A 57,671-nucleotide genomic window follows, 5' to 3' on the forward strand; every position below is an offset into this window, starting at 1 on the left:
CGCGAGCGCCAACGTGCCGTCGACACTGGCGTTGTCCGCGATGGTAATTCGTGCAGAGAATGGCACCTGTGTGCGTAAATGCCGGCGCAGGCGCCGCACGCACGTCTCCAGGCCTGCCTCTTCGTTGTATACCGGGACGACCACGTCCAGCACTACAGTCGTCGCGGAAAGCTCCCCTGCGTCCGTGCTGCCCGCGGTCTGCATGGCTTCTGTCGTCATGCGTCCTAGATTTGTCGGGCCGGCTCCGACGAACCTGCGTCCAGCCTGGGAGTTTCCTGGCAACCGGACGCGGGCTAATCTCGGGGTATGCCTTCAGTCTTCAGCGCCATCATCAACGGAGATCTACCAGGACGTTTCGTGTGGGAGGACGACGACGTTGTCGCGTTCCTGACCATCGCGCCGGTAACGCAGGGCCACGTACTCGTGGTACCGCGAGCCGAGGTCGATCAGTGGCAGGACGTGGATCCTGAACTCTTTGCCAAAGTCACCGCGGTTGCCCGCACCCTGGGTCAGGCTGTGCGGAAGGCGTTCGACGCGCCTCGGGCGGGTCTCCTCATCGCAGGTCTGGAAGTTCCGCATCTTCACGTTCACGTCTTCCCCGCATACGACATGGGGAACTTCGACATCAGTGGCGCCGATACTTCGCCGTCACCCGAATCTCTCGACGAGGCGCAGACCAAACTCAAGTCGGCGCTACGCGACCTCGGCTTCGAGTCAACTGTCTCGACTCGTTGATCGCGTACCTTCGACCGAATTTCGCTGGCCGATAACTGGACTCCCCGCCGCAGCCTCCAACGGAGGTTGCGGCGGTCGCATTTGTCACTCCTACCGACCGTGACCTGCGATTGCACACCGAACAGTCCGTTTCGCGCTGTCGCGCGAGCACGAGATTCGCTGCTACCGTGGGGCGCTGGTCCGGGACCTAGGGCCCTAAAACTGGTTCACGTGTTAACAGTCGGAGGACAAGGGAGCAATGCAGGAACGTGCCAAGATCAGTCGCCGACAGATTCTTCAAGGCGCTGCTGATCGGTTCGAAGTCACGGGGTACGGCAGCACGAGCATGAATGACATCGTGTCCGCGGCGCAGATGACCAAGGGCGCGGTCTATTTCCACTTCTCGTCCAAAGACGAATTGGCTCAGGCGGTCATCGAAGAACAGCACCAGATGTCGATCACTGCCTTCACCGCAGTTGCAGCCACGGGCGCACCGGCACTGGAGCAGCTCGTCATGGTGTGCCACGAGATGGGCCGCCAACTCGTCGCGGACCCGATTGTTCGTGCGGGAGTCCGACTTACCCTCGAATTGGCCTCTGCCGACGGTTCGCAAGGCCCGTACGTCGTGTGGATCCGCGAGCTTCGAAAACTGGCCGAGGCCGCGAAGCTCGAAGGCGACATCCGCGACGACGTGGAGCCGGAATCGGTGGGTCGCGTGGCGATCTCGGCATTCACCGGCGTTCAACTGGTTTCGAACGTGCTCACCAGACGAAGCGATTTGAACGACCGTATCGACGAATTGTTCACCATCCTGTTGGCAGGCGTGGTCTCGGACAAGCGTCGGACCGACGTCGCCGAACTGGTCGGACGTCGCCTCGAAACTTATGCGTCCTGACCCCCGGAACACCCCTGCCCCCGGAACACCCTGACAATCGGTTGATTCGGCGTATCAGCACCGAACCGTGCGCCAACCTTCGTCGATTCGTACAAGACCCCCCGTCGTCGACTCACTATCGTCAGATCCACGAATAACCCAGATATACGGATACCGACGAAAGGGCTTCTCGAATGACCGAAACCGCCACGTACGTTGAGAGCGCACAGCAGGAGATCGCTGCTGTACTCGCCGAAGCGAAGACCGATGCGTTCGTCCACGCACGCGACATCGATTCCGGCGAAGAGTTCGGCTACGGCGCTGACGAAGGTGTCATCCTCGCCTCCGTTTTCAAGATTCCTGTCGTACTGCAGTACGCCCGTGAAGTTGCGGCCGGCACCCTTGATCCGACCGAGCACGCCACGGTGACCGCCGAGTTCCGCTCCGGCGGCATCGGTATCGGCGGCTGCGCCGATGACGTGACCGCAAGCTGGCGAGATCTCGCTCTGCTCATGATGAGCTTCAGCGACAACGCCGCCACGGACTTCTTGTACGAACGCCTCGGACTCGACAACATCGTCGCAACGCTGCGCGGGCTCGGTTTGGAGAAGACCAACTTGGTCCGTGACTGCCGTGGTCTGTTCAAATCGGTCTACGACGACCTCGGTGTCGACAAGGGCACCTTGCTGGAAATGCCGCCCATCGAAATTCTTCGGACAATTTCCGTCATGGATCCGGCCCGCTCCAACTCCAGCACTCCTCGTGAGATCACAATGTTGCTGGCTGCAATCTGGAGGGACGAAGCCGGCCCCGCATCGGCCTGTGAAGAAGTCCGAACCATCATGAGCAAGCAGGTCTGGCCGCACCGCCTTTCGTCCGGGTTCCCCGACGAGGTCACTGTCGCCGCCAAGACCGGAACGCTGGGATTGGTACGAAACGAAGCCGGCGTCGTGGCGTACCCGGACGGCAAGCGTTACGCCGTCGGTGTCTTCACCAAATCCCACGAGCTCACCCACCGCGCCCCGAAGATCGACGCCTCCATCGGAACCGTCGGCCGCATCGCTGTCGAAGCACTTCGCAACAACAGCTGATCTGAACCAACTGACAAAGAATGCGGGTCACGCTGAGAAATCAGTGCGACCCGCATTTTTCGGATTTCGAGCTAGCGTGGACCGCGCAGACGAAGATGCACCATCAACCGGAAGCGGACGTTGGGATCGTCCAGGTCCAACGCGGCCATACCCTTCAACTTGCTGAGACGATACCGAAAGGTGTTGGGGTGTACGTGCAATGACGCCGCGGCGTCACCGACGTCACCGAAGGCGTTGAGCCACGCATCGAGGGTGTCGACGAACGAGGTCGCATGAGCTGCGTCGTGGCTGGCGATCGCCTCGATGGGGCCGAGGTCCGAGAACCCTTCGGCTGCAGCTTCCGACGCGATCTCCAACAGGATGGCATCGACGTGGACGCTACTGAAGGTGGCGACGCTGCCCGACGCTCGTCCCGCCAACAACACTTCGAGGGCATGTTCGGCGTCGCGCTTCGATCGGCTCAGCTGCGCCGGTCTGGTCACGACCCGGCCGATCCCGATGATCGTGTCGCCGGACGCTCCGGTTCGGTCCAGGAAGTCCGAGGCCACACGGAACGCCTGTAGCTCGGCTTCTGCCGGGGAATGCCCTCGCACCGACAGCACCGCGTAGCCGGTTCCGTTGACCAGAGCCGCAGCCGACTGCGAATGGACCGCGCCCAGGTGCATGGCCAGAGCGTCGGTCAGCCGCACCACATGGGCTGCGTCGTCCGGCTTCGACGATCCTTCGAAAGACCTGCGGCCCAATGCCATCACGAGTGCGGGACCGGTCCCGAGGCCGAGGCGATTCATCGCGTCGACCGCACCGGACCCACCGTCGAGAAGGGTTGCGATCAGGTCTGCGCGCAGTCGACGCTCGGCGTCGGCGCCGCCGCGCAACCGCAACATCTGCAGTGCAATCAACCCGGCCGAATCGCGCAGTGCACGCATCCGGTCCTCGGACATCGGCTCACCGGTTGCCACCCACATGGAGCCGAGGAACTCGTCGCCGGCTCTGATGGACACGGCGATACGACCCATTTTTGTGCCGAGGGTCTCGGCCGAAACCCACACCGGATCATCGCTGCGATAGAGCCGGTCGAAGACTCCCGCTTCTTCGAGCACTCGAATGTACTGGTCAGGAACTTGGCGCTCCAGAACGGTCGCGATACGTGGACCGTCACCTTCTTCCTGACGTCCGGAGAAAGCGATGACCCGTGAGCTTCGGTCCTCGATCGTGATCGGCGCATCCAGAAGTGCGCTGACGGCGTTGGCGAAAGCGAACAGATCGCCGGCCGGTCCACCTCCGCGCGAGTGGATGTGCCCGACTTCGTTCCGTGCCGAGAGCACCGAATGAAGCAGGCTTGTGAGCTGAACCCACGAAACTCCACGCGCCAAGGTCAATACGACAACGCCGGAGGAGATGATGGATTCACGGTCGGCATCGCTGACCTCGGTGGTCACTCGCGCGACCACCACGCGTACTCCGCGCTCGGCCAGGCCGGCCACGGACTCCGCGATACGTTCGCCTCCGGTGATGCCGACGAGCAGCACCATGGAGTCCGGTGTCGAGGGTGAGTCGTCGTCGGGGTCGTGAATGACCACCGAGGCGATCTCCTGGACCGCCTCCGGGTCGCCGACAACCGGGTTCAGCACCGTAGTTCCCACGTCTTCGAGAAGCCGCACCAAACTGATGCGAGGTCGTACGGTGCCCACGTCTATCACTCCTTCGTCCTGTGAACGAAGTGTGTCATAGTGATTCGTCAAAGCCGATCCATGCCGATCCATTCGACCGACGTGGTGATTGCTTCGAGCAGGTCAGGGATCGGTTCGACGCCGATGCCCGGCCCTTCCGGAACCTTCACGTAACCGTTGTCGAGTACGAACGGCTCGGTGATGTCTTCGGCGAAGTACCGGTCGGAAGCCGACGTATCGCCTGGTAGGACAAATCCGGGGAGCGCGGCAAGGGCGACGTTGGCAGCCCTGCCGATTCCGGTCTCGAGCATTCCGCCGCACCACACGGCAATTCCGTTGGCCTTGCAGACGTCGTGGATACGACGCGATTCCAGATAACCGCCCACACGTCCCGGTTTGATGTTCACCACGCTGCACGCACCGATTGCCAGCGCGTCGGCAGTGACCTTCGCGGAGGTGATCGACTCGTCGAGGCAGACCGGCGTCCGCATCATCTCGGCCAGCCTGGCGTGGCCACGCAGTTCCTCTTCGGGAAGCGGCTGCTCGATCAGCAGGAGGTCGAAGTCGTCGAGCCGCTGGAGATGGCGCGCGTCAGCCAGGGTGTACGCCGTGTTCGCGTCGACCTGGAGGAGTACGTCGTCGCCGAACCTCTCGCGGACTGCGCGAACCGGCTCGATGTCCCAGCCCGGTTCGATCTTCAGTTTGATGCGCAGGTATCCGGCGTCGAGGAACCCGGCTACCTCTTCGAGCAGTTCGTCGATCGAATTCTTGATACCCACCGAAACACCCGCGGGTACGCGATCGACTACTGCACCCAGGTACGAAGACATGCTCGTCCCGGCGGCCCGTAACTCGGCGTCGAGAAATGCGGTTTCCAGTGCCGCTTTGGCCATGGGGTGTCCGGCGAACTGTTCCATCGCCGCGCTCAGGGCATGCACGTCGGGATCGGTGAGTTCGCCCAGAGACGGAATCAGGAACTTACGAAGGACTTCGGCGGCGCCGTCCGTGTATTCGGAGCAGTAGCGAGGCTCGGACATCGCAACGCACTCGCCCCAGCCCGCCGACTCCGAGGTGACGACCTTGACGAACAACACGTCCTTGGTGGTCTCCGTGCCGAACGAGGTTCGGAACGGCGCCTTCAACGGCATTGCTGCCCGGCGTAATTCAACTCCGTCGATCTTCACGATGTAACCTCCGCTGTTGTCCTGCCTGCCTGTGTTCCCGGCGCACGGTCCAGTACATATTTTCCGGTCCTGGTGACTGCGAGAACCACTCCGTTCTCGGCGAGCACACCCCCGAGAGTCTCGCGGACTGCCAGGCGCCAGTCGTTCGCTGCCGCCGGGTCCGACTTACGCAGTGTGTACACGTCATTCGGTGTAGCCACCGTGACGAAACGATTCTTGGTCGACTTCAACACGGGCAGGCCGGCTTCGGAGATCGACAACAGTTCGCTCGCTCCCAACGACTCGGGAGTCGGGACCTCTCCCGAACCGGCGACGACGTCGGAAACCTTGCTGCTACCGATTTCCCAGTCGATCAGCAATCGGTCGCTGTCTGCGCCGCCGTTGAGACTGTCGTTCATCGGCGCGTAGAAACGCGGCAGATACTGGATCGGGAACGCACCGAGTTTCGAGACGTTGAAGTAGGCATTGCGAGCGACGAGCGGGTCGAAAGTCCACCGCACGTGGAGAATTCCTCGTTCCAGTGCCCACGCTCGCTGGAACAGTTTCAACGCGAGGCCGATGTGCCCGTTCTGCACGTTCGGCAGGATCCCCGTGATGTGTGAATGCAACGAACGATGTTGCGGTTCCTCGAAGAATGCAACCGAGCCGCCGATCAGATCTCCGCCACGAAAAGCGCCGGCGACGTAGTTACCGGAGTGCGCGAGCGCTTTCATCATGTCCCGATGGACGGGAGGGTTACCGCTCTCCGGCTGCCATACCTTCTCGAACAGACCGAATACCTGTTCCAACTCGGCATGCCCGGTGACGGTTTCGATAGTCACACATGCAAGCAGGGCGGCTTGCTCGGCCTGGCTGATTGCTTGCCGCATCCGTGAAGGCGATACACCTCCGAATGGTTGAACGGTCTTGCGTTGGACATTGTTCGGCGACGTCATCGTCACAGTCCTCCCTCCAGGATTCGAGTCACCAGACCGGCCAACAAGGTGGCGCGCGGGATCATCTGATCTATCTCTACGTGTTCTGTCGCTGCGTGGGCACCACCGCCGACGGCACCGAGGCCGTCCAACGTGGGAGTTCCGACTGCGGCAGTGAAATTTCCGTCCGACGCACCGCCGACTGCGCAGTCGCGAAGCATTCCCAACCCGCTCTCACTGCTGACCTGGTGAGCGAGAAAGTACAGCTTCTCCGAAGACACTGATTCCAGTGGTCCGCGGTTGGGTCCTCCGGACACCGAGATTCGGCTTTCGGCCAGCGCCGGTGTCAGCGCACGGATCGAACGGTCGATGCGTTCCTGTTCCTTCGCCGACCACATGCGAACGTCACACCACAGTTGCGCTTGCGCTGCAACGGTATTGGTCGTGGTTCCGCCACTGATCACGGACGGCACCACCGACGTTCCCGCCGCCGGGTCCGCGAGCTCCACCACGGCCTGAATCTGATGTGCGAGCTCAACTACAGCGTTCACACCTCGCTCCGGTTCCAGTCCGGCGTGTGCAGCGCGTCCCTCGATGTCGACGCAGTACAGCGACATACCCTTGCGCGCGGTCTTCACCGCGCCGTCGGCGGCGGCCTCGAGTACCAGCACAGCGTCGACCTGACGGGCTTGCTCCTCGATCAGTGCGCGCGAAGTCGGGGAGCCGATTTCCTCGTCGGAATTGAGGAGCACGACCACCCCGTCGAGCGACGGAAGCGATGCGAGCGCATGGAAGAGCTGGACGATGCCGGCCTTCATGTCGAAGACTCCGGGTCCGGTGGCGATGTTGTCGGTGACCGACCAGGGCAACTCCGCGAGCGTTCCGAGCGGCCAGACGGTGTCGAAATGGCCCAGGAGCATCACCTTCGGCTCCGCGCCGAACGACCAACGCAAGTGCTGGCGTCCGTCGATACGGATACGTTCGGGGGCGCTTCCGAGATGGCGTTCGCCGATGTCGGCCACCACGTCCGCACATGCATCGACTGCGCCGAGGTCGGAACTGGGCGACTCGGCGGTTACCAGCGCCGCCAGGTCTGCCACCATTGATTTCTTGTCCACTCCGACGCTCTCCTGTCACCGACTTGCAACTTCGCAGTCAAGCTTGGCCGAAGCGACCCTGTCGGATCTTGTCCAAGACTCCTGTCCTTCGGGCTCGGATTCGTCGTGCGTCACGAACATCTGGGTGTGACAAGCAACTGTGTGTCATCAAGCAGGTGTGTCAGGTACCGATCTCTGTTCGGGCGGCAAACAGCTCGGGGAAGAAGCTCAACTCCAGCGCACGTTGCAGGAACCCGGCACCACCACTCGAACCGCCGGTCCCCTTCTTCATGCCGATCACCCGCAGCACGGTCCGAAGATGCCGGAACCGCCACAGCTGAAAGCTCTCCTCGAGGTCGACCAACTCCTCGAATGCCTCGTACGCCGTCCAGTGCTGTTCGACGTTCTCGTAGATTGCCTTGACCAGCGGAATCAGCTCGTCGTTTCGCACGTAGGGCGCGCTGACGTCTCGTTCGAGAGCCGACGCCGGAACGTCGTAACCCTGCCTGGACAGGTACCGCCAGAACTCGTCGTACAGCGTCGGCTCTCCGAGCAGGGTCTCCAACAATCGATGGGCGGACGGATCCGATTCGAACACCTTCAGCATGCCGGCGTTCTTGTTTCCGAGCACGAATTCCACGGCGCGGTACTGGTACGACTGGAACCCCGACGAGTTGCCGAGAACGCCCCTGAACTCCGCATACTCCGCCGGCGTCAGTGTCGCCAACACGGACCACTGTTCGGTCAGAGTGGCCTGGATGTGTTTGACGCGTGCGATCCGCTTGAATGCGACCCGAATGTCGTCGACAGCGATCGCTGCTCTGGCCGCCCGTATCTCGTGGAGAAACAGCTTGAGCCACAACTCGCTGGTCTGGTGCTGAATGATGAACAAGAGTTCGTCGTGGTGTTCCGGCTCACTCACCGGATGCTGCGAATCCAGGAGGGTATCGAGTCCGAGGTAGGCCCCGTAACTCATCTTCTCGGAAAAATCGGTGACGACGTCGTCTTCGATCTTTCGTGTGCCGTCCGTTGCCGACATCTTCAGTCTCCTTCTCAGAATTTCGCCGGGGTCTGCGGAACGATCATGGCCACCAATGCGGCAGCGCTCGTCGCTCCGACCAGGACTCCGAATGCAGCCATGTACGAGAACTGGTCCACCATCCATCCCATCACGAGCGGGGTGATGAAACCGGCGAACTGACCACAACCGTTGATCAAACCCATTCCGGAACCGAGGAATTCGGAAGGAAGTGCCCGCAACGGCATCGCGAAGATCGACATCGAACACAGACCGCTGATGCCTAGAGCCAACGTCTCGTAGAACGTGAACATCGCGACGGTGTCAGCGGTGGTCATCAGGAACAACAGGACTGCCGACGTGGCCATACACGGAACCAGAAGAATCCGAGCCCGGTCGTGGAAGTACTTGTCCACCAACCGCCCGCCCACGATCGTGGCCAGCGCCGTGACGATGAAGGGGATCGCGGCAAAGATTCCCGTGTCGATCAGCGAGAGTCCCTTGTCGTTGAGCAGATAACTCGGCACCCAGGTCATCAGACCGTACGCGGACATGTTGGCCAGGCAGAACAGAATTGCGAACTTCCACACCGACGCGGACTTGAACACCGCGGCGCGAGAGTGCTCGCTCGCCAGAGGTTGCAGCGCAGCCTCCGGATCTTCCGAGATTTCCGTGTCCAACGGTGCCGGCAGCACCAACCACACCACCGTGCCGATCACAGCGCCGACGATGGCCACCAGCCAGAACGCGTCCCGCCACCCCACGGCCATGAGGACCGGCGCGATGATCAGCGGTGCGACGCCGGGGCCGAGGTTGTTGGCGCCGAGCATGAAACCCATCGCGGTCGCTCTGGTTTTCGGACGCGTCCGCTCAGCCAAAGCCTTGAACGACGCCGCCGGAAAGAGCCCCTGGCTGATACCGAACATCGCACGCATGACCATCAGCGAGATGAGACCCCACGCGAACCCGGTCAACGCGGTGAACACCGACCACAGGATCAACGCCACGATCAACAGTGGCCTGGGTCCGAAGCGGTCGGCCAACATTCCGCCGGGGACCTGCCCGAGCATGTAGAAGATCGCGAAGACCGAAACCACACCACCCAACTGCGTACTGCTGAGCGAGAATTCGTCGCCGATCATCGGAAGCGCAAGCCCGATCATGACGCGATCCACCATGTCGATCAACCAGATAGTACTGAGCAGCCCCACCGTAACGGTGGTTGTGCGACGAATCGATCTGTTGTCCAACATGTTTCGAACCGAACCGCCGGTCCCCCGCGATGATTCTTCCACCGTGACGCGTTCCGCCTTCATCAAGCCTCCCGAATTGTCTTGTGCCGCATGGACTAGAACATTGAAAAGACTGATGAAGTGTGACAGCGAACACGTCTACCGCATTGGTCCGTTTCACCAATACCTGAAGCAACGTTTGGTCGGTCGGAACATGTTCTGCCCCAGTAGATGACAAATGCCGCCGACGCACACGGCGTCGGCGGCATTTCGCGATAGAGTCGCTACTTCATCACGTGCGATTGGCGACTGCCACGATCGTCGAGACGCCTGCGGCTGCAAGCCGAGCATTGACAGTGATCAGGCCGAGAATGTCGTCGACGCTGCCGAGTGTGTGCGAAATCGTACGATCCGAAATCCGTCGTGAGCCGGGAACAGCCTCGGCGAGTTCAGCTCCCGTAGTGGTGGGGTGAACGATCTCGAGGGTCCACTCGTCACGCAGCTCGACCGGCTTCAGTGTGTCGGCCTTGCGCACTGCGCGCTCGGCGCCTGCTCGGATCTGCTCGCACGCCAGCGACGGCGGCAGCGAATTGGTTGCCGACCATCCGTGTGCCTTCTTGACCTCGACGGTCTCGGTTGTCGGCGAGGCCGCGTCCACCAAGCCACAGATGATGTCGTCACCCGTCACGAGACCGACGGGAACGCCCTGGGTGGCAGCGTAGAGGGTGTTGACGTCGGTCTCGGAGACGGACTTGCCGTCGAGGCGGACGTCGGCGAACAAACTCGAGAACGTGTGCGCCAGGACGCCGGGTCCACCAGCTGGTGCGTGATAGCCGACAAACAGGGCGACGTCGTGATCCGACGTCATTCCTTCGGCCATGCACTGCATCTTGGGTGATCCGAAGATCAGGCGCGCCCGTGGATCCAGATCGGCGTGAAGCAGGTTGTCCATCGTTCCGTGGCTGTCGTTGACCAGGACGCTCGTCGCACCGGCGTCGAACGCACCGGCGATCGCAGCATTGGTCTCGGCAGTCATGAGCATCTGCGCACGGTGGTAGCCGCCACCGCCGCGGATCGTCTGATCGAGCGTCGCGATACCCGCGATACCCTCCATGTCCACCGAAATATAGACGTGCATTCCTGTCCTCCATCGATCTCAATCGGCTGAATTGATAACTTCGCTTTCACCTTCACACTCGACTGCATTCGTTTCTTGTCCGGTCGAACGGTGAGTCGGCCTCCATTTGGGACGTTCACACCAGAATCCGATACCCGAGCCGTGAAACCATCGGGACATTCGCCGGGCCAGGCGGTTCGACCAACGACAGGAGTGCAGCGCTGATGCAGGTCCACGACATCGTGTTCACCGGCGGCCGCGTCGTCGATCCCGCATCGGGGACCGACGAGGTTCGGGGCATCGCGATCACCGACGGCAAGGTCTCGGCGTGGGGTCACGACGCGATCGAGGCTCGGCAGACGATCGACGTGACCGGTCAGGTGATATGCCCCGGATTCATCGACCTGCACAGCCACGGACAGGAAATCGCCGAGCAGCGACTTCAGGCGTTGGACGGAGTGACGACGGCCCTCGAACTGGAGGCAGGCGTCATTCCTGTTGCGAAGGCATATGCGCGTGCCGGTGCCGAGGGGCGCCCGATCAACTACGGCTACGCGACGTCGTGGGCGCACGCACGCATGATCGAACTCTCGGGCGCCGATCCCGATGGCGACATCAGGACTCTCCTGCACCATGTCGGTTCCCCGAGCTGGCAGGGAGAACCGACCGCCTCCCAGCGTGCACACATTCTCGAACTCCTCGAAAACGATCTGGCTGCAGGCGCTCTCGGCATCGGCGTGGTGGTCGGATACGCCCCGAAATCCGATCCGGCCGAGTACCTGCAGGTGGCGGATCTCGCGGCCCGAGCCGGTGTTCCCACCTACACCCATGCGCGCCCACTCATCTCGGCCGACCCGTCGAGCCCGGTGGACGGCGCCGTCGAAATCGCCCGTGCAGCAGCCGAAACCGGCGCGCACATGCACTACTGCCACGTCAATAGCACCTCGGGAATGCACGTCGACCATGCACTGTCCGTGGTGGCTCAGGTCCAGGCAGCCGGATCTCGCGTCACGACAGAGGCGTATCCGTACGGGTCAGGGTCAACGGCCGTCGGAGCTGCGTTTCTCGATCCAGACAAGCTGCATCTGATGAATCTGACACCACGATCGCTGACTTTCGTGCCCACCGGTGAACGTATCGCGGACCGCAAGCAGCTGGAACATCTTCGGGCAACGGACCCCGGCGGACTGGTACTTGTGGAGTTCCTCGACGAGAACGACACCGTGCAGCGCGAATTCCTCGAACGCGCGATGACTTTCGACCGTGCCGCCATCGCGAGCGACGCGATGCCACTGACCTGGCCAGGCCGTACCGCTGCCGATGCGTTGCAGTGGCCATTGCCGGAGAAGGCACTCGGCCACCCACGCGGCGCCGGCACCTATGCGCGAGCGATTCGTACGCTGTACCGCGAGCGTCAACTGCTGTCGCTGTCGGAGATCATCGCGCGCTGCTCGTTGATCCCCGCGCAGATTCTGGAGGAGTCGGTTCCCTCGATGGCGACGAAAGGTCGGATCAGCCCCGGTAGCGACGCGGACATCCTCGTTTTCGACCCCGAGCGAATCACCGACAACGCCACCTACATCGACGGCACCCGTCCCTCCACCGGAATCAGCCGCGTGCTGGTCGGCGGCGTACCCGTCGTCGAAGGCGGTGCCGTGGTCCAGGACGCGTTGCCCGGTCGCCCGGTACGCCGCTCTTAGCCGGATCTCGTTCTGACCTGCATAGTTCTGACAGAAAGTCACCACACATGAACACATCGTCTGCAATCAACGGCACAATCGATGCCATGACGGATTTCGCGAACCCCCCGATCGGTTGGCAGCACAAGGCATTCGGCACCGACCTCGAAGGTCGCGACGGCTCCGACCTGGAGCCACTGGGGATCTCTGCGCTCGACGGCAACCTCCTGCTACCCGTGATGACACTCGATCGTGCAGCGATCGCGCACAATGTCGACCTCATGGCGCAGTTCTGCTCCGATCACGATGTGGATCTGGCGCCCCACGCGAAGACCACGATGAGCCCCGAACTGGTTCGTCGGCAACTCGACGCCGGGGCTTGGGCGATGACGGCGGCAACCGTTGCGCAGGCACGCATTCTGCGTGAATTCGGCGTGGACACCATCATCATCGCCAGCCAGGTTCTCGATCCCGCCGGCATTCGGTGGATCTGCGACGCCCAGGCCACCGACCCCGATTTCTTCGTCACCACCCTCGTGGACTCGGTCGAGAGCGTCCGCCTGATGGAACAGTTGATCGCGAAAGTCTCACCAGCCAGCCGTATCCGGGTTCTCGTCGAACTCGGCTACGACAGCGGACGCGCGGGCGCTCGCACTGTCGAGCAAGCACTCGACGTCGCACGCGCAGCATCGCAGGCACCTTCGTTGATTCTCACCGGAGTCGAGGGGTTCGAGGGCATGATGCCAGGAGCCTCGGTAGCAGCCCGCCGTATCTCCGTCGATTCGTATCTCAAATCCGCGCGGGTTTTCACGGAAATCTGTGTTGCCGAGAACCTGTTCGAGAACAACTCCGCGAAGGCTCCCCGGCCACTGGTCACTTTCGGCGGCAGTGCGTTTCACGATCTGGTTGTACGCGAGCTGGCCGGCCGGTGGGCACTCGACAACGGAGTACGCGTCGTGCTGCGCAGCGGTTGCTACATCACTCACGATCACGGTCTCTATGCCGAGACTTCGCCATGGGCAGACGGACCACGAACTCTGCAGGGAGCCGCAGAGGTCTGGGGCGTAGTGCTCTCGATACCTGAACCCGGACGGGTGATCCTGGGCTTCGGCCGCCGCGATGTCGGTTCCGACGCAGGCTTTCCCATAGTCCTGTGGCGCCGACGCGACGGATCCAACCGACCAGCGCGAGAGCTGACGATCACCGCACTCAACGACCAGCACGCGTACGTCGACGTTCCGGCTGACTTCGACGTGAAGGTCGGCGATCTGCTCGGTTGCGGAATCTCGCATCCCTGCACCACGTTCGACAAGTGGTCACTGATTCCCGAGGTCGATTCGGATTACCGCGTCGTCGGCACGGTGCACACCTACTTCTGAGGGGCCGGTTGCGGTAATCCGGCGTCAGTCGTCCTTCGGGTCACGCGGCAATTCGACGCGGAACGTCGTCCCCTGCCCGAGGGAGGTCTCGACGCTGACGGTTCCGTCGTGCGCTGCAACCAAAGCCGAAACGATGGACAGGCCGAGACCGGCGCCCCCGGTCTCACGGGTGCGAGAGGTGTCGGCGCGGTAGAAACGCTCGAAGATCCGCGCGGCATCCTCGTCACTCAAACCCTGACCGGTATCCGAAACCTCGACCACCGCGGAGTTCTCGGTCGTACCGACACGAACGGTGACCTGCGCATCCGGCGGAGTGTGTTTGATCGCGTTGCCCACCAGATTGGCAACTACCTGACGCAGCCTGGCCTCGTCACCCTGCACTTCGGGCAGGCCTGGGCCGCCGGTCATCTGAAGTTCGACAGTTCGATCCGGTGCGATCGCTCGTGCCGCCTGTACCGAATCCGCCGCAACTGCAAGCAGATCCACCGGCTTGTTCTCGAGTGGACGCTGTTCGTCGAGTCTTGCCAGCATGAGCAGATCTTCGACCAGAAGTCCCATCCTCGACGCCTCGCCCTCGATCCGGTTCATCAGCGTTTCCGTATCCGTCATGGCGCCTTGGCGATACAACTCGGCGAACCCACGAATAGTCGTCAAGGGTGTGCGCAACTCGTGGCTCGCGTCGCCGACAAACCTACGCATCTTCTCCTCGGAACGCCGTGCTGATTCCTCCGAAGCCTCGGTCGCGGCAAATGCGTGTTGAATCTGCGCGAGCATTCCGTTGAGCGCCACCGACAGTCGGCCGACCTCGGTGCGGTCGTCACGCTCCGGGACCCGTCGATGAAGGTCGCCGGCGGCAATGGCAGCGGCAGTTTCCTCAACCTCGACCAGCGGACGAAGGCTCCGACGAACCACGAAATACGCTCCGCCGCCGAGGATCAGCAGGACAACCAGGCCGATGCCGAGTTGCAGGCCGACCAGGTCGTCGACGGTCTGTTCGATATCCGTCAGTCGCACACCGATAGTCGTGGTCGTGTCGTCGCGAACCGTCGTGAGAACTCGCCAGTTCACGTCCGAACCGTCGCTCGATCCGACGGTGATCGGGCCGTTGGTGGAATCTTTCGACAGGTCGGGTTCGGTTGTCGTCGACTTGTCGTTGAGAGTGAACACCTTCCCGTCCGGGGTCACCGTCCGAACGAAGAAGGGACTGGGCGGACGAGTTTGCGGACCGACATCGCTGGGTGGCTGCAAATCTCTGGTGTGCGGCTTTGCCCAGCCGTCGACCGCCTCGTACAGCGTTTTGTCGGTTCGCTGGGTCAGTGAATTCTCGAGAGCAGAAGTGACCGCGACGCCAGACGCCAACAGACCCAGCGCCGCCAACACCAGCAAGGCCGCAACCAGGGTGAAGCGCAGCGGCAGTGAATGGAGACGGAAACGACCCCGCTTCGGAAGCTGATCGTTTTCCGCGGCGGCGATCATTGCCGCGGTTCACGCATCACGTAGCCGACCCCACGCAATGTGTGAATCAGCGGTGTCTCCCCCGTATCCACCTTGCGCCGCAGGTAGGACACGTAGGACTCGACAACTCCGACCTCCCCGCCGAAGTCGTAGTTCCAGACGTGGTCGAGAATTCGAGGCTTACTGAGAACCGTCCCGGCATTGACCATGAAGTATCGGAGCAGTGTGAACTCGGTGGGTGAGAGTGCAACCAACTCGCCCTTCTTCCAGACCTCGCGGGTGTCGTCGTCGAGTTCGATGTCGGCGAACTTCACCCGCGGCGACTGCTCCGGTGCGACCCCGCGGCCGGCGCGGCGCAGGATGACCCGCAACCTCGTCACGACCTCTTCGAGGCTGAACGGCTTGGTCACGTAGTCGTCCGCGCCGAGGGTCAGGCCGCTGATCTTGTCGTCGAGCGAATCCTTCGCCGTCAGAAACAGGACCGGTGCGTCCACACCGTCGGCACGGAGGCGTCGAAGCAGACCGAAGCCGTCCATCCCGGGCATCATGACGTCGAGAACAATCGCGTCGGGACGGAATGTCCGTGCGACGTCCAGGCCTTGGGCTCCGCTCGAAGCAGTCGCCACCTCGAAACCCTGGAATCGGAGGCTCACGGAGAGCAACTCCACGATGGTGGGTTCGTCGTCGACGACGAGGATGCGGGCTTCGGGGGTCTTGTCGGTCACGAGAACCATCTTCTCCCCTGCCACTGGATTCTCGCTGTATGTTCCCTGGGAGCTTCCTGTGAACGGCTGAGTGCAGGTGAAAAGCCGGGTGCAGGTGAAAAGCTGGGGTGCAGGCCCACGAACCGGAAGGGTGCGGCATGTCACTACCTCCACTGTGCTACATGGAATGACTGTGGAACATGGAATGCTTGACCTGGCGTATTCCTCTGTTCACCAACAACTCCGATCCCGGCGAGGATCCCGGCTTCGCGCCACCGGAGTCTTGGGCACAAGCCCTCGCGGCTGTTGCCCAAGATCTGCGTTGCCTGCGATTCGGACCTGAAGTTGTTGTCGATCGTCTGATCTGGGAATTTTCGATCAACAGCGACTACAACGTCACGATCGGCTGGCAAGGCGCACGTGACATCGGCGGATTCAGCCACTTCAACGCACTGTCGATGGATACTGCATTCGCGGACGCTGCGGTGTGGGTCGCCGATATCGTTCAGACCAAATTGGCCGGCTACGACTTCGTTCAGTGGCCGAGCCGAGGGCGCCATCTGCTTGTTCCTCGACTTCGAGACGGGGAACCGGTGTGGATGGATCCGCACGGCGATGCGACGATCAGTCGTATCGGCGAGTTGTGCAAAAATTCGACGAATTATGCAGCAACGTAGCCCAGTTCAAATCGCACAGCTCTACGGTTCGGTGGCGTCCGCGCTGGTCGGCGGTGTGGTGGCCGCGTACGCAGTGGCCGAGTCCCGAGTTGACGACTTCTCGTTCTCCGACGACGGCCTCACCTCGGTGGTGATCACGCCGCAGTGGGCGGGCGCAACTGCCGCTGTGGTTGCGACGGTCGGTGTTGCGCTACTACATCGCTGGGGACGTGGCGGACTCGCGAGTGTCTTCGCTGCCGTTGGCGCCCTCGTCATCGCGCTACCAGCATTCGTCCCTGTCTCCGCCTCGATATCGGTGACCCTGAACGCAATGGGAGCCGGCACTTTCCTCGCGGCGGCGGCATATCCGACGAAGAGTCACCGCGCAGCACAAATTGCTCTCGCACTCGGGGTGACCGCGACGACCCTGTACTTCGGCGCCGCAGACTTGTGGCGCGATCGCGTCGCAAGGTGGTCGCTCACACTTCCGGGCGATACCTACCCCGTGCCGTCCACGGTTCCCGTCTGGATACTGCTCGCTGCAACCCTTCTGGTAGCCGGAGTCGCCTTGGTCGCACGATCAGGTCAAGAGACGGACGACGTCGACACACGCCTGGTGACTTTGGGAGTTGTTCTGCCCCTGGCATTCACGGCCCTGTATGCATGGTTGGGCTCGACGTCGACATCGCATGGGTCCTGGGTGACGGCGGTAGTGATCGCGGTTGCCGTTACCGTCGCACTGGCTTGGCGTTTGCCGCAACACGACGCCCGCTTCATACTCGCCGGACTCGCAATCGGCGCGGTTTCGATCAGCTCGATTTCCTTTTCATCCGACTGGACTTGGGCGGTGCCCGCGGTGGGTGCTGCCCTGGCGCTGGGCGTCGCCGTCGGCTGGAAAAGACCGATGCCCCAACTCGGGCTGGGACTCCTTGCCGTGACCGCACTCTCGGGATTGCTGGATGCCGCCCTGACCACGGTTGCCTACGTCTTCGTCCTCCCACTTGCGCTGGGACTGGCCGTCGCGTCATGCATGCCTGTTGCCGTCGGAGCAGTCGCGAGCGGGTCCGTACTTCCCTTCACTCTTACCTTGTTCTCGGTTTCAGCGACCTTCCTGGACCCTGTCTCGCAGGAATTCGGGTGGTCGACCGCTCCGCTCGAGGAACACGGACCGGCCGCCGTGACCACGCCGATTCCTTTGACTGTTCTCGCTGCGACGGCGACGATCGTGGTGGCCATGTCGACCATCCATCTGAAGAGAGTTCGAACGGCTGTGGTGACCTAAATCGCCAGCTGATCGGGTCGGAACACAGAATTCTGTTGCTATGGTTGGGTGGTCAACGACGACATCCGGACGAGCGCACCGTACCCGGCCAGCGAAAAGACGGTGCCTTGGGAGTTGTTCACCATGGCATGGATCGTGCTCGTCATTTCCGGACTTTTCGAAGCTGTCTGGGCTACCGCGCTGGGTAAGTCCGACGGATTCAGCAAGATGTCACCCACCGTTGTCTTCATCCTCGGCCTGATCGTCAGTATGGCCGGCCTCGCGTATGCAATGCGCACCCTTCCCATCGGAACTGCGTACGCGGTCTGGGTCGGCATCGGCGCCGCCCTGACCGTCGGATACGCGATGGTCACCGGTGCGGAGTCCACGTCGGTCGTCAAGATTCTGCTGATCCTCGGCATCGTCGGTTGTGTGGTCGGTCTGAAGGTCCTTCACTGACCGGCGATCCTGATGAGTGTTTGTGTGTTACCGGTTACAGTTAACGCATGAAACTGCTGGAGATGCTCACGCTTCCCCTACGCGCGGGCATTGCAGCCGCAGAGATCAGTTTGGGTATCGCCGAGCTGACGGTCACGACAGTTCGTATCGCCGTCGGTAATACCGGTGCCGTGACGGCGGGTGCAGCAGGCTTGGCCAGCCCTCGCGGACCCATGCAGATGATCCAGCAGTTGTCATCGCTTACTGCAGACGATCGGCCCATCGGGCAAGCCTTGGCCCCCGGTGGGCCGCTCGATCGCCTTCTCTCACCCGGCGGCCCGGTCGACAAACTGACTGCACCCGACGGCACTCTCGAACGACTTCTCGCTCCCGGCGGACCACTCGAAAGACTTCTTGCTCCCGGCGGACCGCTGGATCGGGTGCTCGCCGAGAACGGCGCCTTGGAACGGTTGCTCGCCCCGGACGGTCTCCTCGACCGAATGATGGCGGAGGACGGTCCGCTGGAACGCCTGACCGCACAGGACGGTGCCGTCGAACGCCTGACTGCCAAGGACGGTGTCATCGATCGCGCACTGGCCGAGAACGGCATCCTCGAAACGCTCTTGGCGGAGAACGGCGCCTTCGAACGGCTCATCGCCGAAGGCGGCCCGCTTGACCAGATCGTTGCACTGTCCGATACCTTGACTTCGCTCGCCCCCAACCTCGAGAGAATGAGCGCCAGCATCGAGGTACTGCAGGAAACAGTCGGAATCCTCAGTGCTGCAGTCGGTCCACTCGGAGAACTGGCCGGCAAGCTTCCCAATCGCTGGCTCAAGAGCAAGGGCGAGCGCCCAGGGCCGGACCTTCCGATCGAATCGGCATAACGAACGGTTACTCGCCGATTACGCGGTCAGTTGTTGATCACGATGTTGAGATTGATGATGATTCCGCCGAAAGTCAGAATCGTGTTGGCCAAGCCAACGGTCATTCCACTGTTCAGAGCCGCGATCAGTCCGTTCATCGTCGTATCCCCTTCACTGTCTGCGGGTTACGCGTACAAGATTGTGCGCTGGCGCTGACAATAGGCCAAGTTCGCGACCTGCGCGCCATTGCGGAGAAAACTTGTACCGCGGTCGCAGTTTCCGCGTTAACTGTTGCAGGACAACGCAATTCCATTCTCGGCGCACTACCCGCAAATGACTGAACCAAACATCACGATTAGGCATACGTATCCCACCCGCATAACCGTCTGCCCCACCAGACACTTGTCCACCCAAACAGAGTGCACAACAGTTAGTCCGGTGCAACAATAAGACGAATCGGACATGCCTGCGACGTGATGGGGAAGGGTGGTTGAGACAATGACGGCGCCGCGCATTGCCAGAGAACACCGCGGCCCTACCGGGGGCCGAAATTCCGCGTCGCAGGACAGCCTGGACGCCGCCTCGGACGCCCTGCAATCGCTGTACGCGCACCTCGATCCACATGCCCAGGCCGAGCAATTTCTCGAACAGGTCTGCAAACACGCCGTCGATCTCATCGCCGACGCCGACATGGCCGGAATTACCATCGGCGGTTCGGATTCGACATTCCGAACCGTAGCCGCCACCCACCAACTTGTTCGCACCGTCGACTCGATCCAATTCCGACTGGACTACGGACCGAGTGTGACGTCGTCACGCACGGGCACGGTTGTACGTGCGCATGCCAGCGAAGCCCACAGCCGGTGGCCTCAATTCGCAAGCGCGGCAAAAGCAGTCGGCGCCGTCAGCTTTCTGTCGATGCCATTGCCCGGTAGAGATCGCCCACTGGGAACCCTCAATCTCTACAGCCATGACCTCCGAGGTTTCACCGGCGCCGACGTGGCATTGCTCCAACTGTTCGCCGTCACCTCGTCCTACGCGCTGCACAGCTCGCAGCGCCTCGACATCGCCAGAAAGCACGCGATGGACCTCGAGCGTGCACTCGAATCGAGAGGCGTCATCGAACAGGCCAAGGGCATCATCATGGGCACCCACCGCGTCGACGCCGACCGCGCCTTCCGCATCCTCATCCAGGACTCACAGCGCAGCAACGTCAAACTGCGAGTGATCGCCCAGCAGTACATCGACGGCGCGATCGATCCGCGCCAGGCCACGAACAAGCCTGAGACCAACTGAACCCGGCAAACACAGCATCTCCGCAAACACAGTGCTTCGGCAAACACAGAGGCACCCACCAGAATCTTGGTGAGTGCCTCTACTTTCGGAGCCTCCTGTCGGGATTGAACCGACGACCTTTCGCTTACAAGGCGAGTGCTCTACCACTGAGCTAAGGAGGCGAAGACCGACGCGTTGCCGCGACTGACTTTGCGGAGCCATCATATCCAAGCCGTCACGGTGGCCGCGCCCGGGTCACGTTAGATAGCGTGGGCCCCATGCGCAACTCCCACTCCGCCCCCTGATGGCGAAATTCACCGAAGCACTCACACGCCTGACGGGAAACCGCCAAGCCACCGTCGACACGGTCACGTCGGCTCCCGCGCCGCTACAACCGATCGACCTCACCGACGACGCCGTCGTCGCAGAAGTTCTGGACCTGGCGGTTCGGGTCGGCGAAGTCCTCCTCGCCTCCGGGACCGCAGCCATGGACACGGCGGAGCAGGTGCAGTTCATCGCCGCCACCTACGGCCTTGCTCAGTGTGACGTCGACGTCACTTACAACTCGATTGTGCTCTCTGCCTATCGCGGCCCGACGCGACCGCCGGCGAGCACGATGCGCATCGTCCACTACCGCTCGATGGACTTCACGCGACTGGCGGCTGTTGACCGTCTGACGCGTCGTATCCGCCGTGAGGCGATCACACCGGACCAAGCACACGACGCGCTCACAGCCATCACGACGGCGCCGCACCCGTACAACCGATGGACCGCGACCATGGCCTGGGCAGCGATGGCGGCTTCGGTCTCCGTACTGCTCGGCGGCGGGTTCCTCGTTGCCACAGTCGCGTTTCTGACGACGATGGTGATCGATCGGGTCAACCGCGTACTGAACCGGTTCGGATTACCGTTCTTCTTCCAGCAGGTTGTCGGTGGTCTCATCGCGGCTGCGCCCGCCGCGACGCTCTATACCTTTCAGGATCAGCTGGGGATCAGTATCCGGCCGTCGCTGGTGATCGCGGCCGGCGTGGTCGTCTTGCTGTCGGGGCTGTCGCTGGTGGGCTCGGTCCAGGACGCGATCATGGGTGCGCCCATCACGGCCGTCGCGCGATTCTTCGAAGTGGTGATGATGACGGGCGGCATCATCGCGGGCGTCGCGATCTCGTTGCGAATGACCGGGATGCTGGGTTCGACGCTTCCACCGATCAACGTGGAAGTATCGACCATCACGCAGTTGCCGATCCTCATGCTCTCCGGCGCGTGTGCGTCGGTCTTCTACGCTCTTGCCTGCTACGCCGAGCGGCGTGCACTCACCGCGGCATTCCTGGGCGGCGCGGCCGGCAGCGGTGTGTCGATCTTCGTGCAAACACTCGACGTCGGCCCCGTGATCGCCGCAGCGATCGCGGCGACCGTCGTCGGTCTTGCCGGTGGTCTGATGGCTCGCCGCGCCCTGACGCCTCCACTGGTCGTCGCGGTCGCAGGCATCACTCCCCTGCTCCCCGGTCTGTCGCTGTACCGAGGCCTGTACGCGCTGCTCAACGACCAGGTACTGATCGGTCTGACTGCCTTGCTGTCGGCATTCGGCATCGGCTGCGCTCTGGCCGCTGGCGTGACGCTCGGCGAATGGGGAGCGCGAACTCTGCGTCGTCCACGAATCCTGATGCGCGTGGACTCGCTACGCCGACCGATGGTCCGCAAGCGCAAACGCCGCGTTCCCGTCACCGAGAAGTAAGAGAGTTTCAAGCAGAAAGAGCTGGGCACCTGACGGTGCCCAGCTCTTTCGGTTCACTCGAGGGTTTCCGAGCAGCGAGAGAATCAGCTCTCGACTGCGTGCTTTCCGCCGGCAGCCTGATCAGCTTCCATTGCCTCGCGCAGGCTCTTCGGACGCATGTCGGTCCAGTTCGCCTCGACGTATTCGAGGCACGCCTTGCGGCTGTCTTCACCGAACACCACGCGCCAGCCGGCGGGGACCTCGGAAAACGTGGGCCACAGCGAGTGCTGGTCCTCGTCGTTCACCAGCACGTAGAAGCGGCCGTCTTCGTCATCGAAAGGATTAGTGCTCATCTCGCCTCACTTGTTACGTACGTGTCTTGTGCGCCCAGACTAGCAAGCGCACCAGTTCGGTTCTGGTGGCTCAGAACCGACGCCAGAATCTCCCCCGCCCGCACTGCCACGTTCGACAGCAGCGACGACGTCAATCCGTGAGTCTGTTCTGTCCCACCCTGCAGATAGATACCGCCTGTCACGTCCTCCGTTACAGCCAGTCGATAATCCCGACTGACGTTACGCGGAACGGACGAATCCGGCACGAGTTCACCCAACAAATTGTCCAGCGGTGCCGGGGTGAAACCCGTGGCCAGAATGAGTGCGTCGCACGACAGCGTGTCGGTCAAGCCGTCGAGGTTGCTGCGGACGGCCAGTTCGATGCCGGATTCGGTCTCCACGGCACTCGTGATCTCCGAGGCCCGACGCATGAACAGTCGCCGCGGCCCGCGAACCATCTCCTGATACTCGGTGGCATAGAGCTTGTTGATCAGTTCGATGTCGACGACCGAGTAATTGGTACTGCGGTGCAGATCGAGAAGTCGACGTCGTTCCGCGGCGTCGGCGCCGTGCAGTTGATCGACGGCTTCGGGATCGAAGATGCGATTTGCGTACGGGCTGTCGTCTGCCGGGCTGTAGCCGTAGCGGGCAAAAACACTGTGGACTTCGGCGTTCGGGTAGTTCGCGTGCAGGTAGTCGACGATCTCCGCGGCACTCTGACCGGCACCGAGAACAACGAACCTGTTGTGCACGGGCTCAGGCATTGCTTCGAGGTGGAAGAGGAACTGGTGGTTGTGGAAGCACCGGGACGACGGCGTTGCCCACTCCGGGATCCGCTCTTTCAATCCGGCGCCGACGACGATGTTGCGGGCGATCACCGTTTCACCGTCGGCTGTGCGAACCGCAAAGCGATCGACAACGCCGTCGGAGTTCTTGATGCCCTCGACCCCGTCGACGGTTGTACCGAACTGCACATCCGCGTCGACTCGTCGAGCTGCCCAGCACAGGTAGTCGTTGAACTCGTGGCGCGTGGGAAAGAAGGTCTGGTGGTTGACGAAGTCGACCAGCCGCCCCTGCTCGAACAGATACGAGAAGAAGCTGTATCCGCTCTGTGGGTTACGGAACGTCACCAGGTCCTTCGGAAACGCGATCTGCATCGTGGCACCGTCGAGCAGCATCCCGGGATGCCACGCGAACTGAGACTGCTTTTCGAAGAACCGCGCATTCACCCGATCAACGGCTGCACAATTTGCATTGTGTTCTTCGACAGCGATGGCCAACGCGAGGTTGGCCGGACCGAACCCGACGCCGACGATGTCGACCACGGCGGGTTCGGCGCTGGAGTCTCTCGGTGATTCACTCATTACAGGTAGTCCATCCCCGACGGGACGACCTGATGAGGTCGCCAATCGATGTCCCGAAGTAAGTAGCAAAGGCTACCCTTAATGAGGTGAGGGTATCAATACTGTGAGCCCCCGTATAGCGGTCGACCCCGCGGAGCGATGCGACGTATGTCATAGTTTCGCCCCTTCACTCACGTCATCCCCTTCGGCGATGGCCGCAGCCTCGATCACGTCGACCAGCTGACCTGCCCATTCACGGACCGCGCCCGCATCGACGCGGTCGGCACGGAACCCGAGAGTTGCAAAAACAGGCTCTTCGCCCACCGGCTCGTAAAAACTCAACGTCAAATCCGCATCGGGCACTCCCACCGGAATCGGTACGAGAGAACCGAAGTCGCCGAGCCCGTCCAAATCCGCCTGTTGGTGATGGATCACCATCACCTGAGGTCTCATGGACGCCGGATTACCCAGAGCCTGCTCGACATACACATACGAGACGTCCTGATTGCTCAGCGCTTCCAGGTTGCCTTCCCTCACCCGACCGAGCAATTCTGCAAACGTCGGACTACCGGACGTATCCGTGCGCAGGAGAACAACATTGAAGAAGGATCCGATCATCGGTTCGAGACGGGGATCCGACCTGCCCGCAACCAATGAACCGATCGGAAGATCGGTACCCGCCCCAGCCTTCGTGAGAACGGCGGCCAGCGCAGCCTGAAGGACCATGAACATGCTCGTCCCGGTGCGCGCAGCCAGCGCGTCGATTCTGGCGTGCAGATCCGCGTCGATGTCGACAGAGACCACGTCACCCCGAGGTTCCGAGTCATCTTCCGGCAACGGAAGATTCACACTGGTCGGTATTCCGTCGAGCGCATCCTGCCAGTACGCAAGTTGCTTCGACGCACGGCTGTCGACGTCCAGGGGGTCTCCCAACAGCTCGTCCGACCACACGGTGTAGTCGGCGTAGGTCAACGCAAGCTCGTCCCAGATCGGTTGATCTCCCTGCAACCTGGCTGCATAAGCAGAGACCAGATCTCCCAGCAGCGGCACTACGGACCACTCGTCGACGGCGATGTAGTGCATGACGAGAAGCAGTGTCCGAGAGCCGTCTTCACCGAGCACCAGATGAACCCGCAACGGCGATTGCTCACGCAGATCCATCGGAAGTTGAGCCAGTTCGAACACCACTCGACCCACATCGCCGGCGCCGACATCGACCACATCGACAGTCGGCCGCACCGATTCTCTTGCCACGACGATGCCGTCGACCTCGACGAAGGTGGTCCGCAGGGGTTCGTGCCGCGACGTCACATCGTCCAAGGCGTGCCCGAGAATCTCCGGATCGATCTTCGAATTCAGGGTCAGCGCCAGAGCGTGGCTTGCTTGCGGGTGCTCGCCGGCTGCGCGGAACAACTCCCACTGACGACGTTGCGGCGCAGACAGACCCATGGTCTCCGGACGCCTCGCCGCCGGCGCCAGGACCGGGCGTCCACCCTCCGAACGCGCAACGACTGCCGCCAACTCCGCAACGCTCGGTGCGTCGAACACGTCTCGAATACTGACGTCCACGCCGAACGCTTCACGAATGCGACCGACCAGTTTCATCGAAGCCATCGAATGTCCACCTAGTTCGAAGAAACTGTCGTGGACTCCGACGCTCGGGAGTTGCAATATCTCCGCGAAGGCAGCTGCAACCGTGGACTCCACGGCAGTGCGAGGAGCAACATCACCCGCCAACTCCGACCAGTCCGGAGCGGGCAACGCCTTGCGGTCGAGCTTTCCGTTGGGCGTCAACGGGAGCGGAGCATCGAGAGCGACAACCATGGTCGGGACCATGTAGTCGGGCAACGACATTGCAGCGAGATTTCGCACTGCCGTCGTGTCCACCACAGCACCGGGTTCGGGTGACACGTAACCGACCAGGCGCGTGATTTCGCCCTGCCGATCCGCGACGACCGTTGCCTGCTTCACCGAAGGATGGGCACTGAGAGCTCCGATGATTTCACCCAATTCGATTCGGAAACCGCGAATCTTGACCTGATCGTCCACGCGGCCGAGGAAGTCGATGTTCCCGTCCGAGCGCCACCGCGCTCGGTCGCCGGTGCGATACATGCGATCGCCCGCGGTGAAGGGATCGGCGATGAATCTCTGTGCCGTCAGATCGAACCGGCCCAGGTAGCCTCTCGCCAGGCCGCGTCCCGCGATGTACAGCTCGCCGGATACTCCCGGCGGAACCGGACGCAGTTGATCGTCGAGCACGTACGCCTGTTCGTTGGGGTCGGGGACTCCGATGGGCACAGCACCGTTCCAACCGGGTTCCGCCTGCCACAGAGTGTTGTTCACCGTGGCTTCGGTGAGTCCGTACGCAGCAAGCAAATTCAGCCGCTCCGCCCATCGCCCGATCAGCTCGGGCGGAACCGTCTCGGTTCCGACCAACACCGTGCAACCCTGCGGAACTTCACATCCCGCCGGCAGGGCGGCCAGCAACGAGGGAGGGATGATTGCATGAGTCACGCGATTGCTCGTCATGAAATCGGTCAACGCCGGGCCGGCCACTCGTGCGCTCTGCGGCACGATCACCAGGGTGCTGCTCGTGCACAGAGCCATCGCCAATTCGAATACCGCAACGTCGAAGCCGACCGAAGCAAACTGCATCACCACCGAACCCGGTACCAGTCGCATCCGAACCTCGGCTGTCGCAACAAGACTCGGAATACCGTCATGAGAAAGGACGGCGCCCTTCGGCTTGCCGGTCGATCCCGAAGTGTAGATGACATAGGCCGCGTGGTTGACGCCAACTGGTGGCCTGGGAGTTTCGACGATCGCTGCCTCTTCCAGTTCCGCAAGGATTAGCGGATCGTCCAAGAGGATTCGCTCGACGCCGGCCACATCCTCGATCCGCGAGCTTTCCTCCGAGGTGGACAGTAGTACCGACGTGCGAGAATCGGTGAGCATGTAGGCGATGCGCTCGCTCGGGTGGCTCAGATCCAGGGGTAGATACGCTGCCCCCAGCTTGAGCACGGCGAGGACCGACGCGACCATCTCCACCGAACGCGGGACGGCAAGTCCCACCACGTCTTCGACCGAGACCCCGCGCCGATACAGCACGCCGGCTATCCGATCACATTGCTCGGAGAGCTCGCGGTACGTGGCCTGCCCCGCCTCGTCGCGCACCGCAATCGCCTCGGGTGTAGCAGCGACCCCACGCGCGAAGGCGTCGTAGAACGTTTCCTCCGGCACGTCGACGGCGGTGTCGTTGAACGAGGTGACAACCTGTTCGAGTTCGCCGGGCAAGAAGATGTCGATGTCGCCGATCTCAATGTCGGCCGATTCCACGACTGCCGCGATCACCGATTCCAATCGGTTCGAAATTCGCTGTGCTGTTTCGCGATCGAAGAGGTCGCTGCCGTATTCGAGTCGGACGTCGATGCAGCCTTCGTCGCCGAGGTACTCGGTGAAGTTGAACACCAGATCGAACTTGGCTGTGTACTCCTCGAGTTCGAACGGATCCCCGCCCATCTCCTCGCGGCTGTGATAGCCGACCATGACCTGGAACAGCGGGTTGCGTGCCAAGGTGCGCGACGGATTGAGGCGTTCCACCACAGTTTCGAAGGGAACATCGGCGTTGGCGAAGGCCTCGAGGTCTCCCTCGCGAACGCGATCCACCAACTCCCGGAACGTCGGGTTACCTGACGTATCCGTGCGCAGCACAATCGTATTGACGAAGAAGCCGACCAAGTCGTCGAGCCCCTGTTCACTACGTCCGGCTACGGGAGCGCCGAGGGGAAGGTCCTCACCCGCTCCGAGCGCAGTCAGCAACGCCGCCGACGCCGCGTGCAGGACCATGAACATCGAACTCTGGCTCTCGCGCGCCAGGTCTCGCAGTGCGGCAGTTGTGTCCACACCCAACCGCGTTACCACTGCGCCACCGGAGAAACTCGGTCTGGCCGGTCGGCTCCGGTCGGTGGGAAGCAGCAGTTCTTCGGGGGCTCCGTCCAAACTCTTCGCCCAGAAGTCCAACTGCGTGCTCAGGACACTCGACGGATCGTCGGCGCTGCCGAGTAATTCCCGTTGCCACAGGGTGTAGTCCGCGTACTGAACCGGTAGCGGTTCGAACGCTGGCTCCTCGCCCTGAATCCGAGAGGAGTAGGCAGACATCAGATCGCGCAGGAACGGCCGATCGGACCATTCGTCCGTTGTGATGTGATGCAGGACGATCACGACGATTACGGCACCGTCTACTCGGATCAGACGGGCGCGAATCGGAATCTCGTTCGAAAGGTCGAACGGACGGCCCACTGCCACTGCAACTTCGCCGGCGACACCGGATTCCCGTGAATGAACTGTCTCGACCGGAACCTTCGCCGATTCGAGAATTATCTGTTCCGGTGTTCCGTCCACCAACCGGAACACCGTACGCAAGGATTCGTGTCGTCCAACGACGTCACCCAGCGCCGCGGCGAAGACGTCCGCGTCCAATGCACTGTCCAAGCGGAGCACGATCGGGAAGTTGTAGGCCGCGGAGTTCTCTTCCATCTGTCCGATCAGCCACAAACGCTGTTGAGCGGCAGAAAGTGGAAGGTGGTCCGGCCGCGGCTTCGCTACCAGCATCGGTCGCGTCGATCCCTGCTCGACCACAATGCGTTCCGCGAGTTCCGCGACGGTCGGCGCTTCGAAGAGATCACGCATGGTCAGACTGTTCGGAATGGCGATCCGAGCTCGACTGATCAGTTTGGTGGCCAGAAGCGAGTGCCCACCGAGGTCGAAGAAGTTGTCGTCGACACCGATGTCGTCCACATCGAGTACGTCGGAGAAGAGCTCACAGAGAACCTCTTCCGTGTGGTTCCGCGGTGCAATCGACTCCCCACTCCGCTCCCCCAGCACCGAATCGGCCGTGGGCAGTGCCTTGACGTCGAGCTTGCCGTTGACGGTCATCGGTAGTGACTCCACCTCGATCACCACGGCCGGAACCATGTAGTCGGGTAGGAGAACTCGCGCCTGCGCGCGATAGTCGTGCACGGCGCCGAGTTGCACGGGTGTCACGTAGCCGACGAGCCTCTTGACTCCGCCCGCCCCGACGTCGACCACGACCGCTGCTTGCCGCACGTGCTCGTCGGATTCGAGAACGGAGACGATTTCGCTCGGCTCGATGCGGTGACCTCTGATCTTCACCTGGTCGTCGGTGCGGCCCAGGAAGTCCAGGTTGCCGTCAGCGCGTCGCCGCACCAGATCCCCGGTGCGGTACATACGTTCTCCGGTCCCGGCCGGATCTGCGACAAAGCGCTCGGACGTGAGCGCAAAGCGTCCGAGGTAGCCGCGAGCCAAACCGGCTCCGGCAATGTACAGTTCGCCGGCAACCCCGTCGGGGACCGGTCGCAGCCAGCCGTCGAGAATGTGCGCCGTGGTGTTCCAGATCGGCTTGCCGACCGTCGGGGTGTCACTGTCGGTCGTTCCGCCGCCGAGAGTGTTGATCGTGTATTCCGTCGGACCGTAGAGGTTGTAGCCCACGGTTCCCTCGGTCTCGCGCAGCCTGTTCCACACCGAATCCGGAACGGCTTCACCGCCGAGTAGGACCAGCGGAGGACGGTGTTGTCCCACACCGTCGTCGAGCAACCCGCTGTCGATCAGGTGCGTCGCGTAGGTCGGTGTCACGTTGACGACGTCGATTTCCTGTGCGTCGCAGTATGCAACGAGCGCCTCGGCATCACGACGCAGATCCTCGTCACAGATGTGCACCTCGTGACCTTCCACGAGCCACAGAAGTTCCTCCCACGACATGTCGAAGGCGAAGGACACGGTGTGCGCGATCCGCAGGCGCCGGCCCGTCGCGGCGATCACCGGTTCGAAGATCGCCTCGCGGTGGTTGAACTGCATGTTCGTCAAGCCGCGGTAACCGGTGACCACGCCCTTGGGCTTGCCGGTCGAACCGGAGGTGTAGATGACGTACGCGGGGTGGTCGAGCCGATGCGGTGCTCCCGGGGCGAATGCTCCGAGTTCCGCCGCGGAGAGTGCCCGCGCCGAGATCGTCAGTCGCCTTGCCGCAGTGTCCGGCTCGTCGAGCACGATGGTCCGAATGTCCGCGGTGCGGACGTCCGCGCCTTCGAATTTCGGTGCGGCGGCGACAGTCGTCAGCAACACGACCGGATCTGCGTCGTCGATCATCACGGCCAACCGTTCGGCCGGATGGTCGAGTTCGAGGGGTAGGTAGGCAGCGCCCGTGCGCAATACGGCGAAGAGCGCGACGACCATGTCCACCGAGCGCGGCAGACCAAGAGCCACGATCTTTTCCGGCCCGGCGCCGTAGTTGATCAGCAACCGCGCCATCCGATTGATCTCGCCGTCGAGATCGGCGTAGGTCATCCGACGCTTCCCGAACACGAGTGCCGTGTCGTTCGGTTGCGCCGACGCCACCTCTTCGAACAGGTCGGCAATGGTGCGCTCCGGCAACTCTCGGATCTGCGTCTGCTGCGCTACCGCGGGAGTCGGCGTCGCAACGACCGAACCTGTCATATCCTGCGACCAACTCTGGAGAAGGTCGACGAAGTGACCGAGCAGGTCCTCGGCTCGGCGCGCGGTCACCAGATGCGGATGGAACTCGAACTTGACGTTGACGGTGGTACCCGGGGTGACCACCACAGTCAGCGGATAGTGCGTGTGATCGATACTGTCGCTGCCGCTCACGTCGTGTGCGGCATTGAGTGCGTCGACTTGCTTCTCGTCCACGAAGTTCTGCAGGACCATCAGCACGTCGAACAGTTGACGATGCTCGGAAACACGCTGGATCGAGGCCAATCCGAGATAGTCGAACGGCATCAGCGAAAGTCGATCCGCCTGAGTGCGACGAAGAAGTTCCTCGACGCTCTCGTTCGGATCCAGTTGCAGCCGAACGGGAACGGTGTTGAGGAACATGCCCACCACGGTGTCGATTCCCGGTACCTCCGGCGGCCTTCCGGCAACCGTGGAGCCGAAGACGACGTCCTGTCGACCGGTGGCCGACGCCAGCACCATAGCCAGCGCTGCGTTGAGTACCGTGTTGAACGTGACGCCGGATGCGGCAGCGCGCTCACGCAATGCACGCGAAAGCGGTTCCGACAGAACCGCATCGCGGCGATCCGGAAGCTGAGGTTCGACGCCGGGCGCAGGCTCGGCAACAAGCGTCGGCTCCTCGAGTCCTGCGAGCGCTCCGCGCCACCCCGCGTCAGCGGCTGCACCGTCGCGGTCGGCCAACCAGGCGAGGTAGGCCTCGAACGACCCCTCGGGTTCGCCAAATGCGCTGTCGTCCCCGCCGGTGTCGTACAGCGCCAGAAGCTGGCTGACGACAAGGCCGTTGGACCAGCCGTCCCACAACAGGAACTGCCTGTTGATCACCAGTCGATCATGTCCGCCGGGCAGATGCAGCACGCTCATACGCCACAGCGGCGGCGCGGTCAGGTCGAATGGAGTCACTCTGTCTTGGGCGGCGACGGCCTCGGCGCGCTCACGAGCAGCCGAGTCGTCGAGTTGACGGAGATCGTGGACGGCGACGGGAACATCGAGTCCCGCACTGAAGAACTGCACGGGCTCGTTCAGTCCTTCGCTCACGAATCCCGCTCGCAACGTGGGATTTCGTCGTTGAAGTGTCCGGGCGGCCGCAGCCAACTTGTCGACATCGAGGGTGTGCCCGAAATCCATCGAGAACTGTGCCGTGTAGATGTCTCCACCACTACTGCTGTCGCTGCTGCCTGCGTAGCCGGCTTGGAAGTACAGGCCTTCCTGCAACGGTGAGAGTGGGAGGATGCTGCTGACACCGGCCGGGCTCGCGTCGGCTATCGCGTCGATCTCGGCCTGACTCAGGTCGAGCAACGGCACATCGGACGGGGTCAGGATGGGAGGCCCGTCATGCTCCGCGGCCGCAGCCGCCAGATCGCCGAGCGCCGAAACCCAGCCGTCGGAGAGTGACTGCGCATCCTCCTCGGACAAATCTTCACTTGCCCAAGCGAAGTCGGCACGGAGTTCCGAATCCACGCTGACGACATTCACGATCAGCCGATACGGACCTCCCATGTCTGCGTCGGGATCGGTGGACATGGCTTCGGATTCCGCTGCCAGGGACCATGCTGTCGATCCAGCTGTCGTCGTACGTCCGAGATAATTGAACAGGATCTGAGATTCGGAGCGCCCCGCCAATCTCGATGCCGTACGTGCATTCACGTACCGCAACATCCCGTAGCCGATACCGCCGTCCGGAGCCGCCCGCAGGCTCTCCTTCACCTCGCGCAGCGTGTCCACCGGGTCGGTTCCGCCGAGCAGTCGCATCGGGGCAATCGTGGTGAACCAGCCGACTGTTCGCGACAGATCGGTCCCGGGTACCAATTCCTCGCGGCCGTGCCTTTCGAGATCGACCAGCAGTTCGCGCTCACTGCGACCGGTGGAACGACGCCAGCGCTCGACCGACATCACCAACGCAGCCAACAGAACATCCGTTCCCTCGGCACCCAGCATTGCCGCAACCGTTCCGAGTGCCGCCTCGGAGATTGCTCCGTCCACCGTGACCGTGCGCCTCGCGCCTCCGGATACAACGGCATAGCTCGCGGTACCGGGGATCAACTCCGCGCCCGGAGCGGTCACGGTCAACCAGTGATCGAGTTCGGCAAATCGATGAGCACTGCTTGCGTGTTCGGCCACCGTGCGGGAGAAGGTACGCAGCGAAGTTCCGACGGCGTCCAATGCTGCGGGCTCTCCGGCCTCGACGGCCACCCAGGCCATCGCGAGATCCTCGAGCAGGGTTCCCCACGAAACCCCGTCCACGACCAGATGGTGCGCGACTATCGCGAGTCGGCCCAGATTATCAGCGCCACAATCGAACCAGACCACCGAGACCATCCGTCCTGCAGACGGATCCAAACGACTGGTCGCACACTCGGAACGTTCGGTGATGAGCGTCCGCAACTCGGTGTCATCCAGTCCCCGAGCATCAACGCGTTCGACAAGGTTCGCTGCCCGGATACTGCCGGGTTCCTCGATCCGCGCCGACCACATTCCGCGGTCATGTCGGATCAAGGTTTGGCGAAGTCCGTCGTGGTGATCGAGCACGGCCTGCAATGCGCCGGTGATCGAATCGAGAGATGTTGCCGGAGAGTGGATCAGAACTGCCTGGTTGAAGCGATCGGTACCACCCGTCCATTCGGACAAGCGGTGCACCACCGGCAGCGGAACCAGCTCACCCACGCCGATGTCGGCCGTGACGGTGGCAACCGACGTGGCGACATCACCCACCGCTGCGGCGATCGCAGCGGGAGTGCGCAATTCGAAGATCTGACGCGGGGTCAGTACTACCGAATCACGACGAGCCAGGTTGACCAGTCGGATCGCCAGGATACTGTCGCCGCCGAGAGTGAAGAAGTCGTCGCGTGCCCCGACGCGTGGCAGGCCGAGAACTGTCGCGAAATGCCTGGCGAGCAGGTCGGCAACGCCCGAGGAAACTACTCCCGTCGTTTCGCCCACCTGTGCCGCGAAATCCGGTGCCGGTAGGGCTTTTCGGTCGAGCTTGCCACTCGGGCTCAGCGGCAACGACTCGAGCCGCACGAACGCGCTCGGCACCATGAACTCCGGCAGCACCGACAACAACTGCCCTCGAACCGCAGCGTCATCAGCATCTCCGACCAGATAGGCGACCACCTGTGCGCGGTTACTCGGACCGTCGGTTCGGACGATCACGGCACTTGCCGAGACTCCGGGGCACAATGCCAACTGCGCTTCGATTTCACCGAGCTCGATGCGGAATCCACGAACCTTCACCTGCTCGTCGACACGGCCGAGGTACTCGAGAACGCCGTCGGCATTCCACCGCACGATGTCACCGGTCCGGTACATCCGCGAGCCGCCGTCGCTGTACGGATTCGCCACAAATCTTTCGGAGGTCAATCCCCCACGTCCGTTGTAACCACGCGCCAGTTGTGGTCCAGCCAGATACAGCTCACCGGTGGCACCGGCCGGAACGTTCTGCAGATACGGATCGAGAACGAACAGGCCGGTATTGGCGGCGGGTTCGCCGATCGGGACACTGACCGCGTCTGCCGGAGTTTCCTGCACCGACGGCTGCCAACTGACGTCGACGGCGGCCTCGGTGGGGCCGTAGAGGTTGTCCACCAGAACGTTCGGCAGGATCTCGGCAACCTTGCGTGCAACGTGAACGGGCAGTGCCTCACCGCTGCAGTTGACGATCTCGAGGGAAGAGCACAGTGCTGCTTTCGGCTCCGCAAGAAAAACTTCCAGCATCGACGGAACAAAATGCACTCGGGTCACGGAATGTTCGACGATGACGTCGGCCAGATAGCCCGGATCCTTGTGCCCGTCCGGCTCGGCCATCACCAGAGTTGCCCCCACCAGGAACGGCCAGAAGAATTCGGGGACGGAGACGTCAAAACTCGACGGGGTCTTCTGCAGCATCCGGTCGGAGAAGTCCAGCGGACGTATCTGCTGTGCCCAGAGCAATCGGTTGACCACACCCTCGTTGGTGACCACAACGCCTTTGGGACGACCGGTCGAACCCGAGGTGTAGATCATGTACGCGGCATCCGCGGGCGATCCTGGGACACTCAGCGGTTCGGCTGGGAACTGCGCGGACTCCGATACCGTCACCCGCGGAACCGAACCCGAATCGAGTGAAGAATCTTCCGACACCACGACGCACACCGGATCGGCGTCGTCCAGCATGTACGTCAGCCGCTCCGCCGGATAGCCGGTGTCGAGCGGAACGTATGCTCCCCCGGCCTTCCCGATGCCGAGTATCGCAACCATCAGATCGACCGAGCGCGGCAAGGCAACCGCCACCAATGATTCGCGTCCGACGCCACGTTCGTGCAGCAGATGCGCAAAACGATCAGCGCGAGAGTGAAGTTCGGCGTAGGTCAACGACTCTTCACGGAAGATCACTGCGGTGGCTTCGGGCGTACGCCCGGCTTGATCCTGCAGCAGCTCGGTCAGCGTTGCGCGCGGCCGATCCAAGGCCGTGCCGATGCTACCCGGCTGTGCGGGTGCCAGCGCGATCCGGCCGATGACCTGGTCGAGATCGCGAGAGAGCTCGGTGAGTACGACTGCGAGAGCTTCGGCCAGCGACGCAGCGGCATCGCCGTCCACCTGAGCAGCGTCGTACTTCAATTCCAACGCCAATTGATCGCCGGGGACGACGATCAGGGTCAGCGGGTAGGCCGGTCGCTCGTCGAATCGAATTCCCGTCAGTCGCACCGAGTTCGTCGGATCAGCGATTGCCGTGTCACCGAGTGGATAGTTCTCGAACACGACCAGTGATTCGAAGTTCTGCTCCAGTCCGCCGGTCCGCCGCAGTTCCGGTAGCCCCAGGTACTGATGGTCGAGTAGTTCCGATTGTTCCCTCTGCCAACGAGAAAGTGCTTGCGCAGCTGTCTCTGCCGGATCGAACCGCAACCGAGCCGGCACAGTGTTGATGAACAAGCCCACCATGGACTCGATGCCGGGCAGGTCTCCACCGCGTCCCGATACGGTTGATCCGAACAGCACGTCTGTTCGGCCGGTCATTCGGCCGAGCACCAGTCCCCAGGCGCCGTGCACGAGCGTGCTCAGCGTCAAACCGTAGGAGCGTCCGGTGGTCGACAGCGCGCGAGTATCACTGTCGGACAGCTCGACTCGGGTAGCATGGACACCGCTGCTGCCCGCGCTCGGCGCGGGAAGTTCGACCGCGGGCCCGGGAGAGTTCAGTGCTTTTCTCCACACCGCTGCCGAAGCCTCGTGATCGTGGCCGGCCAACCATTCGAGGTAGCTGCGGTACGGCGCCGGACTCGGGAGCACCACGCCGGAATCGCCAACGCTGTACGACGCCATCAGCTCCCGCAGCATCACCGGGACCGACCATCCGTCTGCAACCGCATGGTGAATCGACTGCAGCAGAAGGTACTTCTCCGAAGAGGCACGGAGCAGTGTGTAACGGACGAGCGGCGGCTGCGCGAGGTCGAACCCGCGCGCGCGGTCGGCGGAAAGCAGTTCATCCACGTCGGCGCCGGCATCCGTGACTACTGCCATCTCCACGACGACGCTCGGGTGCACCACCTGCACGACCCGGCCGTCGCCCAGGACCGAGAATCCGGTGCGCAGCGCCTCGTGTCGATCCACGACGGATTGCAGCGCACGGCGCAGAGCCGCGCTGTCCACGGCGCCGGTCAGCTCCACGACCTGTTGCACGACATACTGATCAGCCCCCGGATCGGCAAAAGCCGAATGGAAGTAGATCCCTTCCTGCAACGGAGTGAGCGGGAGAATCTCTTCTGCCTTCGGCAACCCGTCCACATCGGCCTGAGTGAGCGCCACCAGAGGGTAGTCGGACGGTGTCGCGCCGCCGAAGGCTGCGAGCCCGGACACGGCCTTGAGCGAGTCCAGCCACAACCGCGCAAACCTGTCGATGTCGCTACGCAGGAAGATATTCGACGCCCAGGTCAGAGTGGCCCTCAGTCGTGGCCCACCGGCCGCTTCCTCGGCTACGACGTCGACAGACAACGCGTGACCCAACGGCATGGACGGATCGGCAGCGCCGTCCATCGACACCGGGAACCAGTCCCCCTCTGCAACTGCAGTGCGCCCCAGATAGTTGAGCACCACCTCGGGTGCTGCGACGCTACGCAACTGATCCGAGCTGCCGAGGTATCGCAATGCTCCGTACCCGAAGCCTGCGTTCGGGACGCGTCGAAGTTGCTCCTTGACGCTCTTGAGAACCGCCGCCAACTCGCCGCTCGCTTCGAGATCCGGAGCGGCTGTACCGATCTCGAGTGCAACCGGGAATACCGTGGTGAACCATCCGACAGTACGTGTCAGGTCGACGTGCGCAGCGCCGTCACCGCGAACGATGTCTTCGTCGCGTCCGTGCCCTTCCAAGTCGATGGTCACCGATGCGGCACCGCTCCACTTGGTCAGCGCAACGGCCAATGCGGTGATCAGCACTTCGCTCACGTCGGCCCCGAACGCCCGTGGGACACTGCCCAACAACCGATCGGCGAATTCCGGAGGCAGGGTGATCGATCGCGCCGCAGCGGTGCGCGCGAGGTCAACTGCCGGGTCGAGTGCCCGACGGCCGAGAGGTGACTGTCGTGCGGAAGTCACCGAGTCCCAGAACTCGATCTCCGAGTCCAGTCGCCCGGTTCCGACCGCCTCCGAAACGAGTTCGGCATACCTTCTCACCGACGTGCCGACCGGAGCGAGTGAGGGTTCGTCGCCTTGTATCGCTGCGATACCCGCGCGCGCAAGGTCTTCGAGGATGATGCGCCAGGAGACACCGTCGACGACCGCGTGGTGGATGACAAGCAACAGTCGTCCGGGACCGGTCGCAGTGGTGAAGAGAACAGCACTGACCATCGTGCCGTCTGCCGGGTTCAGACGCCTGACGGCTCGCTCGGTCTCGGCGACGATCAGCGGTCCGCATTCTGCGAGCGGCACCGGTAGTGCACGGGTCTCGAAGACCACAGCCGATTCGTTGGTGGCCGGAACAAGCAGCGATCCTTCGGAAGTCAACTTCGCACGAAGTCCATCGTGGCGTGCCACCAGGGCATCGAGCGCCGCCTCGACGTGCTCGGACGTCAAAGCTGACGGAGTCTGAATCAGCGCTCGCTGATGGAAGGTTCGTGCTGCGTCCGGCGTCCCGAGGGCCCTGGCAGCGATGGGCGTCGTGGCTACGTGGCCGATCGGTTCGTCCGCATGATCGACGATCTCAGCCGTTCGGCCGGATTGGGCGCGCGCCATCGCCTCTGCGGTGCGCAGCTGAAACACCTCGCGTGGACTGATCGACAAACCGGCTGCACGAGCCGCGGTCACGAGCGAGATCGCGACGATGCTGTCACCGCCCAGTGCAAAGAAATCGTCGGTCACGCCAACCGATTCGAGACCTACCGCCGACGCGATCAACGTGCAGAACTGTTGTTCGACTTCGTTTCTCGCGGCGACGTGTGCACTCAGTTCGGCGAGATCGGGCTCAGGAAGGGCTCGACGGTCGAGTTTGCCATTGGCCGTGAGCGGAAACTCGTCGAGGACAGTGACGGTGGTCGGGACCATGTAGTCGGGCAGCTTGCTCGCCGCCCACTCGCGAATGTCCTGTGAGTCGACCGCAAGGTTCGTCCCCGACGCTGCACTCACGTACGCGGCGAGATACTTTGCACCTGTGGGTGCTTGACGCACCAGAACTGCCACGTGGCGCACTCCGGGGTGTGAGATCACGGCGGCTTCGACGTCTTCGAGTTCGAGACGCATGCCACGAATCTTCACCTGATTGTCCGTGCGCCCCAGGAAGTCGAGGGTGCCGTCGGCGGTCCATCGAGCCAAGTCACCGGTGCGATACATCCGGGATCCGGCCAAATCTCCGGAAACAAAGGGATCCGCGAGAAAACGAGACGCGGTCAACGCCGACGCGCCCACATATCCGCGCCCCAGTAAGAAGCCCGCTGCGTAGAGTTCGCCGCCGGTGCCGACCGGAACCGGCTGCAGGTCACCGTCCAACACGTACAGGCGAGTGTTGGGGTTCGGGCGCCCGATGGATGTGGCAATTCGTTCCGCGTCCTCGCGGTAGATCACATGAGAGACACCGATGGTCGCTTCCGCCGGCCCGTAGCCGTGATACAGCGTCGTGGACAGTTGGGCACGGAACCGATCGAAGAGTTCAGGCGTGAGAACCTCACCGCCGCACCACACGTGCTTCAACGAATCGAGCTGATCGGTCCCGTTCGCCAGATCCAGAAGGATGTCGAGCATCGACGAAACCAAGTAGACAAAAGTGACCGATTCTCCGGCGATCAGGTCGAGCAGGTATTGCGGGTCGCGTTCCCCCTCTGGCTTCGCGATCACCAATCGACCGCCGGAAACGAGCGGGAGCAGGATCTCGTTGATCGAGATGTCGAACGAGAGTGGGGCTTTGAACAGAGAGGCATCACCGGACCCGAACCCGAGAATCCGCTCCCGCTGCCACAGCAACCTTGCGCAGATTGCCTCGTGGCGGATCATGGCGCCCTTCGGACGTCCGGTCGAACCGGATGTGAAAATGACATATGCGAGTTGGGTACCGTGAATACGAATGCCAGAGGTCATTATCTCGGACAGGTCCGAAGGCCCGCCCTCGTACGCCCACGCGGAGAGATCGACCAATACGGAGTCGTCTACGCCGTCCGAGGTGAGCACCAATGTGGCACCGGCATCGGCGAGTACCGATTCGCGGCGCTCTGCGGGCCAGGACGGATCCAGTGGCACGAAGGCGCCGCCGGCGCACATGACGGCCAACAACCCCACCACCATCTCGGCGGATCTCGGAAGGCCGATCGCCACAACGGTTTCGGATGCGACACCGCGAGAGATCAAGTGCGCGGCGAGCTGCGATACCCGACTTTCGAGCTCGCCGTAGGTCAGCCGAACGTTGCCGTCGACCACGGCGACAGCGCCCCGATCGGCAGAGAAGCTGCTGCGCAACAAATCCGGCACCGTCGTCACGGGCTGCGGTTCTGCGGTGTCGTTCCACCCGTGGAGCACGAGTTCACGCTCCGCGCGCGACATGGGGTCGAGTGCCGAGATCGGAAGCTGCGGCTCGGCCACGAATCGATCGAGGAACTGTTCGATTCTGGCGGTGTGATCGGCCAACTCCCTGTCGAATCCGGCCGGGGCGCGGACGTCGATCTCGATCGGTTCCCCGTCCTGACCACCGCGCACACTCAGATCCAGGTCACTGACCCGACCGGTCACCGAATTACGCACGCGCACCGGGCAGCCGCCGAAGGTGAGTGTGTGTTCGAACATCATCGAGTTGATGCCGGGACCGAAGACCTGGCGGTCGGGATCGATTGCTCGCACGTCGCGTGCGAGATCCTCTCCCCGGTACCGCCCGTGCTTGAGTATCGAGATCAAGGCGGTATCGAGACGAGTTGCCAACTGGCCGATGGTTTCCGAGCGTTCGACCCGAATACCGAGCGGCAGAATCGTCGACGCCATCGAGGGAGTGCGCCGCATGTCGCGACCCACCCGAGCGGCCATCGGCACCGAGACGACAACGTCGTGCTGTCCGGTGGTTCGTGCAATGTACGCGATCAGCGCAGCCATGGGCAGGCGAGTTCGCCGAATCCCGGCGTCGGCGGCATAGCGATAGAGCTGCGCTGCACGATCGACGTCGAGCGTGAGCATCGCCGCGATCGGCGGCAGCGAATCATCCACCTGCCCATGCAGAATCCGCGTTGCTTCCGGTCCTGATTCAACTCGTTCGACCCAGTACTGACGGTCGAGCTGGAACCGCGGAGAGTTCCGGTATTCCAGATCGGCCGCCACCACCGCATCGAGCGACCACAACGGCGCCGCAGTCTCGAGGTTCGGATCGTCGTACCGCTCGGCTACGTCGGCGACGATGAGCGAGATGCCGTACCCGTCGACCACGCTGTGGTGATAGCGCTGATACCAGATGACTCGGTCGTCAGCAGTTCGCAGAAGCACCTGGCGGAACAGCAGATCGTCCGCACCGAAGACCCGAGCCATATCGGTGTCCATCCACGACTGCGCAGTCGAATCGGGATCCGCCTCGGCGCGAAGGTCGAGAATTTCCACGTCCCAGCGCGCATCCGGAATCGGCACCTGGATCAGCTGGTTGTCAGCATCCACCCGAAAGTGCACGAACAGCGCTTCGACGCGCCCGACTGTGGCCTTGATCGCCGCTGCCGCGCGCTCGACGTCGATCGTCCCGTCGACCTCGACGACAAGTCCGATGTTGTACACCGGACTGCTCGGATCGACGTTCTGAGCAACCCACACCTCACGCTGAGCGGCCGTCGCCGGGAGCGTTGCGTCCAGATCGCCACCGCCCGATACAGACGGGTGAGCTACCTGAGAGTGGTCAGACATCGAGAAATCCGATCATCGTCGTTCATGCTCATCGAACGACGAACACCCTCGCAAGTTTAGGGTAGGCTACCCAGGAACGTGAAGGTGCGCTCCCGCCCTGGTCAGACCTGTTCCCACGGACCGAATTCGAGCAAAACGTCGATTGCCGTCTTACCGTCCTGCGGCCGAACGACATGTTCGAGGGCGTAGACCCTCGATCCCTCCGCGGCGCGAGCGAGATCGGAAATACCGGGCAGAATGGTCGGTTCGGGTGGGCCGCCCACACCACGGTGGAAGTTCTCGATCGAATGCCCCAAATAGAGGACGCGCCCGCCTGGCGTCAGCCACTCCCCGACGCGTTTGAGCGTGTCGGCCAGCTCGTCGACCTCGAGGTGAAGAAAGCTGACCAACACCAGGTCAACTACCCCTTCCGGTTGCCACGTGGTCGCGTCGCCGATCTGCCAGTCGACAGCCTTGTCCAAGTCACTCGCCCGTGCCAGATCGATCGCCACCGACGAGTAGTCGACGGCAGTCACCGACCACCCTTGCCCGGCCATCCACCGCGCGTGACGGCCGTCGCCGCAGGCCAGATCGATCGCAGTGCCCGGCTTCAGGTCGGCAATTCGTGTTGCGACGGTTCCCGCCGGGTCGATTCCCCACGGCTCCGTCACCGCTCGGTATCGCTCGTCCCAGTCGTGTGCGTCCATGATCACTGCTCCTCGTGGTTCGTTTCACCGCGGTTCGTTTCACTGTCTCCGATCAGACGGTGCAACGAGCAGCATAGAGAACCCTCGAATGTGACAGACACATACCCCTGGGGGTATACAGGTGACGGTCAGGAATACCCCCACCCGTATCAGGAGCGAAGATGTCAGCGACCAGAACAGTCACCGCGGACCCACCCGCCCAATCCGACGGCATACTCGCGCGCCTCGGTCGATCGATGGCGGCGCACACCCGCCTCGTCATCGGCGTCTGGTTGATCGCGTTGGTCGCACTCGGCGCCGCAGCACCCAGCGTCTTCACCTCCCTCGCCGGCGCAGGTTGGCAGGCAAACGGATCCGAATCAGTGCAGGTTCGCGAGTTGGCCGAGCAGCATTTCGGTGGAAACTCCTCCGCTGCAGTGCAGGTGGTCGTTCACTCGAATTCTCTGCCCATCACCGATCCGTCGATGCAGCAAACGCTGGCGGCGGCAACGGAAATCTTTTCCGCGGACCCTCGTTTCGGCGAAGTGGTCGCCCCGCAGACCGGCATGACCATCAGCCCGGACGGACATACCGGCATCATGATCGCGGGCGCCAACGCAAGTACCGACGAGATGGTCAGTGCGGTAGACGAACTCGGCAAGGAACTCACTGCATTGTCCACGGACACCATCGAGGTTTACCCCACCGGCGCGTCGGCTTTGTGGAGCGATTTCAACAAGGCCAATCACGAAGCGATGATCAAGGCCGAAATGATGTCGTGGCCCGTCACTCTCGCGATCATGGTGTTGGCCTTCGGCTCCCTGGTTGCCGCAGGACTCCCACTGCTTCTGACACTCGCAGGTCTGGTCGCCTCGGCGGGCGGGCTTGTGATCCTCAACGAGATCACGCCGATTTCCGTGTGGGCCATGAACTTCGCGATGATGTTCGCTCTCGCACTCGGCATCGACTACGCACTCTTCCTCGTCGCCAGGTTCCGGGAAGCACTGCGAACCGATCCGGATCCGCGGGCCGCCGTGGCTCAAACGATGGACACCGCCGGCAAAGCTGTTGTCCTCTCCGGCCTCACAGTTCTGGTCAGTTTGTCTGCGGTGCTCATCGTTCCAGCCCCGGCCGTACGCACGATGGCTGTCGGAATCATGCTCGCTGTGATCTTCGTTCTCGCCGCAACACTCACCCTGCTACCTGCCGTGCTCGGCCGGATCGGCGCCAAGGTCAACGGCGGTTCACTACCGTATGCAAAGCGCCAGCAGCACCGCTCCCCGATGTTCGCAGCTTGGGCTTCCCTGCTGCACAAGCACCCGTGGCCTTTCGGCATCGGCGCATTGATCGTCCTTATCGCTCTCGTTGTTCCGGTGTTCGGCCTGAAGGTTGCAATGCCCTCCATCGCCGTGGTTCCCGAGGACGCCCCGGTTCGGCAGGGTTATGAACTGGTACAGCAGCAGTTCGGTGACGGCGCTCCCGGAATGCTGCAGATCGTCACGTCCGCCGACGATGCAGCCGACACCTCGCGTCTTGCCATGAGCGTGGATGGCGTGGCCATGGTCACGCCAGCGCAACAAGCGGGCGACGGATCCGATCTGGTTATGCTGCAAGCAGTTCCCACCGTCGACCCGTCAGATCCTGCGATGGAAACCATCCTTGCCGACCTTCGGTCGCAACTGCCGGAATCGGCGCTCGTCGGCGGCGCTCCGGCTGAAAACCTCGACCTTCAGCAGGCACTCGACGACTACCTTCCCATCATCGTGGTCGTAATTCTGACGCTCGGATTCCTGTTGCTGCTGATCGCCCTCCAGGCACCTTTGATCGCCTTGATCGGCACGCTGGTCAGCCTGCTGTCCACTGGGGCCGCATTCGGAATCGCGAAGTTGATTTTCCAGGACGGCCACGGAGCAGGCCTGCTCGGCTTCGATCCCCAGGGGTTTCTCAACGGGTGGGGTCCGGTCTTCTTCTTCGCCATGATCTTTGCCATCGCGATGGACTACACCGTGTTCCTGCTCTCGAGCGCCAAGGAGCACTACGAACGCACAGGTGACCCCGAGACCGCACACATCGACGGCCTCGCACATTCGGGTCGGGTCATTGCGGCGGCAGCAGCGGTGATGGTTGCGGTCTTCTTCACTTTTGCGCTCGCAGATCCCTTGCCACCCAAGGAAATGGGCATCATTCTCGGTGTAGCTGTCCTCCTGGACGCAGTGCTCGTCCGCTTGGTGCTGCTGCCCGTTCTCCTGCGCCTCAGCGGCCGGGCAGCCTGGTGGGCGCCGGCATGGTTACGACGCGCCCTGCCGAACATCAGCTTCTCGCATGGCTGACCGTGTACCCGACATCACTGTCTTCTTGATACCCCCAGGGGTATGATGGAGGCAAGAGAAATCGAAGCCAACGACATCGAAGCCAATGGCACCGAAGCCGACGACATCGCAGCCAACGACAAGGAGCGGGCAATGACAACACCCACAGAACCGATAGCGATCGCAACCAAGGTCACCGGAACTTTCGACGACGTCGTCACCCGAACTCGTACTGCTCTCGCCGAGCAGGGCTTCGGCATCCTGACCGAGATCGACATGCAGGCAACACTCAAGGCGAAGCTGGACGAGGACATGGAAAAGTACCTGATCCTGGGTGCCTGTAACCCGCCGTTGGCCCATCGGGCAGTTTCGGTGGATCGTCAGATCGGCCTCCTGCTGCCGTGCAACGTTGTCGTCCGCGAAGATACGACTACCGAGAATTCGTTCTTCGTCGAAGCGATGAATCCCGCTCTCATGGTTCAGGTTTCCGGCGAACCAGGCCTGGAGTCCGTGGCGGCCGACGCCGCCGTCAAGTTGCGGGCAGCCGTCGACTCGTTGATCTGACACCGCAGCCGGATCAAACACTGGATCAAGCAGTGACATGCCCCCAGGGGTACCCTCGGTCGCAGCACGAACACTCGAGAAGGGGCCACCATGACCGGCGACGAAGAGAGCATTGCGCTCGTACTGAACAGACTGCGGCGTGCTCACGGCCAACTTGCCGGGGTCATCTCGATGATCGAGAACGGCCGCGACTGCAAGGACGTCGTCACGCAGCTTGCAGCCGTGTCGAAGGCGCTGGACCGAGCAGGGTTCAAGATCGTCGCTTCCGGGCTGCGTGAATGCCTGAGCGGTGACAGCGCGGAAGGTCAGGAACCGATGACCGAGGCCGAACTCGAGAAGCTGTTCCTGGCACTGGCCTGAAATATGAGAAGGGCCTGACCTGCAGTCAGCAGGTCAGGCCCTTTCTCGCATGCGGAAAACTACTTCGCCAGGAAGTCGATCAGCACCTTGTTCACGGCCTCCGGACGCTCGAGGTACCCGTAGTGTCCGGCGTCGGGAATCTCTTCGAACGACGCCGTCGCGATGCAGTCCGCCACCTCGCGGGAGAGGTAGGGCGGGATCATGCGGTCGTCGGCGAAAGCGACGGACAGGCAGGGGCGCATGATCGACTTGTACGCACCCCGTCGATCGAAGGCGCGGTCCATACCGAGCTGTGCGCGAACACCCGGTGACGTTGCGCCGCCGGTGAACTCGAAGATATCCATCCAGTCGCGCGCCGAGTGATCGTCTGCCAGCGTGGCCGGCGAAAGGTTCATCACCGCGGTCACTGCGGCACGGTATTTGGCCGGCAGCGCGACGCCACTGTCGAACAACTGGCGCTCACCCTCGGTCAGGACCTGCTGGAAATGATCCATCCGGGCGTGGCCGGCGAGGAACACTGCTTTGCGAACCAGATCGGGCCTGGCGAGCGTCAGTTCCTGCGCCACCCGGGCGCCCATCGAGGTTCCGATGACATGGGCGGGGCCGCCACCGAGGTGCTCGATCAGTCCGGCGGTGTCCGCAACCATGTCGGGCATCGTGATGCCGCCGAGGCTCTCGCCGGACGGTGCGATTCCGCGGTTGTCGAAGGTGCAGACTCGGTAGCCGGCGGCCACCAGCGCCGGGGTCTGGTGCAGATCCCAGACGCGGCCGGGGCTGCCGGTCCCCATGATGAGCACCACCAGATCTCCATCACCCTTGACCTGGTAATTGATGGGGATTCCGTTGATTGTGGCGACCGTCATGTCAGCCTTCCTCCTCGTACGTGTGATCAACAATTTTGGTTGGATAGCCTAAGCTGATGGGCGGTCGTGTGACCGCAACCCCAGCCCATGCTCGTCCAGGAGGACCCCCGTTGAGAGTCGCTACGCTCGGATACCAAACCTGGGGCCACCGTACCCTGCAGGCCTTGATCGACTCCGATCACGAGGTCGTGCTGGCAATCACACACCCGAAGAGTGAGCACGTCTACGAACAGATGTGGGCGGACTCGGTTGCAGATCTGGCGGCCGAGAACGGTGTACCCGTTCACGTGGCGAACAAGCCTGACGACGCCTTCAAAGCCGCGCTGGCCGAAGCAGCTCCCGACATCATCGTCGCCAACAACTGGCGTACCTGGCTGCCTGCGGAGGTCTTCGACGCACCCAAGTACGGCACCCTCAACATCCACGATTCGCTGCTGCCCAAGTACACGGGATTCTCCCCGCTCATCTGGGCTCTGATCAACGGCGAAGAAGAAGTCGGCCTCACGGCGCACCTGATGGACGAGGAACTCGATGCGGGCGACATCGTGCTGCAGCGATCGACGACGGTCGGCCCGACCGACACCGTCACCGATCTGTTCCACCGCACGATCGACATGATCGGCCCCATCACACTCGACGCCCTGGATCTGATCGCGTCCGGCCGTACCGACTGGACGCCGCAGGACCGATCGCAGGCCACGTTCTTCCACAAGCGCGCACCACAGGACAGCCACGTCGACTGGTCCTGGCCGGCCGAGGTCATCGAGCGTTTCGTCCGGGCACAGTCCGATCCGTACCCCAACGCTTTCGCGGAGTTCAAGGGCCGGCGCATCCGCATCCTGAAGGCGTCCGTCTCACGCGGGCACTACGGAGGAACCCCCGGCCGAGTGTTCATCCAGGAGGACGACGGCATGGTGATCGTCGCGGGCCCCGACGCATGGTCGGGCAAGAACAAGGGACTGCGGATCGAGCGCGTCCGACTCGACGACGGCAGCGAGTACACCGCCGCCGAGTTCTTCCCCCACGGCGGCGGGTACCTAACCTGATCGTCTGAACAAACCCCTCAGTCGCGACCTTCCCAGGCCGCCCACAGTTGTGCGTAACGCCCGCCCGCGGACACCAGTTCGCGGTGCGGGCCTTCTTCTACGATCTGTCCGTGTTCGAGCACGATCACTCGGTCGGCGCCCGCGGCCTGTGTAAGCCGGTGTGCAACAACCAGAGTGGTGCGGCCCTCCGTAGCGGCTTCGGCAGTCGCTTCCAGTTCCCGTGCTCCGGCGCTGCCCGCCTCCGCTGTTGCTTCGTCCAGTACCGCGACGGCCGGGTCGGCCAACACCAGTCGCGCCAAAGCCAACTGCTGCGCCTGTGCCGCCGTCATCTCGTGCCCGCCTTCGCCCACGACGGTCAACATTCCCTCGTCGAGAGCCTCCACCCACTCGTACGCGCCGACCGTCCGCAGCGCCGCGGCTACGTCCTCGTCCGAGGATTCGGGAGCGGCCAACCTCAGATCCTCGATCAGGGGCCCGGCAAAAACATGGACCTCCTGACTCACGATCGCGATGTGGCGTCGTAGGTCGTCGAGGTCGGCAAGCGGGACACCACCGATCGACACCCGCCCCGACGTCGGAGTGATCGAACCGGCAGCGATCGCCGCAAGCGTCGTTTTTCCGGCTCCGGTCGAACCGACGAGCGCCACGCGCTCCCCCGCTCGCAAGGTGAGGCTCACTCCGTGGAGAACCTCATGGCCACCGTCGTAGCTGTGCCGAATGTCGTCCAGACGCAGCGAACCGTCGGCCGGAACGGAACCTGCATCCGTCGAAGGCTCCGTTTCCTCGATCTCGACGACGCCGACCAGTCGCGCGAGGCTGGCGCCGGCCGACTGCACTTCGTCGAAGGTGTAGAGCAGCGAGCCGATCGGGTTGAACAGGCGATGGAACAGCAGAGCAGCAGTCGTCGTCTGGCCGACTGTCACGACGTCCTCACGGACCAGCAGGAATCCGACGACGAGAATCATGGACAAGCCCACGAATTCGGCGCGGTTACCGCGACCGGCGAACCTCGTGAACAGGCCGAACACGCCGACGGCCAGATCACGCGCTTTTGACGACGCCGCATCTATCTGACCGAGGTGTTCCTTCTCGAGGCTGTACGCGCGGACCGTCTTGGCACCCTGGAGGCTGCTGATGAGCGCTTGAGAACGAGCGCCCATCGCTACCCGCTCGGCAGCGTAAATGGGAGCCGATCGCGGCAGGTACCACTTGAGCGCCAGCGCGTACATCGGCAGCGCGACCATTCCGGCGAGGCCGAGGCGCCAGTCGAGTCCCAGCATGGTCACCATGCTCAGAGCCACGAGCAGAACTGCTGCGATCATGCCGGGAACCACGTCGGACACGGCCTTGGCGATCACCGACACATCGTCGCCGACTCGTGAGAGCAGATCGCCCTTGCCGACCTTCTCGACGGTCTGGATCGGGAGGCGCAGTGCCCGGTCCACGGTTCGCTCGCGCAGGTCCGCCAGAATCGTCTCGCCGAGTCGCTTGATCAGATAGGCGGCCACACCGGTGAACACACCGCCCACGATTGCGGCGGCGGCGATGATCACGACCACCCCGACGATCGTCGACGTGGGCGCGTTGTCCCGGACCCGGTCGACCAGGACACCGAATACGTAAATCGGCACCAAGGCCATCGCCGACGCCGAAGCCGCGACGATCAGGACCAACAGGCTCTGCATCCGGTGTTCGGCCAGCGCTGCTCGCAACCACTTCCAGGTCTGTCGACCACCCGCGATCGGCAAGAGTTCGCGCTCGGTCACCTTCTCCGCGTTCTCCCCGGCCGGCATATCGGTTGTCATGTCCGTGGCCGTCACCGCAGCACCGCTCCTCGGTAGTTCGCGTCGCCGCGAGAGAGTTCGGAATGTGTGCCGATCGAGGCAATCACTCCGTCGTTCAAGACGATCACTCGATCCGTCACAGCCAGCAAAGCGGGGCTGCTGGTGATCAATACCGTCGTGTGGATGCCACCGGCACCCTCGTGCCGCAGTTCTGCGATTCCTTCGGCGATAGACGCCTCGGTCACCGCGTCCACTGCCGTAGTCGGATCGTGCAGGACCATCACGGGTGCCTGTGCCACCAAGGCGCGCGCGAGGGCGACGCGTTGTCGCTGACCTCCCGACAAACTGGCGCCTCTATCGGTCACTTCGAGATCGAGACCGTCCGGATGTGCGTCGACGACATCCGCCGCTGCCGACGCTGCCAGAGCGCTCTGGATGTCGAGAGCAGCGGCATCGCCGGCGCCCGCAGTGACGTTCGAGGCGAGGGACCCGGAGAACAGATCGGTGATGTGCGGCTCCACCAACACCGTCCGACGCGCCAATCGCAAGTCCATGTCGGACAGGCTGATTCCGCCAACCCTCACCACTCCGCGATACGCGCCCTGAGCCAGCTGACCGGACAGGACCGCGACAAGAGCGTCGGCGTCCTGCGGCTGGTAAGCCACGACGCCCAGCAGTTCTCCCGCAGGCAGGTGCAAGTCGATGCCCTTGAGCGACTTGTACTCGACTCCGTCGAGGGTCAGGTCGGTGCCTTCGAGTTCGGTCTGCGAACCCGCGCCCCGCAGTGGCTCCGCGTCCAAGACCAATGCCAGTCGATCCGACGACGCCCGCGCCACCGCGAAGTATCCGGGAATGGACGCAAGCAATCCGAGCGGTTCGATGATGAACTGCGCAAGCCCCACCACGGTGATCAGTTCACCGACCGTGATCCGGCCCTGCAAAGCGAAGTATCCGGCGAAGCCCGCAACACCGACTGCGAGCAACGCACTGACGGTCGCGGCAACGCCGGTGTAGATACCGGTCGCCTTGGCCGTGCCGATCGTCGACGCGAGCGCCTGACGGCTGACTGTGCGATAGCGAGCCGACGCGGTCTTCTCACCACCGATACCGCGCAGTGGACGCAATCCGCTGACCAGATCCGTAGCCATCGCCGACGCCCGCGCGATCGACGCCTGCTGACCGGTGGCCCTCGACGTGATGAGCGGCGCCGCCAATTGCAGCAGACCGAGAATGACCGGCGTTCCGATCAGAACGGCCAATCCCAGCCAGAGGTCGATCCACACCAAAGCCGCGGCCGACGCGACCGCAGCCGTCAGGGCCGCAGCCGCGCGCGGGACGATGTCCGCGATCCACGAAGTCTGCTCGGCGTCCGATGTCGAAACAGTCAGCAGTTCACCTGAACGCAGATCGGTGCGCACCCCACGCGGATCGAGGACGCGGTGCGCCACCTCGAGCCGGAGGCGATGAGCCTCCTGCTGCATCGCGGTGACGATGAAGCGTGCACCGAAGCGCCACGCGGCCGTCAGAACGAGAAACAGAGCCGCGAGGCCGACGATGGAGACGATCAGGGCCGTGGTGTCCGAAGTCTCCACCGCACGGTCGATGATCACACCGATGGAGATCGGCACCGCCGTCTCGGTCAGTTGGTGCAGACAGACCAGAACCGTGCCGATAGCGAGCGGGCGACGGTTGCGGACGAGGACGCGTCGCAAAATCGCAGCACCACTGTGATTGCCACTATCGGGCTCGTCCGAGTCGACGGTCACACTCGAGGGGGTCGAACTCATGGAACTCCAAGCATCGATGGAAGCGATAAAGTTGAGTACAGAGATAAGTAAGTCGACCCTAATACATGAGCAACTAGCGTCGACACGCCCAGTTCTCATAGAGTCGCGAGTAAGAAACATTGCTTGCGCCGTGCAGGCAAGCACGAGAGGAACATGATGGCTGAGAACACGACCGTCGAAACCGAGATCGCGGACGAGGAAATCGAGACCGTCGCCGAGGAAACAGCGCGCATGGCGCAGCACGTTGTCGCTGCATACGCGGAGGATGCCGACGAGTGCAGGATGCTGCTCTCGATGCTCGGTATCTCTCCCGCCGCCAAGCTCGACTGAATCTTTCCCTCACCGACCGAGAAGGAACCACGTGCCTGTCAGTCCGGATTCGACCAGTTCAACCCTTTCTGACAGCGCACTTGCTTCTTCGACCGGTGACACCGTGTCCGGGCAGGCTGAGTTCGTCGTCGTAGCGAACCGCCTGCCCGTCGACTTGGAACGGCTTCCCGACGGCACCACCCGCTGGAAGCGGAGCCCCGGTGGACTGGTCACCGCTCTCGAGCCGATTCTGCGCAGCAATCAGGGCGCGTGGGTGGGCTGGGCGGGCGTGCCCGACGCCGATCTCGACCCGATCGTCGAAGACGGACTCGAGCTCTACCCCGTGCCGCTGAGCGCCGAGGAGATCAACGAGTACTACGAGGGGTTCTCCAACGCCACCCTCTGGCCGCTCTATCACGACGTCATCGTCAAACCCGAGTACCACCGCGAATGGTGGAACGCCTACGTCGAGGTGAATCGGCGGTTCGCCGAAGCCACTTCCAAGGCAGCGGCTCAGGGCGCAACCGTCTGGATCCAGGACTACCAGCTGCAGTTGGTACCGAAGATGCTGCGGATGCTGCGCCCCGACCTCACCATCGGATTCTTCCTGCACATTCCGTTTCCCCCGGTCGAGCTGTTCATGCAGATGCCGTGGCGCACCGAGATCGTCGAAGGCCTCCTCGGCGCCGACCTCATCGGCTTCCACCTTCCGGGTGGCGCACAGAACTTCCTCTACCTGGCCAGACGCCTTGCCGGACAGCAGACTTCGCGCGGAACCGTCGGCGTCCGCTCCAAACTCGGTGTGGTGCAAGTAGGTTTCCGTAGCGTCCGCGTCGGTGCATTCCCCATCTCCATCGACTCCGGCAAGCTCGACGAGCTATCACGCACCAAGGCAATTCGAGACCGCGCCAAGCAGATTCGCAAAGAACTCGGAAACCCCAAGCACATCATGCTGGGCGTCGACCGCCTCGACTACACCAAGGGCATCGACGTCAGGCTCGCCGCACTCCACGAACTTCTCATGGAGAAGCGCATCGATCCCGCCGACACGGTCATGGTGCAGTTGGCGACCCCGAGCCGCGAACGCGTCGAAAGCTACGTACAGATGCGCGGAGACATCGAGCAGAAGGTCTCCCGGATCAACGGCGAGTTCAGCGAAGTCGGTCGCCCCGTCGTCCACTACATCCATCGGCCGATTCCACGCGACGAACTGGTCGCGTTCTTCGTCGCTGCCGACCTCATGCTGGTCACGCCGCTGCGTGACGGTATGAACCTGGTCGCCAAGGAGTACGTCGCCTGCCGCAGTGATCTGGGCGGCGCATTGCTGCTCAGCGAATTCACCGGCGCTGCAGCAGAACTCCGCCAGGCTTTCCTGTGCAATCCCCACGACCTCGACGACGTCAAGGATTCGATGGAGAAGGCCCTCAATCAACCGCGAGAGGACGGCCGACGCCACATGCGTGCGCTACGTCGTCAGGTCCTGACCCACGACGTCGACCGCTGGGCACGCTCGTTCCTCGACGCGCTCGCGCACGGCGGTGCCGCAGGTCCGGCGCTGATCGCCCCGGCCGAAGCACAAGACCACTGAGGACAGTGCACAAAGGCTGGGGCCGCAGAGGTGAATCTCTGCGGCCCCAGCCTGTTTCATGGCCGGATCCAGCCCTTGGTGTGTTTGATCAGAAGGGTTGGACGTTGTTCACGAGCCAACGCCCGTCCTGCTTCTCCAGACTCATCTTGACGCGACTACCACTGGCGACGGCTTCGGGTGATTCCGAAGACGTGGTGATCTGATTGAGGAACAGCATCGTCGTCGCACTGTCTGCCTCGGCGTCGAGAACCGCGGCGCCCTGGACGACTACCTGAACGGTCAGCGACTTTTCCTTGGCTCCCGGAATGATCACCGATTCGATCAGGTTGGTGAACGTGCCCTGGAAATCGCCCGTCAAACCGTCTGTGGCCGCGTGCAACTGCTGGTCGACGTTGTTGTAGTCGTACTGGAACATCGCAACCGCCTGATCGGAAGAGGCCTGTGCCACTTCGTCTCTGGTCTGATCGATCGCCGCAATGTCACGCGTTCCACCCGGACCGAAGTAGAGATACGCCGACACTGCCGCCAACGCGATGGCCACTGCACTGATGACGCACAGAACGATGGCGAGCGGTGAGACGCGCTTGGGCTTGGACGTCTCGGGGATTACTTCTGAGGTCATGGCACAAACTCCACATTCGAGGCAAGCAACTGCCCGTCGACGTCGCACATGGTGATTCGGAGTCGGTAGTTGCGTTCAGCGGGCGCTTCGTCGCCGTTCTTCTGCATCGCACGCACCGCGACCAATGAAGTCCCGCAATCGCCGTCGGACTTCTCGAACCCGGCTTCGAGTACCTCGCCGTCGGTCTGAACTCCGGCCTGCCCGAGGACGTTGACAAACGAATCCTTGCGTCCGTCGAACTGCGACTTGAACTCGTCGGTGGTGCCGGCGAGGAACTTGTCGAGGTCGGCAGCCGCTGTATCCGCGTGCAGTGTCGTCAGATTCAGTGCGGTGGTCCGGGCACCGGCCACGTAGCGCGCTCGGTCCTCGTCGGCATTGGACGCCTTGTTCCGGTCGACGAGAAGAAACACCGTCAGGGCCGCAAGAGCAACAGCGATCACCGAAGCAACGGCGATCCCGACTACCAACCCGGCCTTGGGCTTCGAACGAACAGGGGTGTCCACAGCAGTTTCTGCGGGGGTTTCGGCGGTGCCGGCTTGCTCAGCCTTGGTCGCGACCTGATCACCGCTGACGACCTTCTCAGGTGGAGTATCGGGCTTGCCCAAAGCAACTGGCGCCGCCACCTTCTGCTCAGCCGCCTTCTGCTCAGCCGCCTTCTGCTCGGCTGGCTTCTGTTCGGCCGACTTCTTTTCGGTGGGCACTACTACCGCGGCAGCGTCTGCATCCGCACCCGTGGGTCCGGCGCTGCGGGACGCGCGACGGCGCACCCGCTGCCCGGCCTGTGGATCTTCGTCTGTCATCAACCCTGCTGACCCTTCATGAACTGTTCGAGACTGACGTCGCCGCCACCGAGGTTCGGTTGCGAGTACGTCCTTCCGTCCGGCCCGATGTACGTGCCTGTAATCGGATCGTACCGACGAGCCGAGACCGAAGGCGTCGACGTGTACGAGCTCGGGGTCGCGGTAATCGGTTCCGGAGGCCCGGATTGCGGGTTCGTGCCCATCGGTACGTAGCCGGAACGGCACTGTTCGACCGTCGGCGCACGACGTCCCGGATACTCCTCGCAGGGAAGGTTTCTCGCGCCGCGCACGGCGATCGGCGAATCCTGGGCAACCTGGCAGAAGAGATCCGACGGCGTCTCGATCGGTGATTCGTCCTTCGGACTGCGCCACTGCTCTGCGGGCAGGAATCCTGTAGTGCACGGCGGCGGGTCGTTGACCTCCATGTGGAAGTCCACCAGTGCACCATCCGCAGCCGGGCCGGAGCCTGCCACCGTGACCAGCGCTGCGGCCAGCGGCGGGTAGATGACCAGAATCTGCTCGATCGCGTTGTTGTAGATCACGCCGACCTGTCCGACGGACACGAGGTTCGCCAGAAGAATCGGCAATGTCGGCTGCATGTCTTGCAGAAGAGCATTCGCCTCCGCCGCTGCGGCCGGACCCTTCTGGATGACGGCACGCAGATCAGGGTCGCTGGCTCGGAGCTGGTCGGTGAACGTCACCAGATTGCTTGTCCAGGAACGGATGGCGTCGCTGCTGACCACCTGAGTGTCCAGGAGTGGACCGGCCTGCTCGATCAGCGTCTTGGTCGCGTCGGAGTTGTTGTTCGCCTCCTCGACGAACAGCCGAGCCGAGTCGATCAGCTTCTGCAGATCCGGGCCGGCACCGTTGAACGCCTTGAAGGATTCGTCGATGACGGTCTTGAGCTTGGTGTCGGAAATGCTCTGCAGCAACAGATCTGCCTGATCGAGCATCGCGCCGACATCCTGCGGAATGCTGGTTCGGTCTTCGGGAATCACCGATCCGTTTTCCAGATGCCCGTCGACGACGATCGCTCCGGAGCTGTCGGTGTGCGGAATCAGGTCGACGAACTGCTCGCCGATCGCCGACACACTCTTGACCGCAGCATCGACGTCCGACGGAACCTTGACGCCACTCTCGAGAGACAGTCGCGCATTCACACCCGTCTCCGAGAGCTCCACCGCGTTCACGACACCGATGGTCTGACCGCGGTAGGTGACGTTCGAGTTCTTGTACAGCCCACCGGTGGCGGGCAATTCGACAGTGACGTCGTAACGGCCGATACCGACCATCGCCGGAACACGCACGTACTGAGTGGCCATCACGATCAAACCGACGACCGTCAAGACGGCGAAGATGGTGAGCTGGATACGGACGAACTTTGTGAGCATCATGGTGCCGGTGCCCCCTGAGGAAGTCCTGGAATGTTGATCGGCGGAAGTCCCGGAATCTGAATGGTATTCGGATCCGCTGCCGGGGCCTGCGCAGCGGGAGCCTGTCCGGCGGGAGCTTGAGCCGGCGGTGCGGCAGGCTTGAGCGGATCGCTCAACGGGTTGCCTGTCTGTCCGGCGAGCCCGGCCTGCTTACCCAACACACCTTCCGGGCCGGAGAGTGTTCCTGCCAACGGAGTTCCGGTGAGGAAGTTCGCGTCGAGTCGGGGCAGCGAGATGTCGATGGTCATCGCCAGGTTGGCGTAGTCACCGCGGATGACGTTGTCGATTCCGTTCTGTGGGAACGGGAACGTCAAGAGGACTCCGAGAACTTGAGTGAGAGCGTTACCCGAATCCGCCAAGGCCTTCAGAGTCGGCGAAAGAGCCCGAACGTTGGTCGCGAAATCGTCGCCGCTCTCCTGGATGACACGGCTCGCCACCTCGCTGAGACCACCGAGGGAGGTCAACGCGTTGGTGATGTCCTGACGCTGAGCGACAAGAACCTCGAGTGCCGGCGGAATACCTTCGAGCGCTTTGTTCAAGGTGTCGTGCTGTGCCTGGACGGTCGAGGACAGTCGATCGAGTCCTTCCATCGCCGAAACGATGTCGCCTCGTTGCTTGTCCAGACTTCCGACCAGCTGATCGAGCTGAGGCAGGAGGTCTCGAACGGAATCTTCACGCCCACCGAGAGCGGCGTTGAGTTCCTTCGTGATGTCCTGAACCTGAGCGAGACCGCCGCCGTTGAGAACAACCGACAGAGACGACAGCGTCTGTTCCGTCGTCGGGTAAGCGCCCGCCCGCTCGATGGGAATCAAGTCACCGGCTTCGAGGCGGCCCTCGGGCTCTTCTCCAACCGGCGGTGCCAACTCGATGTGCTGAGAGCCGAGCAAGCTGGTCTGGCCGATTTTCGCCGTCGCGTTGGCAGGCAACTGAACCTCGGGATTCAGCGACACCGTCACCAGAGCGTGCCAGCCCTGAACCTCGATGTTCGAAACGCTTCCCACTGCAACGTCATCCACCCGAACGGGCGAATTCTGCGACAGGGTAGTCACGTTCGGCATCTCGATCTGGACCTCGTATGCGCCTTCGCCCCGGCCCTGAGTTCCTGGCATCGGCACAGAGTTGAGACCGTTCCATTCACAACCGCTGGCGCCGAGTGCCACTGCCGTGGCCAACACGGCAACCGTGGTCTTGCGAGCTACCCGCATCAGTTCCCTCCGCCCATGTTGAAGAGTTCGGCGAGATCCTTGGGAACACTCGTCATGGGAGCACCTGACATCGGTCCTGCGACAGTTTCCGGCTGATTCTGACTTGCCGCTTCCAATCCCGGTTCGGTGTAGACGATCTGATCCGGGAAAGCCTGCACGCCCGCGACCGGGTTGAACAGGAATCCGGGGTAGTTGCCGATCATCGTGCTGAGCACCGGCCCGAGGTACTGCTTACACAGGTCGGCACTGTTCTGGGAGTTACCACTGTCGATGCCTTCGATGGAACCACAGATCCACTGGATTGGATTCTTGAAGTTACTCAGTGCAATTGCGCCGGTCATGCTGCCCTGAGCCGGTTTGTAGATCTGATAGAAGTTGGCAAGCGACGTCGGTCCGGAGTGCAGAACCTGCTCGATCTCCGGGCGCTTGTCCGTCAGTACCTGGGTGGCATCGGCCAGACGCGCGACCGATTCGCTCAGTCCCTCGCTGTTGTCCTTGACGAACCGCTGAACGTCGCCCACCGCCAGGTCGAGATCGCTGAGGGCGGTGCCCAACTCGTCGGAACTGCTTGCGAGAACGCTTGTCACCGAAGCGAGGTGACCGCTGAACTGCACGATCTGCTCGTTGCTCGAGGACAACGCAGTGACAAACGCCTGCAGGTTCCGAATGGTGGAGAACAAATCGGTCCGGCCTTCGGACAGCGTGTGCATCGTGGCCGAGAGTTCGCGCAACGTCGACCGAATGGACTCACCGTTACCGTCGAGGTTCGTTCCCACGGTGTCGATGAATCGGCCGAGGGAACCCTGATCGTCCAGACCCTCCGGTCCGAGTGCGTCAGACAGTTTGGTCAGTTCGGTCTTGATCTCGTCCCACTCCACAGGAACGGCGGTGCGCTCGATCGGGATCTCGCCGCCATTGGGCATCTGTTCCCCGCCGGAGTACACGGGGGTCAATTGCACGAAGCGTGCGGACACGAGGCTTTGAGCAACGATGAGCGCCTTGGCATCTGCCGGAACGTCGACGCTCGAGTCGATCTTCATCTCGACGTACGTGTCCCGATCACGCGGTTCGATCTTCGTCACCTTGCCGACGTTGACACCGAGCACTCGCACGACGTCGCCCTCGTAGAGACCTGTCGTCGAGACGAAGTGCGCGGAGATCTTGGTCTTGCCCAGGCCAGGGATGAAGAGGTAGGCCGCACCCGCCACGAGCAGCGCGACCAGCACGCCCGCTCCGATCAGCACCCACTTCTTGCGTGGGTTGGTGGAGCCCTGTGAATCCTGTGAAGTCATGGTCTCGGTCATTCTCCCGGCCCCCTGATCGTCGGTGGAATGCCGGGGAAGAAGTCTTCCAGGTCGCCCGGAACCTGCTCGGGCGCGACGCTGGTGTCCACCAAGGTCTTCCACCAGTTACTCGGCAGAATGTTGATGATGAAGGCATCGAAGAACGGGCCGCTGGCCACG

Annotated in this window: 40 protein-coding genes, 1 tRNA gene and 1 riboswitch (1 of these 42 running past the window's edge); of the genes, 17 read left to right on the forward strand and 24 right to left on the reverse strand. The window is 62.7% G+C overall.

Going from position 1 to position 57,671, the window contains the following annotated elements:
• Nucleotides 1-219: glycosyltransferase (locus ABX74_RS16470; RefSeq protein ID WP_047889255.1), on the reverse strand; the 219-nt coding region annotated here is incomplete at its 3' end.
• Nucleotides 220-306: 87 nt separating this feature from the next.
• Between ABX74_RS16470 and ABX74_RS16475 the strand changes: the two genes are divergently transcribed.
• From ABX74_RS16475 to ABX74_RS16485, 3 genes are all read left to right on the forward strand, one after another.
• Nucleotides 307-735 (forward strand): HIT family protein, encoded by a 429-nt coding sequence (locus ABX74_RS16475; RefSeq protein ID WP_021342963.1) that lies wholly within the window; start codon nt 307-309, stop codon nt 733-735.
• Nucleotides 736-973: 238 nt separating this feature from the next.
• Entirely contained in the window at nt 974-1,609 is a 636-nt protein-coding gene (locus ABX74_RS16480; RefSeq protein ID WP_019747034.1) for a ScbR family autoregulator-binding transcription factor, read from the forward strand.
• A 173-nt stretch (nt 1,610-1,782) separates the two neighbouring features.
• Entirely contained in the window at nt 1,783-2,679 is an 897-nt protein-coding gene (locus ABX74_RS16485; RefSeq protein ID WP_020906342.1) for a serine hydrolase, read from the forward strand.
• Between the two features lie 71 nt (nt 2,680-2,750).
• Here the strand turns inward: ABX74_RS16485 and ABX74_RS16490 are convergent, their stop codons facing one another.
• From ABX74_RS16490 to ABX74_RS16520, 7 genes are all read right to left on the reverse strand, one after another.
• Nucleotides 2,751-4,370 (reverse strand): PucR family transcriptional regulator, encoded by a 1,620-nt coding sequence (locus tag ABX74_RS16490; RefSeq protein ID WP_020968527.1) that lies wholly within the window; start codon nt 4,368-4,370, stop codon nt 2,751-2,753.
• Nucleotides 4,371-4,417: 47 nt separating this feature from the next.
• Nucleotides 4,418-5,533 (reverse strand): o-succinylbenzoate synthase, encoded by a 1,116-nt coding sequence (menC, locus tag ABX74_RS16495; RefSeq protein WP_029254537.1) that lies wholly within the window; start codon nt 5,531-5,533, stop codon nt 4,418-4,420.
• Nucleotides 5,530-6,402: a GNAT family N-acetyltransferase gene (locus ABX74_RS16500; RefSeq protein ID WP_047889271.1), complete on the reverse strand. Its 873-nt coding sequence runs from the start codon at nt 6,400-6,402 to the stop codon at nt 5,530-5,532. The genes menC and ABX74_RS16500 overlap by 4 nt, the downstream gene beginning before the upstream one ends.
• Nucleotides 6,403-6,470: 68 nt before the next feature.
• Nucleotides 6,471-7,565: a M20 family metallopeptidase gene (locus tag ABX74_RS16505; protein WP_020968524.1), complete on the reverse strand. Its 1,095-nt coding sequence runs from the start codon at nt 7,563-7,565 to the stop codon at nt 6,471-6,473.
• 160 nt (nt 7,566-7,725) lie between these two features.
• A complete protein-coding gene (locus ABX74_RS16510; protein WP_047889256.1) occupies nt 7,726-8,583 on the reverse strand; it encodes a tryptophan 2,3-dioxygenase in 858 nt (285 codons plus the stop codon).
• Nucleotides 8,584-8,597: 14 nt separating this feature from the next.
• Complete coding sequence (locus tag ABX74_RS16515; RefSeq protein WP_021332445.1) at nt 8,598-9,878, reverse strand: MFS transporter; 1,281 nt, start codon at nt 9,876-9,878, stop codon at nt 8,598-8,600.
• 208 nt (nt 9,879-10,086) lie between these two features.
• A complete protein-coding gene (locus ABX74_RS16520; protein ID WP_019747026.1) occupies nt 10,087-10,932 on the reverse strand; it encodes a M55 family metallopeptidase in 846 nt (281 codons plus the stop codon).
• A 203-nt stretch (nt 10,933-11,135) separates the two neighbouring features.
• Between ABX74_RS16520 and ABX74_RS16525 the strand changes: the two genes are divergently transcribed.
• Together ABX74_RS16525 and ABX74_RS16530 are read left to right on the forward strand one after the other, a co-directional pair.
• The gene (locus ABX74_RS16525; protein ID WP_020906335.1) at nt 11,136-12,611 is read left to right on the forward strand and encodes an amidohydrolase family protein; all 1,476 of its coding nucleotides are present in this window, start codon (nt 11,136-11,138) and stop codon (nt 12,609-12,611) included.
• Between the two features lie 47 nt (nt 12,612-12,658).
• Complete coding sequence (locus tag ABX74_RS16530; RefSeq protein ID WP_047889257.1) at nt 12,659-13,969, forward strand: alanine racemase; 1,311 nt, start codon at nt 12,659-12,661, stop codon at nt 13,967-13,969.
• Nucleotides 13,970-13,993: 24 nt separating this feature from the next.
• Here ABX74_RS16530 and ABX74_RS16535 read toward each other — a convergent pair whose 3' ends face one another.
• Together ABX74_RS16535 and ABX74_RS16540 are read right to left on the reverse strand one after the other, a co-directional pair.
• Nucleotides 13,994-15,445 carry a sensor histidine kinase gene (locus ABX74_RS16535; protein WP_021342957.1) on the reverse strand — a complete coding sequence of 484 codons (1,452 nt, stop codon included), beginning with the start codon at nt 15,443-15,445 and terminating at the stop codon, nt 13,994-13,996.
• Complete coding sequence (locus ABX74_RS16540; RefSeq protein ID WP_007734368.1) at nt 15,442-16,158, reverse strand: response regulator transcription factor; 717 nt, start codon at nt 16,156-16,158, stop codon at nt 15,442-15,444. Before ABX74_RS16540 ends, ABX74_RS16535 begins: the two co-directional genes overlap by 4 nt.
• Nucleotides 16,159-16,328: 170 nt before the next feature.
• On the opposite strand from ABX74_RS16540, the gene ABX74_RS16545 reads away from it, so the two are divergent.
• The 5 genes from ABX74_RS16545 to ABX74_RS16570 all read left to right on the forward strand — a co-directional run bounded on the left by ABX74_RS16545 (nt 16,329) and on the right by ABX74_RS16570 (nt 20,642).
• Nucleotides 16,329-16,805: a hypothetical protein gene (locus tag ABX74_RS16545; protein WP_020968519.1), complete on the forward strand. Its 477-nt coding sequence runs from the start codon at nt 16,329-16,331 to the stop codon at nt 16,803-16,805.
• Entirely contained in the window at nt 16,792-18,066 is a 1,275-nt protein-coding gene (locus ABX74_RS16550) for a hypothetical protein (protein WP_041814687.1), read from the forward strand. Before ABX74_RS16545 ends, ABX74_RS16550 begins: the two co-directional genes overlap by 14 nt.
• A 43-nt stretch (nt 18,067-18,109) precedes the next feature.
• Nucleotides 18,110-18,175, forward strand: a riboswitch (guanidine-III (ykkC-III) riboswitch).
• A gap of 14 nt (nt 18,176-18,189) precedes the next feature.
• Nucleotides 18,190-18,504, forward strand: coding sequence for a DMT family transporter (locus ABX74_RS16555; RefSeq protein ID WP_047889272.1), 315 nt, complete (start codon nt 18,190-18,192; stop codon nt 18,502-18,504).
• Between the two features lie 47 nt (nt 18,505-18,551).
• On the forward strand, nt 18,552-19,367 hold the full coding sequence (locus ABX74_RS16560) for a hypothetical protein (RefSeq protein WP_019747018.1): 816 nt from the start codon (nt 18,552-18,554) through the stop codon (nt 19,365-19,367).
• A 477-nt stretch (nt 19,368-19,844) separates the two neighbouring features.
• Complete coding sequence (locus ABX74_RS16570) at nt 19,845-20,642, forward strand: GAF and ANTAR domain-containing protein (protein ID WP_020968516.1); 798 nt, start codon at nt 19,845-19,847, stop codon at nt 20,640-20,642.
• A gap of 89 nt (nt 20,643-20,731) precedes the next feature.
• Here the strand turns inward: ABX74_RS16570 and ABX74_RS16575 are convergent.
• Nucleotides 20,732-20,803 (reverse strand) — tRNA-Thr (locus ABX74_RS16575).
• A 122-nt stretch (nt 20,804-20,925) separates the two neighbouring features.
• Here ABX74_RS16575 and ABX74_RS16580 point away from each other — a divergent pair.
• Nucleotides 20,926-22,353: a threonine/serine exporter ThrE family protein gene (locus ABX74_RS16580; protein ID WP_019747016.1), complete on the forward strand. Its 1,428-nt coding sequence runs from the start codon at nt 20,926-20,928 to the stop codon at nt 22,351-22,353.
• 83 nt (nt 22,354-22,436) lie between these two features.
• Here ABX74_RS16580 and ABX74_RS16585 read toward each other — a convergent pair whose 3' ends face one another.
• The 4 genes from ABX74_RS16585 to ABX74_RS16600 all read right to left on the reverse strand — a co-directional run bounded on the left by ABX74_RS16585 (nt 22,437) and on the right by ABX74_RS16600 (nt 41,559).
• Nucleotides 22,437-22,685 carry an MbtH family protein gene (locus tag ABX74_RS16585; protein ID WP_003945538.1) on the reverse strand — a complete coding sequence of 83 codons (249 nt, stop codon included), beginning with the start codon at nt 22,683-22,685 and terminating at the stop codon, nt 22,437-22,439.
• Nucleotides 22,682-24,028: a lysine N(6)-hydroxylase/L-ornithine N(5)-oxygenase family protein gene (locus tag ABX74_RS16590; RefSeq protein WP_019747015.1), complete on the reverse strand. Its 1,347-nt coding sequence runs from the start codon at nt 24,026-24,028 to the stop codon at nt 22,682-22,684. Before ABX74_RS16590 ends, ABX74_RS16585 begins: the two co-directional genes overlap by 4 nt.
• Nucleotides 24,029-24,178: 150 nt before the next feature.
• The gene (locus ABX74_RS16595; protein ID WP_047889258.1) at nt 24,179-40,873 is read right to left on the reverse strand and encodes a non-ribosomal peptide synthetase; all 16,695 of its coding nucleotides are present in this window, start codon (nt 40,871-40,873) and stop codon (nt 24,179-24,181) included.
• A gap of 101 nt (nt 40,874-40,974) precedes the next feature.
• Nucleotides 40,975-41,559 carry a class I SAM-dependent methyltransferase gene (locus ABX74_RS16600; RefSeq protein ID WP_030534697.1) on the reverse strand — a complete coding sequence of 195 codons (585 nt, stop codon included), beginning with the start codon at nt 41,557-41,559 and terminating at the stop codon, nt 40,975-40,977.
• Nucleotides 41,560-41,720: 161 nt separating this feature from the next.
• Here ABX74_RS16600 and ABX74_RS16605 point away from each other — a divergent pair, with 161 nt between their 5' ends.
• The 3 genes from ABX74_RS16605 to ABX74_RS16615 all read left to right on the forward strand — a co-directional run bounded on the left by ABX74_RS16605 (nt 41,721) and on the right by ABX74_RS16615 (nt 44,771).
• On the forward strand, nt 41,721-43,868 hold the full coding sequence (locus ABX74_RS16605) for an MMPL family transporter (protein ID WP_047889259.1): 2,148 nt from the start codon (nt 41,721-41,723) through the stop codon (nt 43,866-43,868).
• 132 nt (nt 43,869-44,000) lie between these two features.
• Entirely contained in the window at nt 44,001-44,411 is a 411-nt protein-coding gene (locus tag ABX74_RS16610; protein WP_047889273.1) for a DUF302 domain-containing protein, read from the forward strand.
• A 90-nt stretch (nt 44,412-44,501) separates the two neighbouring features.
• A complete protein-coding gene (locus ABX74_RS16615; protein WP_007734349.1) occupies nt 44,502-44,771 on the forward strand; it encodes a metal-sensitive transcriptional regulator in 270 nt (89 codons plus the stop codon).
• A 59-nt stretch (nt 44,772-44,830) separates the two neighbouring features.
• Here ABX74_RS16615 and ABX74_RS16620 read toward each other — a convergent pair whose 3' ends face one another.
• Complete coding sequence (locus tag ABX74_RS16620) at nt 44,831-45,634, reverse strand: alpha/beta fold hydrolase (RefSeq protein ID WP_020906324.1); 804 nt, start codon at nt 45,632-45,634, stop codon at nt 44,831-44,833.
• 110 nt (nt 45,635-45,744) lie between these two features.
• On the opposite strand from ABX74_RS16620, the gene ABX74_RS16625 reads away from it, so the two are divergent.
• Nucleotides 45,745-46,680, forward strand: coding sequence for a methionyl-tRNA formyltransferase (locus ABX74_RS16625; RefSeq protein ID WP_020906323.1), 936 nt, complete (start codon nt 45,745-45,747; stop codon nt 46,678-46,680).
• Between the two features lie 17 nt (nt 46,681-46,697).
• Here the strand turns inward: ABX74_RS16625 and ABX74_RS16630 are convergent, their stop codons facing one another.
• Complete coding sequence (locus ABX74_RS16630; RefSeq protein ID WP_411269030.1) at nt 46,698-48,485, reverse strand: ABC transporter ATP-binding protein; 1,788 nt, start codon at nt 48,483-48,485, stop codon at nt 46,698-46,700.
• Nucleotides 48,486-48,496: 11 nt separating this feature from the next.
• Nucleotides 48,497-50,251 (reverse strand): ABC transporter ATP-binding protein, encoded by a 1,755-nt coding sequence (locus ABX74_RS16635; RefSeq protein WP_080712656.1) that lies wholly within the window; start codon nt 50,249-50,251, stop codon nt 48,497-48,499.
• 153 nt (nt 50,252-50,404) lie between these two features.
• On the opposite strand from ABX74_RS16635, the gene ABX74_RS30425 reads away from it, so the two are divergent.
• On the forward strand, nt 50,405-50,581 hold the full coding sequence (locus ABX74_RS30425; protein WP_019747006.1) for a hypothetical protein: 177 nt from the start codon (nt 50,405-50,407) through the stop codon (nt 50,579-50,581).
• Nucleotides 50,582-50,684: 103 nt separating this feature from the next.
• Complete coding sequence (locus ABX74_RS16640) at nt 50,685-52,148, forward strand: trehalose-6-phosphate synthase (RefSeq protein WP_020906320.1); 1,464 nt, start codon at nt 50,685-50,687, stop codon at nt 52,146-52,148.
• Nucleotides 52,149-52,236: 88 nt separating this feature from the next.
• Here the strand turns inward: ABX74_RS16640 and ABX74_RS16645 are convergent, their stop codons facing one another.
• The 6 genes in view from ABX74_RS16645 to ABX74_RS16670 are tightly spaced (each overlapping or abutting the next) and all read right to left on the reverse strand, a layout consistent with a single transcriptional unit that may run on beyond the window.
• Complete coding sequence (locus tag ABX74_RS16645; protein ID WP_047889260.1) at nt 52,237-52,770, reverse strand: twin-arginine translocation pathway signal; 534 nt, start codon at nt 52,768-52,770, stop codon at nt 52,237-52,239.
• Nucleotides 52,767-53,570: a hypothetical protein gene (locus tag ABX74_RS29975; RefSeq protein ID WP_082148518.1), complete on the reverse strand. Its 804-nt coding sequence runs from the start codon at nt 53,568-53,570 to the stop codon at nt 52,767-52,769. Before ABX74_RS29975 ends, ABX74_RS16645 begins: the two co-directional genes overlap by 4 nt.
• Entirely contained in the window at nt 53,570-54,964 is a 1,395-nt protein-coding gene (locus ABX74_RS16655) for an MCE family protein (RefSeq protein ID WP_019747002.1), read from the reverse strand. Before ABX74_RS16655 ends, ABX74_RS29975 begins: the two co-directional genes overlap by 1 nt.
• The gene (locus ABX74_RS16660; protein ID WP_020968506.1) at nt 54,961-56,208 is read right to left on the reverse strand and encodes an MCE family protein; all 1,248 of its coding nucleotides are present in this window, start codon (nt 56,206-56,208) and stop codon (nt 54,961-54,963) included. Before ABX74_RS16660 ends, ABX74_RS16655 begins: the two co-directional genes overlap by 4 nt.
• Nucleotides 56,208-57,512, reverse strand: coding sequence for an MCE family protein (locus tag ABX74_RS16665; RefSeq protein ID WP_019747000.1), 1,305 nt, complete (start codon nt 57,510-57,512; stop codon nt 56,208-56,210). The genes ABX74_RS16660 and ABX74_RS16665 overlap by 1 nt, the downstream gene beginning before the upstream one ends.
• Nucleotides 57,509-57,671 carry the end of an MCE family protein gene (locus ABX74_RS16670; RefSeq protein ID WP_021332433.1) on the reverse strand. Its footprint extends 896 nt past the window's final position, so 163 of the gene's 1,059 nt are visible here — the last part of the coding sequence; its start codon lies beyond the right edge, outside the window — the gene reads right to left on this strand; the stop codon is at nt 57,509-57,511. Before ABX74_RS16670 ends, ABX74_RS16665 begins: the two co-directional genes overlap by 4 nt.

The sequence above is a fragment of the Rhodococcus sp. ARP2 genome (genome assembly GCF_001029585.1).
Taxonomy (GTDB): domain Bacteria; phylum Actinomycetota; class Actinomycetes; order Mycobacteriales; family Mycobacteriaceae; genus Rhodococcus_F; species Rhodococcus_F erythropolis.

Coding starts and splice junctions, on each gene's coding strand:
- ABX74_RS16475 (WP_021342963.1), top strand. CDS start 307: ATGCCTTCAGTCTTCAGCGCCATCATCAACGGAGATCTACCAGGACGT.
- ABX74_RS16480 (WP_019747034.1), top strand. CDS start 974: ATGCAGGAACGTGCCAAGATCAGTCGCCGACAGATTCTTCAAGGCGCT.
- ABX74_RS16485 (WP_020906342.1), top strand. CDS start 1,783: ATGACCGAAACCGCCACGTACGTTGAGAGCGCACAGCAGGAGATCGCT.
- ABX74_RS16500 (WP_047889271.1), bottom strand. CDS start 6,402: ATGCGGCAAGCAATCAGCCAGGCCGAGCAAGCCGCCCTGCTTGCATGT.
- ABX74_RS16510 (WP_047889256.1), bottom strand. CDS start 8,583: ATGTCGGCAACGGACGGCACACGAAAGATCGAAGACGACGTCGTCACC.
- ABX74_RS16515 (WP_021332445.1), bottom strand. CDS start 9,878: ATGAAGGCGGAACGCGTCACGGTGGAAGAATCATCGCGGGGGACCGGC.
- ABX74_RS16520 (WP_019747026.1), bottom strand. CDS start 10,932: ATGCACGTCTATATTTCGGTGGACATGGAGGGTATCGCGGGTATCGCG.
- ABX74_RS16525 (WP_020906335.1), top strand. CDS start 11,136: ATGCAGGTCCACGACATCGTGTTCACCGGCGGCCGCGTCGTCGATCCC.
- ABX74_RS16530 (WP_047889257.1), top strand. CDS start 12,659: ATGAACACATCGTCTGCAATCAACGGCACAATCGATGCCATGACGGAT.
- ABX74_RS16535 (WP_021342957.1), bottom strand. CDS start 15,445: ATGATCGCCGCCGCGGAAAACGATCAGCTTCCGAAGCGGGGTCGTTTC.
- ABX74_RS16540 (WP_007734368.1), bottom strand. CDS start 16,158: ATGGTTCTCGTGACCGACAAGACCCCCGAAGCCCGCATCCTCGTCGTC.
- ABX74_RS16545 (WP_020968519.1), top strand. CDS start 16,329: ATGGAATGCTTGACCTGGCGTATTCCTCTGTTCACCAACAACTCCGAT.
- ABX74_RS16550 (WP_041814687.1), top strand. CDS start 16,792: ATGCAGCAACGTAGCCCAGTTCAAATCGCACAGCTCTACGGTTCGGTG.
- ABX74_RS16555 (WP_047889272.1), top strand. CDS start 18,190: ATGGCATGGATCGTGCTCGTCATTTCCGGACTTTTCGAAGCTGTCTGG.
- ABX74_RS16560 (WP_019747018.1), top strand. CDS start 18,552: ATGAAACTGCTGGAGATGCTCACGCTTCCCCTACGCGCGGGCATTGCA.
- ABX74_RS16570 (WP_020968516.1), top strand. CDS start 19,845: ATGACGGCGCCGCGCATTGCCAGAGAACACCGCGGCCCTACCGGGGGC.
- ABX74_RS16580 (WP_019747016.1), top strand. CDS start 20,926: ATGGCGAAATTCACCGAAGCACTCACACGCCTGACGGGAAACCGCCAA.
- ABX74_RS16585 (WP_003945538.1), bottom strand. CDS start 22,685: ATGAGCACTAATCCTTTCGATGACGAAGACGGCCGCTTCTACGTGCTG.
- ABX74_RS16590 (WP_019747015.1), bottom strand. CDS start 24,028: ATGAGTGAATCACCGAGAGACTCCAGCGCCGAACCCGCCGTGGTCGAC.
- ABX74_RS16595 (WP_047889258.1), bottom strand. CDS start 40,873: ATGTCTGACCACTCTCAGGTAGCTCACCCGTCTGTATCGGGCGGTGGC.
- ABX74_RS16600 (WP_030534697.1), bottom strand. CDS start 41,559: ATGGACGCACACGACTGGGACGAGCGATACCGAGCGGTGACGGAGCCG.
- ABX74_RS16605 (WP_047889259.1), top strand. CDS start 41,721: ATGTCAGCGACCAGAACAGTCACCGCGGACCCACCCGCCCAATCCGAC.
- ABX74_RS16610 (WP_047889273.1), top strand. CDS start 44,001: ATGACAACACCCACAGAACCGATAGCGATCGCAACCAAGGTCACCGGA.
- ABX74_RS16615 (WP_007734349.1), top strand. CDS start 44,502: ATGACCGGCGACGAAGAGAGCATTGCGCTCGTACTGAACAGACTGCGG.
- ABX74_RS16620 (WP_020906324.1), bottom strand. CDS start 45,634: ATGACGGTCGCCACAATCAACGGAATCCCCATCAATTACCAGGTCAAG.
- ABX74_RS16630 (WP_411269030.1), bottom strand. CDS start 48,485: ATGACAACCGATATGCCGGCCGGGGAGAACGCGGAGAAGGTGACCGAG.
- ABX74_RS16635 (WP_080712656.1), bottom strand. CDS start 50,251: ATGAGTTCGACCCCCTCGAGTGTGACCGTCGACTCGGACGAGCCCGAT.
- ABX74_RS30425 (WP_019747006.1), top strand. CDS start 50,405: ATGATGGCTGAGAACACGACCGTCGAAACCGAGATCGCGGACGAGGAA.
- ABX74_RS16645 (WP_047889260.1), bottom strand. CDS start 52,770: ATGACCTCAGAAGTAATCCCCGAGACGTCCAAGCCCAAGCGCGTCTCA.
- ABX74_RS29975 (WP_082148518.1), bottom strand. CDS start 53,570: ATGACAGACGAAGATCCACAGGCCGGGCAGCGGGTGCGCCGTCGCGCG.
- ABX74_RS16655 (WP_019747002.1), bottom strand. CDS start 54,964: ATGATGCTCACAAAGTTCGTCCGTATCCAGCTCACCATCTTCGCCGTC.
- ABX74_RS16660 (WP_020968506.1), bottom strand. CDS start 56,208: ATGCGGGTAGCTCGCAAGACCACGGTTGCCGTGTTGGCCACGGCAGTG.
- ABX74_RS16665 (WP_019747000.1), bottom strand. CDS start 57,512: ATGACCGAGACCATGACTTCACAGGATTCACAGGGCTCCACCAACCCA.